A 57671-nucleotide genomic window follows, 5' to 3' on the forward strand; every position below is an offset into this window, starting at 1 on the left:
AGACGAAAATACTAGGAGTGGAGAAAATGTATAAATCAGGATTTGTAACAGTAATAGGAAGACCCAATGTGGGGAAATCAACACTATTAAACCAAGTAATAGGTGAAAAAATATCTATAATATCAGACAAACCTCAGACTACAAGAAATAAAATTCAACTTGTATATACAGAGGAAAATAGTCAGATAGTTTTCTTAGATACACCAGGAATACAGATGCCTAAAAACAAACTTGGTGAATATATGTTAAAAATTTCAAAAAGTACCTTAGAAGAAGTAGATGTGGTTACTTTTATGGTGGACAATAGTATGGAAACTGGTCCTATGGATAATCTCATTATAGAGGATTTAAAATATATATCTACTCCTATAGTACTGCTAATAAATAAAACTGATAAACTTGATGAAGAACAAATACTGCAGTTAATAGATAAATATGGTAAAATGAATATGTTTGAAGAAATAATGCCTATATCTGCAATAAATAATGCTAATATAGATAAATATATTGAGGTGTTAAAAAAAATCATACCAGAGGGACCGCAATATTTCCCAGAGGATATGATAACAGATCAACCTGAGAGATTTATTATAGCCGAAATAATAAGAGAAAAAGCTCTTTTGGGCTTAGAAGAAGAAGTACCACATGGAATTTATGTAGAAATAGATGGAATAAAGGAAAGGGAGAATAAAAACATTATAGATGTATTTGCAAATATTTATTGTGAAAAGGACTCTCATAAAGGGATAGTAATAGGGAAGAACGGTACTAAGTTAAAGGAAATAGGACAAAATGCAAGAATAGATATAGAGGCTTTATTAGGCAGTAGAGTAAATCTTCAACTTTGGGTTAAAGTAGAGAAGAATTGGAGAGAAAAAGATAATAAAGTAAAATACTTTGGTTACAAATAATTAGGGGAATCTTATGTTAAAAACAGAAGGTATAGTATTAAAGGAATTAAGATATAGAGACACATCTAAGATATTAAGTGTATATACAAAAAAATATGGAAAAATATCTATTATGGCTAGAGGGGCGTACAGACCTAAATCTCAGATGATAGCTAATACTCAGCCTTTTTCATATAATGAATATCAGCTATATAAGGGTAAAAACTTTTTTTATCTTAATCAAGGGGATATATTAGACTCTTTCTATTCCATAAGGGAGAGAATAGAAAGAGTTACTTATGGATATTATATGCTTGAATTGATTGATAAATCATTACCAGAAGAGCAAGAAAATGAAAAAATTTTTAAACTTTTGATAAAAGGTTTAAAGGTTTTATCTTCTTTAGATAAGGATTATTTAAAATTTATTGTAGCCTATGAACTTAAGTTTATATCTTTTTTAGGATATAAGCCTTATTTAGACAAATGTGTAGTATGTGGTTCACTAAATAAGAAGGACATTAAATTTAGCATATATGAAGGTGGAATAATCTGCGATAAATGTTTTATTGAAGATCCTTTTAGTATATCTATAAATGAAGAAGTCCATAAGGCTATGTATAATTTATTATATACTCCGTTAGAAAATATATTTGATATCATTATATCTAATGACTTAATTTATAAATTACATGATATAACAGTAGAATATATACTATATAGTATTGATAGAAAAAAATTTAATACATTGGACTTAATAAAAACATTAGAATAGTAGCATAAATGAAATACTACAGCCATTTCAAGATAATATTTTAAGTTACTATAGACTTGACAATAAAATCAATTTTTGCTAAATTAATAATCATACAAAATGCATTATTATACGATGATGAAGAAAGAATTAGATACTTCTGAGTATGCTTTATAAATGAGATACTCTCTCAAGGGTATTAAATAGGGTGGAACTGCGGAAGTAACCTTTCGTCCCTATGAGGGATGTGAGGTTTTTTGTTGCCACTAATTGTAAAAATAAGGAGGTTTTTATATGTATTTTCAGGACTTAATGCTGAAATTACTAGACTACTGGGGAAATAAAGGATGTATAATATTAGAACCTTATGATGTAGAAAAAGGTGCAGGAACTATGAGTCCGCATACTTTTTTAAGAGCATTGGGACCAGAGCCGTGGAAAGTAGTATATGTGGAGCCTTCCAGAAGACCCGCAGATGCTAGATATGGAGAAAATCCAAACAGAGTTTATCAGCATCATCAACTTCAAGTTATACTTAAGCCATCACCGGAAGAAGTTCAAGAAATGTATTTAGATAGTTTAAGGGTGATAGGCATTGATCCTCTTAAGCATGATATTAGATTTGTTGAAGATAATTGGGAGGCACCAACTTTGGGAGCTTGGGGTCTAGGATGGGAAGTGTGGCTAGATGGTATGGAGGTTACACAATTCACATATTTCCAGCAAGTAGGAGGAATTAACTGTGAATTGGAATCAGCAGAACTAACCTATGGATTAGAAAGAATAGCAATGTATTTGCAGGATGTAGATAATATATTTGATATAAAATGGAATAAAGATTTCACTTATGGTGATATTTTTAATAAGGCAGAATATGAGCATTCGGTATATAGTTTTGAAAAGGCAGATATTGAAACATTAAGGGGATTATTTAATACCTATGAAGAAGAAGTTAAAAAGATATTAGATTATGGTCTTGTGTTACCAAGTTATGATTATGTACTTAAATGTTCTCATACATTCAATGTATTAGATGCAAGAGGTGCTATTTCTGTATCGGAGAGAACAAATTATATAGGAAGAGTAAGAAACCTAGCTAGAATAGTTGCAGCAAAATACATTGAGCAAAGAAAAGAAATGGATTATCCTCTAATAAAGAAGGAGGGCCTTATTAATGAATAAGAGTTATTTACTAGAGATAGGTGTAGAAGAATTACCAGCAAGGTTTATTGGAGATGCTTTGGAGCAATTACAAACGAATACTTCAAATTTATTTAAAGAAGAAAGAATAAATTATAATAATATGAAAGTTTACTCTACTCCAAGAAGATTAACTTTAGTAATTGATGGATTAGAAGATAGACAAGAAGATTTAAAACAGATAGTAAAAGGACCAGCTAAAAAAATAGCATTTGATGAAGAAGGAAATCCTACAAAAGCTTTATTAGGTTTTATGAGAGGGCAAGGAATAGATATAGGCTCTGTTTATGTAGAAGAATATAATGGAACAGAATATGTTTATGCAAATGTTCTCAAAGAAGGAAACTCTGTAGAACAAATAATAAGTAGAGATATGCCAAAAATCATTAAATCTATTAACTTTCCTAAATCTATGAGATGGGGTGGAAAAAATCTAAGATTTGCCAGACCTATTAGATGGTTAGTTTCATTATTAGATGATGAAATAGTGCCTTTTAATTTAGAAGGAATAGAAGCTTCTAATATTACAAAAGGTCATAGATTTTTGGGAAGTAGTAGAATTGCCATAAATCACGTAAATGAATATATTGAATCTCTAAGACAGAACTTTGTAATATTAGATCAGGCAGAACGAAAAGATATAATTAAATATGGCTGTGAGAAATTAGCAAAAGAAAAAGGTGGGAATTTACAACAGGATGAAAATCTTTTAGATGAGGTAACTAATATAGTAGAGTATCCTACACCAATGATTGGTAGGATAAAGGAAGAGTATTTATCTTTGCCCGCCGATGTTATTATAACTCCTATGAAAGAACATCTAAGATTTTTTCCAGTTTTAGATGATAAAAAAAGATTATTGCCTTATTTTATTACCGTAAGAAATGGAAATGAAGATTTCATAGAAACAGTTATAAAGGGAAATGAAAAGGTACTAGGAGCTAGGTTAGATGATGCTAAATTTTTCTATATGGATGATATAAAAAGCCCACTAGAATCTTATGTAGAAGACCTTAAGAGAATAGTATTCCAAGAAAAGCTAGGTACCTTATATGATAAGACAAAGAGAGTACAAAATCTAGCTGTAAAAATAGGAGAATACTTAGAAGTAGGAGAAGAAACTGAGAAGAATATAGAGAGAGCAGGATATTTATCTAAGGCAGATTTAGTTACAAAAATGGTGAGTGAATTTACAGAACTTCAAGGTAAAATTGGTATGGAATATGCCAAAACTTCTGAAGAAAATGAAATAGTAGGTTTAGCTATTTTTGAACAATATCTACCTAGATTTGCTGGAGATGAACTCCCAACAACTACTGCAGGCTTAGTCCTTAGTATAGCAGATAAAATGGATACTATCTCTGGACTATTTGCCATAGATATACATCCAACAGGTTCTCAAGATCCATTTGGATTAAGAAGACAAGCATTGGGGATTATAAATATAATATTAGAAAAAAAATTAAACTTATCCATAAATGAATTAGTAGAGACAGCTCTTTATTTTTATGTAGAAATAAATGGATTAGCTTTCGACTATAATAAGGTTAAAGCTGAAATAATTGAATTTTTTAATGGCAGAATAAGAAATATGTTTATGGATATGGGTATTAGATATGATATAGTAGATGCAGTAATCAGTACAAATACTGACGATATATATGATATGAAAATAAGAGCCAATAAACTAAATGAATGGTTAAAGAAAGACGGATTATCAGAAATGTTATCCGCATTTAATAGAGTAGCAAACTTAGCAGAAAAAGCTGTTACAAATGAAGTTCAGAGAGATTTATTAACTGAAGATGAAATAGAATTATATGAAAAGTTTAACAATATGGAAGAGAAGATAGATACTTTAATAAATAAGAAAGAATATGACAAAGCGTTAGATCAATTGGTAATATTAAAAGAGTCAATAGATAATTTCTTTGAGAAAGTTATGGTAATGGTAGAAGATGAAAAAATAAGGAATAATAGGCTAGGTCTATTGAAGAAAATATATGATAAAATGTTACAGATTTGTGATTTATCAAAGATAGTTAATAAATAATCTACTACTTATGTATCTAAAGTAGCCGAGATATTGGGGGAGATCATTATTCAATTAAATGAAAGACAAGAAAAGATAATAGATATAGTTAAGAGAAATCAGCCTATTACATCTGAAGCTATTGCAAACAGATTGGAACTTACTAGATCAACCCTACGACCAGACCTAGCTATTTTAACCATGTCTGGAATATTAGATGCAAGGCCAAAGGTAGGATATTTTTATACAGGTAAGACTAGTCTATCATATATTTCAGAAAAGATAAGAAATATAAAAGTGTCAGAAGTAAAATCAATTCCAATAGTGGTAGATGAATCTACTAGTATTTATGATGCAATAGTATTAATGTTCTTAGAAGATGTAGGCTCAATATATGTCACATCTAATGGATTTTTATCAGGAGTGGTATCTAGGAAGGACTTTCTTAGAAATGCTATGGGTGGTATGGATTTGAATAAAGTTCCAATGGGAATGATTATGACAAGAATGCCCAATATTATATATATAGAATTAGAAGACAGTATTTTAGATGCTGCAGTAAAATTAATTGATCATGAAATAGATAGTTTGCCTGTCGTTGAAATAGATAAAAATAGAAAAAATTACAGAGTAGTTGGTAGAATAACAAAGACAACTATAACAAGATTGTTCGTAGAACTAGGTAAAAATGATTAAAGGGGGTAAAATTATGGATAAAAGCTTAACAATTTATGTGTTATCAGATTCCATAGGGGAAACGGGAGAATTATTATCTCGTGCAGCTTTAAGTCAGTTTAATTCAGGAAAATATGAAGTCAGAAGATTCCCCTTTATTACAGCTGAAGACCAAATAATAGAAATATTTGAAGAGGCTAAAAGAGAACCTAGTGTTGTAATTTACACCATGGTAATAGAGAGATTAAAAAACTTTATAAATATGAAGGGTGAAGAATTTAATATTCCAACTGTAGATTTAATGACTCCAGCTCTAGATGCAATTGAATCTGTCCTTAAATATCAACCGAAAAGAGAATCTGGATTAATTAGAAGACTTGATGAAAATTATTTTAGAAAGGTTGAGGCAGTTGAATTTGCTGTAAAATATGATGATGGAAAAGACCCTAGAGGGATAAAAAAGTCAGATATAGTATTAGTAGGAATTTCGAGAACGTCTAAAACACCCTTAAGTATGTATTTAGCTCATAAAAACTTTAAAGTAGCTAATGTACCTTTAGTGCCAGAGGTTCCAGCACCAAGTGAATTATTTTTAAAAGATAAAAGAAGAATAATAGGACTTATTGCTAACCCATCTAAATTAAACGAGATTAGACAAGAGAGATTAAAGGCACTAGGATTAGCAGACAATGCAAATTATGCAAATGTAGATAGAATAAATCTAGAATTAGAATATTCTAGGCAGATAATGGAAAAGCTAGGATGTATAGTAATAGATGTATCTTATAAAGCTATAGAAGAAACTGCTGGGCTTGTAATAGATCATATGAAGAAAAACTTTGGAGATAAGGTCTTTGAATAGAAGTGTTTAGCGAAGCACTTCTATTTTATTTGTTAAATGTTAAAAATCTTAAAAAAGTTTGACATAAAAGAAGGATTATTAAAACTTATGTTGTATATATATAATATGAATAATTTAATACTTAATATTAACTTGAAATTTTTTTAAAGAGTACACATAATTCAAAGGGGTATATATATGAATATAAGATTGAGAATTGAAAAAACAGAAAAGGACAATTTATCTCCATATGCTATGCTTAGTCAAAATTCAAAAGGAAGAAAACTTTTTGAAAACAAGTGTACAATAAGGACTGATTTTCAGAGAGATAGGGATAGAATAATTCATTCTAAATCTTTTCGAAGATTGAAGCATAAAACTCAAGTCTTTATAGCTCCAGAAGGAGATCATTTTAGAACAAGATTAACTCATACATTGGAAGTAGCTCAGATAGGAAGAACATTAGCAAGAGCACTTCTATTAAATGAGGATTTAGTAGAGGCTATAGCATTGGGTCATGATTTGGGACATACACCTTTTGGACATACTGGAGAAAGAGTATTGGATAAATTGCATCCAAAAGGCTTTAAACACAATGAACAATCCATAAGAGTAGTTGATTTTCTAGAGCATAAAGAGGATCGAATAGGTTTAAATCTTACTTATGAAGTAATAGAAGGTATAATAAATCATTCTGGAGGACAAAAATCTCAGACATTAGAGGGGCAAGTTGTAAAATATGCAGATAGAATAGCTTATATAAATCATGATATTGATGATGCAATAAGAGCAGGAGTTATCAGAAAAGAAGATTTACCTAAGGAATGTATTAAAATTCTAGGAAAAACTCATGGAGAAAGAATAAATACTATGATTTTAGATATAATTGAAAATAGTATAGAAAAAAACAATATTATAATGAGTGAAGATGTTGGTCAAGCAACAAATGCATTACGAACCTATATGTTTGAAAATGTATATCTTAATAAAAATGCAAAATCAGAAGAATCAAAGGCAGAATATGTTTTAGAGCAACTATATATGTATTATTTAAAAAATACAACTGCTTTGCCAGAAGAACATTTAAAAATTTATAAAAAGACAGATAGTGAAATAGAGGATATTATTTGTGATTATATTGCAGGAACAACAGATAGATATGCAGTTAATCTTTTTAATAATATTTTCATACCAAAACCTTGGCAAAAATATTAAAAAAAGAAGGATTTTTGATATTTATGTCGAATAATATAATATAGTGAAAAATTATTTAATAAGTTTTGGTAGGTGAGATATTTAGGTGATAATATGACGAGTTATATAAATGATGAAACAATTGAAAAAGTACGTGATGCTGCTGATATAGTTGAGATTATTTCAGATTATATTCCATTGAAAAAATCAGGTGGCAACTATGTAGGATTATGCCCTTTTCATAATGAAAAAACTCCATCTTTTACAGTTTCAGATACAAAGCAATTTTTTCATTGCTTTGGTTGCGGAGAAGGTGGAGATGCACTGACATTTATAATGAAAAAAGAAAACTTATCTTTTCCCGAGGCTGTTAAGACTTTAGCTAATAAACTAGGAATTGCTATTGAAGAAGAAAAGCCTAAAAATGATAAAATATATCAAGAAAGAGAAAAAGCTTACGAAATAAACAAAGAGGTTGCTAGATTCTTCTTTAATAATTTAATTAACAATCAAAATTCATTATCCTATCTATATAAAAGAAAAATAAATAATAAGGTTATAAAGCAATTTGGTTTAGGATATTCATTAAATAAATGGAATTCTTTGCATAAGTATCTTGAATCTAAGGGATATAAAAATGAAGAAATAGAGAGAATAGGATTAATTGGGAGAAAAACTGTAAAAGATGAATATTATGATAAGTTTAGAGATAGAATTATGTTTCCTATAATTGATACTAAGGGAAGAGTTGTGGGGTTTGGAGGAAGAGTATTGGATCGTTCAATGCCAAAATATCTAAATTCCCAAGAAACCTTTATATTTAATAAGGGAAATCATCTTTATGGACTAAACTTAGTAAATAAACTGTCAGATAGAAAAAGAATTATATTGGTTGAAGGATATATGGATGTAATTTCATTATTTAGCAAAGGAATAAATTACGCAGTAGCAAGCTTGGGGACAGCTTTGACTGAAAAACAAGGAAAACTACTTAAAAGATATGGAGAAAATGTATATATTTGCTATGATTCAGATAAAGCAGGAATAAATGCTACAAATAAGGCAATACAAATATTATTAAAAGAAGGTATTGAACCTAAGGTAGTAATATTAGGAAACTATAAAGATCCAGATGATTTTTTAAAGGAGAATAGTATAGAACAGTTTGAACATAAATTAAATGAAGCCCTTAATCATATAGATTTTAGGATTCATATTAACAAGCAAAAATATAATATAAATGAAGCAGAAGGAAAAATAAAATTTACAATTGAAATAGCCAATATTATAAAAGAATTAAAATCACCAATAGAAAAGGATGTATATATAAACAAAATATCTACTGAGATGAATATTTCAAAGGAGGCAATACAGAGGGAGGTATTTGGTAATAATATAAAAATCAAGGAGAATAGGAGTTTCAAAGAGAAGATTACTATTTCCCCTATTAAAACAATATTACCATCGGCTAACCTTATTGCTGAAATAGATTTGATAAAATTGATGATTTTTGATAGAGAATATTTTGATATATTAATCAAGGAGATTCCTTTAGACGAATATGAAAATTTAGAATGTAGGGAAATCTTAAAAATAATGATAGACCTATATGAAAAGGATGAAATTCTAGATGAAGACTTATTATATAAAAAAGTGAAGGAAATACAGGGTATGGACATTAAACTACTAGATTCAATATTTAAGAGACGAATAAATTTCTTACCTGAAAATGTAGAACAGATGATAAAAGACTTAACAAATACATTGAAACTTAATAAGTTAGAATCCAAGAGAAATAATATAAAAAAAGAAATTGAAGAATTAGAAAGAAAACAGGATAAGCATCCTAATGAAAATGAACGATTTCTTAATCTGTGTGTAGAACTAACTAAATTAAATAAAGAACTAAACCTCATGAGAAATGAGGAAGGGAGGTAAACCAGTTGGATCAATTAAATAAAGACAATGAAAAAACAAATATGGCGAGAATGGAAGCAGTTAAGAAATTGATCGCTAAAGGAAAAAAAGATGGAATATTGACATATAGTGAGTTAATAGATAGTTTAGAAGAGATAAACTTAGATGCAGAACAAATAGAAGAAGTTTATCAAGGTTTAGAAAATATGGGAATTGAAGTAGTCGGAGATAAAGATGATTTACTGCTGGAAAAAGATGAACTGGATGACGATATTGATGGAGATATTGATAAGGAGGATTTAGAAGAAGTAGATATAAAAGAAGATTTATCAGTACCTAAAGGAATTAATGTAGATGATCCCGTTAGGATGTATTTAAAGGAAATAGGTAAGATTCCTTTATTAACAGGTGATGAAGAAATTGAACTGGCTAAGAGGATGCAAGAAGGGGATGAAGAGGCAAAAAAACAACTTGCAGAAGCAAACCTTAGATTAGTAGTTAGTATTGCTAAAAGATATGTAGGTCGTGGTATGCTTTTCTTAGATTTAATTCAAGAAGGGAATCTGGGACTTATGAAGGCAGTAGAAAAATTTGACTATAAAAAAGGATTTAAATTTAGTACCTATGCAACATGGTGGATTCGTCAAGCAATTACAAGGGCAATAGCAGACCAAGCCAGAACTATCAGAATACCCGTTCATATGGTTGAAACAATAAATAAGCTAGTTAGAGTACAAAGACAATTAGTACAGGAACTAGGAAGAGATCCTAGTCCAGAAGAGATTGGTAAGGAAATGGGTATGGAGGTTGAAAGAGTCAGAGAAATAATGAAGATAGCACAAGAGCCAGTTTCCTTGGAAACACCCATTGGTGAAGAGGAAGATAGTCATCTGGGAGATTTTATACCTGATGATGAGGTACTAGCTCCTGCTGAGGCTGCTACATTTACTATGCTGAGGGAGCAATTAATTGATGTATTAGATACTTTAACGCCTAGGGAGCAAAAAGTATTGAGGCTGAGATTTGGATTAGATGACGGTAGAGCTAGAACTCTAGAAGAGGTAGGAAAAGAATTTGAAGTTACTAGAGAAAGAATACGACAAATAGAAGCTAAAGCTCTAAGAAAATTACGTCATCCAAGTAGATCTAAAAAATTAAAAGATTTTCTAGAATAATTAAGGTTCGCTTAAGCGAACCTTAATTATAACTTTTAGAAAGGAAGAAATAATTATGAAACTATCAGATCGACTATTAGCTATAGCAAATTTAGTACCTAAAAACTCCATAGTAGGGGATATAGGCACAGATCATGGATATATACCAGCATATCTTATAGAAAATAAGATATCTAAAAAAGTAATAGGAACGGATATATCTAAAGGCTCCTTAGATAAAATAATAGAATATGTAAAGGAACTAGGTTTTGAAAATAAAATAGATACAAGGTTAGGAGATGGGCTAGAGGTAATTAAACCTTATGAAGTAGATACTTTAATTATTGCAGGAATGGGTGGACTTTTGATTAGAGATATACTTGAAAAACATAGAAAAACATCAGATTCCATAATTGATTTTATACTACAGCCTATGGTAGCTGCTAAAGAACTTAGGCAATACTTAATAGCTAATAACTTTGAAATAATAAAAGAAGAATTAGTAAAAGAGGAGAATAAGTACTATGAAATAATACATGCAAAAAAAGGTAAGTATTTTCTAGAAAAAGACATTTATTATGAGATTAGTTCACTATTGATACATGATAAACATTCTTTATTAAAAGAGTTTGTGGAGAGTAAAATAATAGCAACAAAAAAAATTATTAAAGAGTTAGATGGAATGAACACAGATAAGTCTAAAGAAAGACATATAGAACTGGATAGGCTTATAAAAGAATATGAGGAGGTGATTATAGAGATTGAAAGCTAAAGAGATAATGAAATTAATGGATAACTGGGCACCGTCAAAGTTAATTGAACATTGGGATAATACTGGTTTCCAAATAGGTGACGACAATAAAGAAATAAGTAAGATTTTAGTGGCTTTAGATTTAGATAGAGAAGTCTATGAAAAGGCCATGAAAGAAGATTTTAATATGATAATAACTCATCATCCACTTATATTTAAGCCTATTAGTAATGTAACTACATTAACGTATAAAGGAAAACTTATATATGATTTAATTAGAAATGAAATGGTTATATATAATGCGCATACAAATTTGGATCAAGCTGTAGAAGGAGTTAATGATGAACTAGCAAAGATTCTAGGCTTAAATAATCCTCAGATATTAAAATTGAGTAATCTAGATTTAGAATTAAAATATGGATATGGAAAAATAGGTAATATAGAAGAAACAAATTTATCTGATTATATAAAATACATTAAAGAAAAGTTGAATATTGATTATCTAACAGTATATGGAGAACAGGAAAGAATTGTAAAGAGAGTTGCCTTATGTGGTGGTAGCGGTTCGGAATTTATTTATGATGCATATAAAAAGAATGCTTGTATTTATATAACTGGAGATATAAAGTATCATGATGCGCAGCTAGGAAATGAATTAGGATTAACTATTATTGATGCAGGACATTATCATACGGAAAAGATTATACTGCCTGTTATAAAAAAACATTTAGAAAAGGAAGACAGTAACCTTTATATAGAGGTATATGAAAAATCAAGTCCTCTGTATAAGATATATTAAAATTAAGGGCGTGAGAATATGGAACAACTAGATTTATTGATGAATTTAGAGGAACACCATAATTCACTTAATCTGTATCAAAAGGAATTATCAGATTTACAAAATAATTTAACAATTGATAAAATGGAAGAAAAAATATTATATATAGAGGAAAAATTCAGAAGTCTTAGATCTAATCAGAAAAAAATAAAAGAAAAGCTAAAAGAATCAAATTTAAGATTAAATAATTATAACTTTAAAATAAAGGAAGTAGAAAAAAATCTATATAATGGACAAACAACTGATTTAAAGCAACTTGAATATTTAATGAATGAAAATAACAAACTAAAAACAATAATAGATACTACAGAAACAGAAATTCTAGAATTTATGAATGAAGTGGAAGATATGGATCAAGAATTATTGAAAATGGAAAATGTATTGTATGAGATTAAGGATAAGAATAATAAATTAAAAGAAAAATATGAAATGAAAAGGAAAATTTTAGAATCTAAGATTCATTTAAAAGAAGATGAAATTTTAGTATTAGAAGAGAAGATTGATTTGAAGTTATTGAATAAATATAATGCAATAAGAAGAAATAAGAAAACTGGAATAGCTGAAGTAAGAGATTCAACATGTTCTGGTTGTAATATACTAATCCCAATAATATCAATGGATAAATTGAATAATCAAAATGAAATAGTATATTGTGAATCTTGTGGCAGAATATTATGTAAATCATAGTAAATATATCCTTTGCATATTTTGACGATTTATGGTATATTATATACGAGTAAGTTGAATGGTCGCGTGCTTAATGCATGAGGAAAGTCCGTGCTCCCTAGGGCAGGATGCTGGATAACGTCCAGTGGGGGTGACCCTAAGGATAGTGCAACAGAGATATACCGCCAGAACTCTTTCTCAGTTCATAATAAGAATTACTACTGGGTTTGTAGTGAAATAGCTGATGAAATAACTGAAAGATGTGGCTATCTGGTAAGGGTGGAAAGGCGAGGTAAGAGCTCACCAGCATTTAGGTGACTAAATGGCTCTGTAAACCCCATCTGGAGCAAGACCAAAAAGGAACATAAAAGGTGGTAGCCCGCTGCCGTTCCAATGGTAGGTCGCATGAACCTATTGGTGACGATAGGTCTTAGATAGATGACCATTTAAACAGAACACGGCTTACAGACTTACTCGTATACATAATTAAATCTAATGCAACCTTATATAGGTTGCATTTTTTTATAATATATATAATAGTGTAAGAATATCGTATGGGTTATGAGGCTACCTATAGACTAAGTTTCTTACACTTTTCCTTTTTGTGATTCTAAATTTAAAACGCAATTTGTATGAGAAATAAGGAAAAAGGTATTTATAATTTTATTAATAGAACAATAGGATTTGTTTTAGGTGTTATTGTGACTTTTCATAGTGCTGTAAAAAATGGTATAATAATATAGGAATAAAAAAGAGCCTTAAAGGCTCTGATTTTTATTAATTATCTTTTGTTTTCTCGTGCCACTTTTCGTGCCATTCGTGCTAATTTTAGCAAAATGTATCGAAACATACACAATTCAGAAAAATACAAATGGCTATTTTGCAAGGCTATACGCCTTTACAAAAACATAAAATGGTCGGGATGACTGGATTTGAACCAGCGGCCCCAAGTCCCCCAGACTTGTACGCTACCAAACTGCGCCACATCCCGACACTATCTTACTAATTACAATATAGAACAACTTTATTATACATTAATCTTAATTATATTGCAATTAAAAAATGGTATTTTGATTTCGTAAAGTAGTTTAAAACAGTATATAATTATGTTATACTATTGATATGCTTTGGATATTGGAGGTGTGGATTTATTGTATTATATGCAAATTATTTTGGTACTATTATTCATATCGAGTATATTTGGATATATATTTGTAATACTTAAAGAAAAGATTTATTTAAAAAATAATATAATTATTATAGATAAAAAGATAGTAACTCAGGAACATTTAAATGAAGTAGATATGAAGGAATTCATTTTAGATGGATTTAGATTGAAAGCTGGAGATGAAATCAAAGTTATAACAAAAGAAAATAAAAAATATAATGGAATTCTTCTAGGAGCAAAGAAAAAAGATAAATCTATAATGATGGTTACACATAAAAATGAGGTAAAGTTTTTTACAATAGATAATATATTAAAATTTAAAATAGTAAGTAAGTATGGAAAGTTCTTTACTTAGAAGGGTGAAATTATGAACTATGATAAAAGGGAAAAAAATAGAAGAAGAAAAAAAGTTTTTCGTACAATAACCATATCTTTTGTTCTTTTATATTTAATAATTAGATCAATCCCTTCAATACTTGCAGGTAATGCAAAAACAGTATTACCTGAAAAAGGAATGTTAATTAAAAAGATTCCTACCCAAGGTTTTGTAATAAAACATGAAACAGTAGTTAAATCAGCTGTAAGTGGAGAATTAGAGATTTCTTCTATTGAAGGTGAAAGGGTAGCAGCTGGTATTCAAGTTGCTAGTATTAATTCTATGAATGATACTTCAACTCTTAAACAAGAACTTTTACAAATAGAGGAATCCATTTCGGCTCTAGAAAAATCTGAGATTGAAACCAAGTTAATTATAAATGAGAAAGAAAAGGTTCAGGGATTAAAGGAATCCTTAGTTAATGAATTGCAAGATACGATTATGGCAGGAAATTTTGATGAAGTGTATTTACTAAAAAGTCAATTAGCTATATATGATGAAAAAAATAAAGATATTTCCTCAGCAAATACCTTAGTAGGACAGAGTCTTGAAAATTTAAAATCCAAAAAAGCTAGTATTACTTCAGAAATTAATAGTAATCATATGAAATACTATACCAATAGTGGAGGAATTATATCATACTTAATAGATGGCTATGAAGAGATTTATATACCTAAGGACTTTGAAAACTATACTTATGATAGCTTAGTTCCTAAAAAACTAGATTATACAGAAGTAAAGTCTACTATATCAGTAGATGAACCTATTTATAAGATTATAGATAACTTTGAATGGTATATTGCTTTAAAAATAGAGGAATTGAAAGAGATTGAGGGGCTAGAAGTTGGAAATAATATTAATATTGAAATAGAAGGGGACAAGCGAGAGTTTGAAGGAAAAATTATTACTATAAATCCATCAAAAAACAAAGCGGTTATCATAATCAGGCTTAATACTTTTTTGCATGAATTATATAATATAAGATTTTCTAAAGTAAATATTATAAAATATAAAAAAGAAGGGTATAAGATACCTACTAAATCTATAGTGAATAAGGATACAATAAAAGGGGTATACATCAAAGATAAAAGTGGCATAGTAAAGTTTAGACCGATTATAACTCTTGGAGAAGAGGGTGGTTATACTTTTGTTGATACTGGCGATAATAGTGGAAATATTATTATTGATGGCGAAGAACCTATAAAAACTATTTCCTTATTTGATGAAATATTTTTAAATACTATTAATGTAAAAGATGGACAAATACTTAATTAAGATGGAGGCGATAAAAATATCTATTCAAAGTAACATAAGCATAATACAAGAAAACATAGAAAAGGCATTAAATAGAGCTGGTAGAGAAAGAGAAAAGGTTGAACTAATAGCTGTTACTAAGACAGTGGATGTTGATAGAATAAATGAAGCTATTGAAACCGGTATTTCTAATATAGGAGAAAATAAAGTACAAGAATTAGAAAAGAAATGTGATATAATTGGTAATAAGATAAATTACCATATGATAGGTCATTTACAAACAAATAAGGTTAAGAACATTATTGGAAAAACAAAGTTGGTACATTCCTTAGATAGAATTTCATTAGCAAAAGAGTTAGATAAACGCTCTAGGAGTAATGATATAGTTACAGATGTTCTTATACAGGTCAACGTAGCGGAAGAGGAAAGCAAATTTGGCCTTGAAGTAGATAAAGTTCTATATTTTATAGAAGAAATCTTAGACTTTAAGAATATTAAGGTTAGAGGTTTAATGACAATAGCACCTTATACCACTGATACTGTGCTGTTGAGAGATGTTTTTAGGACATTATTTAATTTAAAAGAGAATATAATAAACAGAAATTACAATAATTTATCCATGGACTATTTATCCATGGGAATGACAAATGATTATGAATTAGCAATCGAAGAAGGCTCCAATATTGTTAGGATTGGATCCGCAATTTTCGGTAAAAGAAATTATTAGGAGGGGTACTAATGAGTAATTTTATGGACAAGGTTAAGTATTTTATAGGTGTACAAGATTTGGAGGATGAGGAAATTCAAGATGATTATGATGAGTATGACGATGATTATGATGTAGCTGTGCCTACTAAAACAAAAAAGATAAATAATAAAGTTGTAAATATCCATACTAATAGTAATATGAAAATTGTAGTACATGAACCCCTTAGTTATGATGAGGCACCTAGCATAATAGATGATATAAGCTTAAGAAAGGCAGTTATTGTAAACCTAGAACAGTTAGATAGTGGAGTTAAAAGGCAGATATTTGATTTTATTAGTGGAGGTCTATATGCTTTAGAGGGAAACATACAAAAGGTTACAAAGGATATATTTATTTTTGCACCAAGTAATGTGGAAATTGATGGATTAAAAGAAGAACTTAAGAATAGAGGTATATTTTCTTGGTAGAAAAAGGAGTAGATTATATTAATGATACTTTTATATAAATCAATAGAAATATTAATCAAGCTAATTGAAGGCCTAATTCTTGTAAGGATTGTACTCTCTTTTTTGAATATTCATAGTGAAAATCTTTTTACTAGATTTGTTTATGAACTTACAGAACCAGTACTTGGACCTGCAAGAGAATTAATTGCTAAATTAAGGATAAATACAGGGATGTTAGATTTTTCACCACTATTGGCTATTCTTTTTTTAAGAATAATATACGGTCTTGTTGGCAAAATATTATTGTAGAAGGGTATTTATATGAAAATTGACAGAGATAAATATATTTTCCATATAAGAGATAATGATAAGAGAATTGATATGAGAAGGGTAATAGATAAGGTTGAAATAGTATCAAATAATCATTCCTATGAATTTACGGATTTTTTTGACCCTTATGAAAGATCCTTAGCTAGGTCAATTCTTAATAGATTTATGGAAATAGATTATTTAGAAAATGGTGGGATTTCACAAGCTGAAAGACAAATAATATCTATTTATCCTAGTTATTACAATCCTCATGATATTCCATTAAATATTATTGGTTTAAGAATAAGTGGGGATTTAGAGGGCTTAACTCATAAGGATTTTTTAGGTGCAATACTTAATTTAGGTATAAAAAGGGCCAAAATCGGAGATGTTTTAGTGCATGAAAATTATACTGATATTATAGCAAAAAAGGAAATAGGAGATTTTCTATTAATTAATTTAGAAAAGATAGCAAATAGAAATATAAAAGTAGAGGAAAGGTCTTTGGACTCTATATCTGCTGCTGAATACCTCTATAAAGAGATAAATAAAACATTATCTTCTTACAGGCTTGATGTATTTATTAGTTCTAGTTATAACTTATCAAGGCAAGAAAGCATAGATATAATAAAATCTGGAAATGTAAAGGTTAATTGGGAACCTATAAATAAGTCTGCTAAGGAGATAGCAGTTGGAGATATAATTTCTGTAAGGGGATATGGACGTTCTATTCTTCACTCTGTTGAGGGATTAAGTAAGAAGGGGAAAATAAAAGCTACTATAAGAATATTAATTTAAATGGAGTGAGATAAATGATTACACCATTAGATATACAAAGCAAGCAATTTAAAAGGTCTTTAATGGGATATAATACAAAAGAGGTTGACGATTACTTAGATGCGATAAATGATAATTATGAAATGTTATACAGAGAGAACATTGAGCTTAAAGATAAGATAGGAGTATTAACTGATCAAATTAGACAGTATAATAATTTAGAAGAGACGCTAAAGAGTACTTTGGTCATTGCTCAAAGCACAGCTGATGATGTAACCAGCTCTGCAAGAAAAAAAGCAGAGTTAATAATTGAAGATGCTGAACTACAGTCTAAAAATAGAATTAATGAAGCAACAAATGAAGTTAAGAATATAATGAAAGAATATGATTATTTGAAAAAAGAAATATTTATATTCAAAACTAGATATGAATCTTTTATCAAAGCTCAACTTATTTCTATAGATGAGTTTTATAAAGATTATGAAAATAAAAACCAATCAAAAGAAATAAGTCTACATGAAGAAAGCATAGATGAAGATGAAAACTTAAAAGAAATAGACCATTTAGGGGCATAACAGCCTCTTTTTTTCTTTAAATTGAAAATTTATAAAAGTAGTTGGAGGAATTTAGATGACTAGAAGTATTAAAATAGATGAGGAAATATCCATTGGAGATGGATATTTTACTATAATTGCTGGGCCATGTGCAATAGAGGATTATAATCAAATGGAGGATATTGGGAAATTTCTATCTAATTTAGGAATTAAGATATTAAGAGGTGGTGTTTTTAAACCAAGAACTAGCCCGAAATCTTTTCAAGGGTTGGGATTAGAAGGTTTTAAAATCTTAAATCAAATTAAATCAAAATATAATTTTAAAGTGATTTCTGAAATAATGGATCCAAGGGATATAGAAGAAGCATTGGAATTTATTGATATTATTCAAATAGGTTCTAGAAATATGCAGAATTTTTCCTTACTAAAAGAAGTAGGAAAGACCAATAAACCAGTTATGTTAAAAAGAGGAATGAGTGCAACTATTAAGGAATGGATTATGGCAGCAGAATATATTAAAATGGAAGGCAATAAAAAAATAATCTTATGTGAAAGAGGAATCAGAACATTCGAGGATTATACTAGGAATACTTTAGACTTAATGAGTGTTCCAATATTAAAGGAGAAAACAGATTATCCAATATTCGTGGATCCATCTCATGGTACAGGCAGAAGGGAATTAGTACTTCCAGCTTCAAAAGCTGCAAAAACATTGGAGGCAGATGGTGTAATTATAGAAATACATCCAAGTCCAGATAAAGCTTTATCAGATGGTTTCCAATCCCTTGACTTTGAAGGATTTGAAAACCTATATAAAAATTTAATATAAGTCATATTATTTTCAAATAATGTAAGTTTATTCTATCCTAAAAATTGAATGTTTATTACACTACTGGTTATATTATTAATCAAGATATAAATAAATTAGGATTACTAGACTGGAGGTAACTATGGATAAAGATAAACTTTATTATTTTAAAAAAAGATTATTAGAAGAAAAGAGAAAACTATTAAAAACACTAAATAATATGAATAATATGAAAGAATTTGGTTCTATGGATATCTATTATAGTGAATTATCTAATTATGATAATCATCCTGCTGATATTGGTACCGAACTATTCATGATGGAACAGGATAATGGATTTAAAAATAGTATGAAGGATACTTTATATGAGATAGATAATTCCTTAAAAGATATAAAAGATGGAAGCTATGGAATTTGTAAAAACTGCAAGAAAGAAATTAATGAAGAAAGGCTTGACCTTATACCTTATTTAAAAAATTGTATGGAATGTGCTGATAGTATTACAATAACGCCAGATACGGAAATGGACACAAGGAAATTTGTTCCTATAGATGAAGAACAAGGGACTTCCTTTAGTGATACTACAGAAGATACAGTAGAATTTGATAGGGAGGATGCTTATCAAAAATTGGCTTCGTTTAATATAGTTTCTGACGATCCTTCATTTGCCACTGGCGATCATCTCGGTATTATGGATGAGCAGGATGGCGATGGTGGTGATGGGGTTGAAGAAGTGGAAAATATATCTCAAGAATACTATGATGAAACTTTAAAATAAAAATTCTCTGGTGAGTATCCAGGGAATTTTTTAAATTTCCTAACTATTGATATTAATAGGATAATAATATAAAATAGAATGTATATTCAAATGACTAGGAGGAATTAAATTTGATATTTATTTTGTCTGCTTTTATTATTTTATTGGATCAATTTAGTAAATATGCTGCTATTAATCATTTAAAAGAATCTGCTTCTTATGTTATAATTCCTAATTTTTTTAGGTTGACCTATGTTGAAAATTTTGGTGCTGCCTTTGGAATTTTACAAAATAAGAAGGTGTTTTTTATCATTATAACCTGTGCCGTTATACTTTCTCTTATTTTATTTTTAACAAAGAATTATTATAGGATAAATATATTTATGAGGATTGGACTTGGAATGTTATTGGGCGGCACCATAGGAAATTTTATAGATAGAATTAGATTCGGATATGTTGTAGACTTTTTTAGTTTTAGATTATTTAATAGATATGAATTTCCTGTTTTTAATATAGCGGATATTGCTATAGTAGTGGGAACTTCTCTAATATTAATTTTAGTGTTATTTGATAGGTATGAAGTATAGGAGGATATAATGGAAATTGTTGAAATTTATGTTGATGAGGATGATAATGAAAGGTTAGATGCTTATCTTGCTAAAGAACTAAATGAGGTTTCTAGGTCTTATGTACAGAAGTTAATAAAGGAAAATTTGGTCTATGTAAATGATAAAAATATGAAATCTAGTTATTTAGTTAAAGAAGGCGATTTTATAAATGTGAAGTTACCTGAACCCAAGAAACTTGAAATAATACCCGAAAACATACCAATAGATATAGTATATGAAGATGAGGATATAGTTATTATCAATAAATCCCAAGATATGGTGGTTCATCCTGCCCCTGGTAATTATAATGGGACTTTGGTTAATGCATTATTATTCCATATCAAGAATTTGTCTTCTATAAATGGAATTATCAGACCTGGCATAGTTCATAGGTTAGATAAAGATACTTCTGGGTTATTAATTATAGCAAAGAATGATAGGGTACATAGGATATTATCTGAAAATCTAAAGGAAAGAAATATTAAAAGAGTATATATGGCTTTAGTTCATGGCGTATTGTCAATTGATGAAGGTACTATTAATGCTCCAATAGGAAGACACGGAAATGATAGAAAAAAGATGACAGTAACTTCAAAAAATAGTAAGGAAGCTATAACCCATTATAGAGTGTTAGAAAGATACAATAAATATACACTTATAGAGGTTAAGCTTGAAACTGGAAGGACTCATCAGATAAGAGTGCATATGAGTCATATTAATCATCCAGTTGTTGGTGATCCTGTATATTCTAAAACAAAGAATGAATTTCATCTAAATAAACAAATGCTACATGCTTATAAATTAGGCTTCTATCATCCAACAACTGGAGAGTACATGGAGTTTAAAACTGATTTACCTAAGTACTTTAAGAATATTTTAGATATCTTAGAAAACAAGAGAAAGTAGGGAGAAATATGGATATTAAAGCAGTTATTTTAGATGAAAAAGCTATACAAAGAGCCACTACTAGAATAGCTAATGAAATAATTGAAAGAAATAAAGGAACAAAGGACATTGCTTTAGTTGGAATCAAGACTAGAGGATGTCCCTTTGCTGAAAGACTGGCTAAGAAAATAGAAGAGATTGAAGGTCAGAGTGTCCCAGTATTTTCCCTTGATATAACTTTATATAGGGATGATTTAACCGAGATTAGTGAACAACCTATAATAAAAGATACTTTTGATGTAAATATTGATGGTAAGATTGTTATACTTGTAGATGATGTTATATATACTGGAAGAACTGTTAGGGCAGCATTAGATGCCTTAGTAGATAAAGGAAGACCTTCTAGGGTGCAATTAGCTGTTTTAATAGATAGAGGTCACAGAGAACTCCCAATTAGGGCGGATTATGTTGGTAAAAATGTACCTACATCTAAGTCTGAAAATGTAAAAGTGAATTTTAAAGAAGTGGATGGAATAGATAGGGTATTTATAATTAATTAAAAAAGTGCTCCTTTCTGGTTTTAATTTTTGCCAGAAAAGAGCACTTGCTTTACTTAAGCATAGATTTAATTAGGCTACTAATTATTTATTACTTTATAGCATCCAATAATTATAACCTAAGGATTCAGCCTCTTTTTTATCAAATATTCCTTTGACATCAATAAGAACTGGTTCTTTATCTTGAGCATACATGAGTTTAATATCATCCAGCGAATACTTAAAGAATTCTTCATGTGATACAGCAAATATTATTCCATCTACACAATTTATTTCACTTATGTCATAAATATTTATTTTGTATTGACTAAATACTTCTTCCGGATTTACAATAGGGTCTACTACTTTAATATTAATTCCATAGTTTTTTAATTCAGTAATTAGATCTGCAACTTTTGTATTTCTAATATCCGCACAGTTTTCTTTAAATGAAAAACCGAAAACAGCTAAATTTACACCTTGTATGGATTCTCTAGATTCTAAGAGTCTATTAATTGTATTTTCACATATATATTTTGACATATAATCATTGAGTTTTCTTGCAGTAAGAATTATTTCAGGATGAATTTCAAACTCCTTGGCAATATGAATTAAAAAGTAAGAATCAACACCTATACAATGACCACCCACTAAACCAGGTTCAAAATTTAAAGCATTCCATTTTGTAGAGATAGCTTCAAGAACAGATTTTATATCGATATTAAGTTTGTGTAAAATAATACTTATTTCATTTATTAGTGCTATATTGATATCACGTTGAGTATTCTCGATTACTTTTGCTGCTTCAGCAATTTTGATGTTTTTTGCTTTATACACACCTGCTTTAATTATTAATTCATATACTTTTGATATAATATCTAAAGCTTCATTGTCTGTAGCAGAAACAATCTTAACTATAGAGTCTAATTTGTGTATCGAGTCTCCAGGATTTATTCTTTCAGGTGAGTATCCAACTTTGAAATCTATGCCAAGTCTTAGACCAGATTCATGTTCTAATATAGGTATGCATATGTCTTCAGTAACGCCTGGATATACTGTGGATTCATAAACAACAATTGATCCTTTGGTTAAGTTTCTTCCAAGGATTTTACTTGCTTCCATAATATATTCCAAGTTTGGTAATTTGTTTTCATATATTGGAGTTGGTACTGCAATTATATGAAATTTAGCATCTCTTAACTTTTTTTCATTGGAAGTAAATAAAATTTTAATGTTTTTGAGATCACTAGCTACTATATATTCAGTTAAACCTATGCCATTTTTATATTGTTTGATTTTTTTACTATCTATATCAAAGCCTATTACATTTGCCTTTTTACTGAAGTTTAAAGCTAAAGGGACTCCAACATATCCTAATCCAATAACTGATATATTTTCTTGCTTATTAATTATTCGATTGTATAATATCATTCATATCTACCTTTCTGTTGAATTTTATTCATAATATAATATATTCAATAGTAAGTTATGGTGATATGAATTCATATAAACACTAAATTATCGTTTATCTATCTTTAGCAGGATTACCGAAAACGACAGAATTATCTTTTATGTTCTTTGTTACAACTGAACCCATACCGACTGTTACATTATTTCCAATTGTAATTTGATTTCTAATTACAGATGATGCTATCCAACAATTTTCTCCAATTTTAACACTTCCATATATAGAAGAATGAGATATGATCACTGTGTTTTCACCAATGCAAACATTATGAGATATTTGGCATAAATCATCTATTTTTACTCCATTTTTGATAATTGTATTTTCCATTACTCCTTTTTCTATAGTTGTATTTGCACCGATTTCTACATTGTTTCCAATAGTTACAGAACCTAGATGTGGAACTCTTCTATATGTTCCATCTTTTTCCTTAATATAGCCAAATCCCTCTTCTCCAATTATTGCACCCGATTTTATTACACAATTTGTTCCTATTACTACATCATCTGATATTGTTACATTATTATATATTTTTGTTCCTTCACCAATTTGTACATTATTTCCTATTACACAATTATGGCCTATATAAACATTTGGATGAATTATTGTACTTGATGAAATTATATTATTTTCTCCTATAAACCAATTACTTTTATTGGCAAAGAATTCTTCTATTATATTGAAAAAAACTCTATGGGGATTATCTACTTTTATATAGTTAAGAAACTTATCTATATTTTCAAAATCATTAGGCAACACAATTAATTTTATTAGATCCTTGACATCATCCTTTGTCTTCTTATAAATTTCTTTGTTTTTTAACCAAGTTATTGTATCTTTTTTATACTCATAAATACTCGAATATCCTTGGATCATTTCTTCTTTGTTGCCGAAAAATTCGATTTCTTCTCCTGTTTTTTCCAAGAATTTTATTATTTCCGCTATTAAAATTGATTTGTCTTGGGTCATTAGAACACCCCCAAATATTTCTAAATTTGATTTATCACTTTTACGATTCTAAAAGCTTCAGCATACTTTACGCCTATTTGAAATCCCCTAAATCTAGCTCTTCCATAGATTGCTTCAATCCAGCTATCACCGAATTTGTCCAATTGAGTTTTATGTGCTTTCACACTTTCAATTTTTATGTCTATAGTGTCTGATATGTCTATAAAAAAGTTAGCTTCAAATCCATAGGGAGTGATACCACCTGGGATAATTGGTTCAAAGAAAAAGATATTAGCATTGTTTTTTCTAGAGGATGCTAAAACTACTTTTGATACGACTTGATGATCTTGATGTGAATCATATTCCCAGCATGTATATATACTATCTGGCTTATACTGTGAAATAATCCTATCCATATTTTGAACGAGGTTACGCTCGAAAATAAAATTGTTCTGGTTATAATTAAGATGTTTAATTTTAGCTCCAAGTATTTTAGCTGCATCACAAGATTCATGAATTCTCATCTCAACTAGTTCTTCACCAGTATCTGTAAATAGTACTATTAAAACTTCATGCCCATTTTTAGTTAACTTGGCTATACTTCCACCCATTTGAGGTTCAATGTCATCGGGATGCGCTCCAATTACTAAGATTTTCATAGGAATTAGCCTCCATATAATATTTTCTTATTGCTATAATCATTAAATTGACTGCATTATATATTGAACAGCCAGTTCAGCTCCATTTTCGAATAATCCTTTTGTATTTTTTTTCATTTTTTCATTGATGTCAGAATCCAGCAGTTGAGAAACTGCTTTTTCAAATTCAGATTCATTAAAGTTGGAAAATACAAAACCAGTTTGTAGTTTTGATGCAATTTTAGCTCTTGCAAAATGGTCATCAGTTCCTGTTTCTTTAGTAGGAAAGATTATAGTTGGAACTCCAAAATAAATTGTTTCATGAAAGGTATTATAGGATCCAGTGATAATGGCGAAATCAAAAGCATTAAAGTAAATTGAATTAGGATAATCTCTTATAATAAAAATATCAGGGTCCAAGTAGTACTTTTTGTGTGCTATAATTGATTCACCTAAAACAATCTGTAGGTTTTTTTTCAGTTTTAAGTTTTGTATTATTTTAAATATTAAGCTATTAACATCGTTATTTAGTCCTTCTCCCAATTGAATATATACAGTTTTTTTATTAGGATCCAAATTCCACATTTTTAGAATAACTTCTTTAGATAACAGTTCTTCTTTTCTTGAATAAATAATAGGCGAACAATAGCGAAATTTACCTTGTTGCTCTAATAGATTATTATTTAGATTTGCTTCACCAGGTACAATAATTAGATTAAAATACTTTTCACGTTCAATAACCACTTGTGACTTACCTGATTTATACATTCCTCTTTGAATCCAAACAGTGTTTAAGAAATTTAGTTTTTCTATTGCACTTACCAGATAGGCATAAGGAAATACACCATCAAATACTAAAGTATCAATATTGTGTCTTATTATTATAGAAATGATCTGGTCATGAATGGCCATATCGATTTCTTTTTGATCTACATTAACAGGATCTAAGTCTAAAGAAGGAAAATAATATGCCAAAAAACCTTCTTCTATAATTAAATTTAGAGCAAAACTAGTAGTGAAAAATATTATTTCTACATTAGGATAGTTTCGTTTTAACCTTCTTGCTACTGCTAAGGTACGAGTTAGATGACCTAGACCACCTCCATTAGTAGGCATAAATAATATTCTTTCAATTGCTGAATTTTTAGTTTTGATATTTTTGTATTTTCTTTGTTCTATATATCTCCTGTAGTGGCTCTTTAAACTTACTTGTTTATATCTATTTTGAGCTTTTAATTCATACATATGTTTCACCCCTTAAATATTAAATAATAATATATTCTGATTAGCCAATAGGATATATTCCAAAAAACGATAAAAACATATCTAGCTTATATTATAGATATGTTTTTATCGTTTTACTGACACTACTTTGTGATCTTAAAAAGTCATTTACATAATTAATAATTATAATAACGTGTTATCTTCAAAAATAGGTTTTCTTATTATCATAAATAATGTCTATTTTAATCCTTTGATTATATTAAAGAGTAACAATATCTTTAAATTTTTTTGTGTGTTTTATAGTAATACAATCTTTTAAGAATGCATTTTCACTAATTTTCCATGTGTGAGTATTTGTATCTATTCTTCGTAGGACAACATGATTAAATCTATCAGTAGAGTAGACTTTGATTCCTAAAGCCAAACAATCTGTTAGAAACTTTATGTCTTCTCCTGCGGAAATATCCCGGAACTTTACATTACTAAAAATATCTTTTTTCATAGTTAGTGTTGAGCCAGATAAATATTTTGAGTATTGATATTCTTGGCCAGGATTTCTTAAAACTAAGGATTGAGATTTTTCTAAATATGCATAGAAGCTACTCTTACCCACTACATCAGCATCAGTATATTTAAATGCATTAACACTATCTATTAAATAATTAGGAGCATAATAATCGTCATCATCGAATTTTGAGATATAGGGGTATTTTGATTTTTCTATTGCATAGTTTAAGCATTTGCCCAATGACTCTTTTTGTGGAAGTTTATATATTTTTATGTCCTCATGTTTATTTACCATGTCTTCCCAAGATCTTGGGTCTATGAAATCATTATTTATTATAATGATTAGTTCTTTTAGTGGATATAGTTGAGAAACATAGTTAGCTAATATATTTTCTAATGAATAGGGTCTATTTGTACATGTTATGACAGAAATTCCTTTTTTCTCAAAAATTGTTTTTTTAATTCCTAATTTATCTAATATAGTATTAAACCGGTGGGTGTAAGTGTGATGATTAAAGATTTCTCTTTGACCAAGAACAGAAAGTCTATCTCTTTTTTCTCTATCTTTTAGAAGTCGATATAGAAGTAAGTCTGTGTCATTTTGGTTATTAGACAAGAGAACTATATCTTTGAAATAATTCTCTATACCTTTAGAATAACTACTTATAACAGGTATTCCACTAGCTAGTAATTCAAATATTCTTCTTGAAAACATAGTAGGACTAACATTGACTGAGTTTACATTTAAAAATACTTCATATTTTTTATATTCTTTTATGATATCCTTGTAACTCAAAGAATCTTTTATATACGGATTATATTCTGGTGGAAATAAATTTTTCTTATTATTTAAATTATTAAATCTATCATATATAGCAAGACTATATTTAAAGGCAGGTTTCAGCATATTTTCAATATCCTTGCATCTATTAGGAAATTTATTATACCAACCACCTGCAAACGCTACTTTTCCTCTTTTATATTTATCTTTATCTATTGGATTATGAAGATATGGTTGTGCAGCAAAAGGTAGGACAAAAATATTATCGTGATTAACTATTTTTTTATATTCGGGTACACTATCTAAGTCAGTCGTGAAGATATAGTCAAAATTCTTTGCCGCTTCAATAAATATGTTAAAATCACAAGGATCTTCTTTCGCCCAAAATACAGTGGGAATATTATTTTCATTACAATATCTAATAATAGATAAAATAGTATTATCTTTATATAAATGGAGATTAGCGACTTTGCCAATCCACTCCTTGTTATAACCTTCCCAAGCAGCTTCGACAAACAAGAAATGAGGTACGGTATCTATTATCAATTGTTTCCAATTATTTATACCAAGCTGAATAAAGTTAGCTTCATATTTGAAACATTCATAGCTAAACTCATCAAGTATGCAAACTACTCTAATATTGTCTCGAATCTGAATTCCAATAGAATCTTTTAATTCCATTATATTTTTACTTTTTATTTTTTTAATTGCATGCTGTTTAAGATGTTTTTTATATAGACTCTCCATAACAGACCTCCTAAACTTTTGTTTATAATAAACTAAATTTATATATTATTTCTAACTAAAAAACATATCTATTTTATATTATAGATATGTTTTTTTAGTTTTATTGATACTATTCTCAATATATTCCTTATAATTTTCAGTTCTAGATAAAAGAGAACATTGTTTCATTATATATTCATTACCAATTTTCCACGTATGTTTACTTCTTTTATTTCTTACATACACATAATGATGTTTGTTTGTGGAGTATATTTTATAGCCAATTTTTAAACAATCATTGCAGAACTTAATGTCCTCTCCTAAGTTCACATCTTGGAAGCGAATTTTTTTAAATAATTCTCTCTTAAATATTAAAGTAGACCCAGCGACCCTAGTTACATATTTATTTTCCATAGTTATATTTTTAACTCCTATAAGTTTTTCTTCTATAAAATATACAAATGTACATGCCTTTCCCACTATGCCTACATTTTCCAAAGATAATGCTTTTATAGTATCTGATAGATAAAGAGGAGCATAGTAATCATCATCATCGAATTTAGCTATAATAGGATATTTAGATTTTTCCACGCAGAAATTTAGACATTCTCCTAAGGTTTTTTTGTTGCCTAGGTTATATAATTGAATATTATTATAAGGAAGAATTAATTCAAGTAATTTATTTAAATTAGTTACATTATAGTTAAGGGCAATAATTAATTCCTTTGGTTCATAATCTTGAGATATAAAATTTTCTATTATATTTTCCATAAGACCTATCTTATTTGTAGAACATATTACAGATATTCCTAAACCCATATTAACCACTCCTTAAAATATATATATTAATCCGTTAGAAAAAGTGTAACCATTATGGACTAAAGAAAATATTTTATAGTATAAGGAGGAGGTAATAATATGAACCGTAATTATTATATGGCTGTCTTTCAAACTAAAAATAAAGCGGTTTTTCTATATTCTGTACTTGAGTCAATAGGCTATACAAATTTTCAACTGATATCTACTCCTTGCACGATAAAAGCAGGGTGCAACTATGCAATAAAATTTATTAATATAAAATATGCAGATGTTTTAATCAAAGAAGCAAAAGAGTTAGATATTGGTACTCCAGATATATATCTTGCTGAAAATAAAGATGGTAGATACAAATATAAGAAAGTTTATATCTAGCTCACTTAAATAATTTATGAAAAAAAGATGTATTTCTTGAATTAATAGAGTTTTGCGTAATAATATTATCTAACTTATGCTCTATATTTTCTTGATTGTATAATATTTGAGATAAAATAGATTCTATATATTTATAACTATCTAATATATTATCAAACTTATCCTCCAGTTCATTTATAAAATCAGATGTAACTCTGATTGATTCTGGAGGTGTTTCTTTTTCTTCCGATTCTGCTAAAGGACCTTTATTAATTGTTTGGGGTTCCTTATATAAGAAGGAGTCTAAAAAGTATAATCTTAGATTATCAGAAGGATTACAATAAATATAATTAATTTTATTTATATTTGATTTAATCTTAGCTAATATTATATTTTGATTTAAATCTTCATTTCTTTTTCCGCTTAACCAAGAATTACCATAGTCTAACGAATATAGAAAATCTATATTATCTTTAGATACAAAGACTAATTTTAATTTATTGTTTTCCTCAAATATTATTGGGCTATATTTAGTTAATTTAATATATGGAAGTTTTATATCTTTCCATATATATTTTTCTTTTCCACTAGAACTCATTTTTAAATATTTAATTTGCTCTTTATCATCTAATTTTTCTAGCCATAAACCATGTAAATTATCTTGGGAATCTATAAATAAAAAAGGTGAGAAATTAATATAATTGTCAGAAGATATTTGTTTTGATAAGGAACTCCAAGACTTGGTATACGGGCTATAAAAGCTATGATATATTTGAGGATTATTCATATTACTTCTATATAACAGATGAATAGTACCTTGACTATCTACATCTACAACGAATGGATCTGGAGTTTTATTTGATATATATCTAATAGCATTATATTTTTCTTCACTGCCATAGATGACATGTTGGATAGTCCAAATATTAGAGTTTATCAAATTAGAATAATTATATAATATATGAATATTATTTTTAATCATTAGAATTTCTACCTGATTATAGATATTTGATTTCATATTAAACTTTGCTATTATAGCTTTTGACCATTTTCCATTGGTATATTTATAATAGTTTAATTCTCCAGTATTTATAAGTGCAATAAGATGTATTATATTATTTTCATCAATAAAAGTAGAATACTTTAATATATTTTTAGTATATAAATATTCAGACTTTAACATATTTAGTGATGAATCAAAAATCGTATATAGAATATCTTCATCTTTTGATAATTTAAATATAAATACTTCTTTATTAGAGTTAATAACAATATTAATATTTGGTTGAAACATTTATTTCACCTCCACAATTAATTAGTAGCACATTAGTATATCTATACATAATATGTTAGTGAATATGACTTTATTAAATAAAAGGAGTGAAAATAATGGCTGAATTTAATATTAATCAAGTACAAGAGTTGGATTGCGATTGTATTATTGTTGACAAAGTGTTTGCAAGCTGTCAGCAAAGAGAGTGTTTCCCTGAAGTGGAAGTAGAAGTATGTGATAAGACCTTTGGAAGCATAAGATTTAGACCTGGATTTATAGTACCTAATACATTAATAGTTACAGATACAGATACTCCTAATTTTAGAAGGGTAAGATTTACAGTAAGGGTTCCTTTCCAGGTTTTAGATCCTAGCGGAAATATAATAGCAGAAGGGTTTTTACCAGATATATTTAAAGACATTATATTATATATTCCAGATGCTAGGGATGAATTTGATTTTAGAATAGTTGTTGAAACTAGTTCTGAAGTTTTATTACCACCAGTGCAAACAGGAGATAAACTAGTTTTCACAGCAGGAGTATTTATTATAATTAAGGTAGTAGGTACAGTTCAACTTTTAATACCAACATTTGGTTATTGTCCACCACCACCTCCATGTGAAGAATTTAGTCCACAAGATGTTTGTGAGCAATTTATTGAATATGCAGAGTTCCCAGATTTTTTCCCACCTCAACTTGGTGACCAAGAATGCCCTCCATGCTATCCAGTACCATAGAGAAGAGCTGAAGTGCTCTTCTTTTTTTTATTTTTATAAAATGTGAATGTTGACAAAAATACTAGGGTATAATATACTTATTAAAGTAAAACCAAGGAAATTAGTTGGGAATAAAAGAGGTGAAAAAATGAAATTATCTACAAGGGGAAGATATGGACTAAAGGCTATGTTTCAATTGGCTTTATATCATGGTGATGGGCCAATACCCTTAAAACAAATTGCTGATGAACAAAATCTATCTGAAAATTATTTAGAGCAATTATTTTCCACATTAAAAAAAGAAGGATTATTAAATAGTGTTAGAGGTGCTCAGGGTGGGTATATGTTATCAAAAGAACCAAAGGAAATTACAGTTGGCAGTATCCTAAGAGCATTGGAGGGAAATATGGCACCATCTGACTGTGTTATGGATGATGAATTTGAATGCTCTAGGGAAGATAGATGTGTGACCAAATTAGTCTGGGTAAAGATAAAAGATAGTATTGATGAAGTAATCGATTCCATCACATTGCAAGATATGGTGGATGATGAAAATAAATTAAATAGAAAAGAGTAAACTTAGGAGGAAAAGTCGATGGAAAAAAATATATATATGGATAATGCTGCTACAACACCAGTAAAAAAAGAAGTATTAGAAGAAATGATACCTTATTTCACTGAAAAATATGGTAATCCATCATCTGTCTATTCTTTAGGCAGTTTATCAAAAAGAGCTGTAGAAGAGGCCAGGGGAAAAGTAGCTAATAACATTGGTGCAGATAAAAAAGAGATATTCTTTACTGGTGGAGGTTCTGAGGCTGATAACTGGGCTATAAAAGGTATTGCATATGCAAATAAAAACAAAGGGAATCATATTATAACTACTAAAATTGAGCATCATGCAATATTACACACTTGTGAATATCTACAAAAAAATGGATTTGAAGTAACTTATTTAGATGTTGATGAATATGGGTTAATTGATTTAGAAGAACTTAAAAAGGCCATAACAGATAAAACAATACTTATATCAATTATGTTTGCAAACAATGAAATCGGAACTATACAGCCAATTAAGGAGATTGGAGAAATAGCGAAGGGAAAAAACATATATTTTCATACAGATGCAGTTCAAGCAATGGGTCATATTAGAATAGATGTAAAAGAATTGAATATAGACCTTTTATCCATGTCATCACATAAATTCTATGGGCCAAAGGGAATAGGTGCTTTATATATTAGACAAGGAGTGAAAATTGATTCTCTTATATCTGGAGGAGGACAAGAACGAAATAGAAGAGCAGGAACAGAAAATGTACCAGCTATAGTTGGAATGGGGAAAGCTATTGAATTAGCTTATGAAAATTTAGATGAACATAATGAAAAATTAATTAAATTGAGAGATACCTTGATTCAAAAAATACAATCAAATATCTCCCACGTAAGACTAAATGGTCATCCAACCCATAGGCTTCCTGGAAATGTGAATATGTGTTTTAGGTTTATTGAAGGGGAATCTTTGTTACTAAGTTTAGATATGGAAGGAATTGCTGGCTCAAGTGGTTCAGCTTGTACTTCTGGGTCATTAGATCCTTCTCATGTTTTACTAGCTATTGGACTTCCTCATGAAATTGCCCATGGCTCTCTTAGATTGTCCTTAGGAGATTTTAATACAGAAGAAGAAATAGATTATGTAGTAGAAAAGCTTGTAAAAATAGTAGATAGACTAAGGATGATGTCACCACTATATGAAAAGGTAAGGGAGGAAAAATAAATGTACTCAGAAAAAGTAATGGATCATTTTCAAAACCCAAGAAATGTTGGGGAAATATTGGATGCAGACGGTGTCGGTGAAGTTGGCAATGCCAAGTGTGGAGATATAATGAAAATGTATCTTAAAATAGAAAATGGAATTATTGAAGATGTTAAGTTTAAAACATTTGGATGTGGTTCTGCCATTGCATCATCAAGCATGGCTACAGAGTTAATTAAAGGAAAGACTATAGAAGAGGCTATGGAATTAACTAATAAAGCTGTTGCAGAAGCTCTTGATGGACTACCTCCAGTAAAGATGCATTGTTCTGTATTAGCTGAACAAGCTATTAAATCAGCTTTATTAGATTATTCTAGGAAGAATAATGTTTATATTGAAGGTTTAGATGATGTAAATTTTGATGATGATCATCATGAGCACGATTTTGAAGAGCTATAAAAGAATATAAATATTTTTGTAATAAATTCTAATATTAGATAATACTAACAGAATTATTCTCTCCTTTTAGTGACAATATATATGATATAGATATAAAAAGGAGATGAATAAATTGTTTAATAATGGATATAAAAATAATGCATTTTGGGGAACTATTATAGGAACATCATTAGGTATAGTTATTAGCTCAGCAATAACACCAATAAATAAGAGAAAGATGATGAAATCTGCAAGAAAAATGAGATCTAACTTAAGAGATGGAATGAATTCCTTGTGGGGCTAGGCAGCATATGCTGCCTTTTCACAAATTTAAAAGGGGTGAAAAGCCATGAAGCCACCGAGTTTTTTTATTAAATTTATTTGGACACTTCTTACTATATTATTAATACTAACTATTTATTATCTTATTAATATTGGGAATAATTTTGTATCCGATAGGAAAAAGATTAAGATTAATGATAAAAAAATTTTACCGGTAATAACAGGATTGTTTTTTTTGATTTTGATTTTTAATTTATTTAAAAAATATCCAATATTATCAGAAACCTTTTACACCATAATTTTTTCTGCAATTTTAGCATATCTTTTTAATCCAGTAATTAATTTTTTAGAGTCTAAAAAAATAAACAGATTAAAAGGAGTTCTTCTATTATATCTAGGGATAGTTGCATTATTTTTAATTTTAGCATTTTTAGTAATACCAAAATCAACTACTGAAATAAAAAGACTTGTAGTATATATGCCTATATATTTAGAGAAAGCTTCCTCAGTAATAGATGAGTTATACAATAAATATTATTCCACTTTAGGTGATTTACCCCCAATGTTTCAAGGGGTTCAACAAGTTGTAATGGAAAATATAGTAGGAATAGAACATATGGTAGTAAATGGACTTAAAAATTTTATTGGGGGAATAATGAATACATTTTCAAAACTTGTAAGTTTAATATTAACTCCTATATTGACATTTTATTTTCTAGTAGATAAGGATTATTTTAAAAATAAGTTGATGGGATTTATTCCTGCAAAATATAAAGAAGATTGTAGAAAACTATGTTTTGAGATTGATGACTCTTTATCTAAATTTGTTAGGGGTAAAATAATCATGGCTGCATATGTGGGTATCGCAACTTCTATAGTCTTGCTTATTATGGGTATTGATTTTGCAATTGTAATTGGATTTATAACTGGGATTGCTGATATAATACCATACATAGGTCCATTTTTAGGATTTTTACCAGCAGTATTTTTTGCATATTTAATCAGTCCATTAAAGGCAATATGGATAGCCTTATTCTTTGTCTGTATACAATGGGCGGAAAACAATATACTTGCACCTAAGGTAATAGGAGAAACAACTGGAATTCACCCACTGATAATTCTTATTTCAATAATAATTGGTGGAGGTATATTTGGAGTACTGGGAATGATTCTAGCCGTTCCAGTAGTGGCTATTCTTATAATACTATTTAAATTTATAAGTAATAGAAGACCACCAAATATACAGAATTAAAGGTTCTCGTTATTGACAAATAGTTAATATTAAATTATAATCCAAATATATCGAATAGAGAATTTCGTCCCTAGAATAGGGACGTTTTTGCAATTTACAAAACGGATAAAATTAGATAGCTTCGAATGAACTTGGAGTCTATGGATAATCTTAAATGGAGAGGTGTATATAATGAAAAAGATGGGATTACATGAAATAAGAAAAGAATTTTTAGATTTTTTTAAAGAGAAAGAGCATTTAGTTGCACCAAGCTTTTCACTTGTACCAAAAAATGATAAATCATTATTATTAATCGGGGCAGGAATGGCACCACTAAAAAAATACTTTACAGGAGAGCAAACACCACCGAATAAAAGAATGGCGACATGTCAAAAATGTATTAGAACAGGTGACATTGATAATGTAGGCAAAACAGATAGACATGCTACTTTTTTTGAAATGTTGGGGAACTTTTCCTTTGGAGATTATTTTAAGAGAGAAGCTACTGCGTGGGCCTGGGAGTTTCTTACGGAAAGAATGGGCATAAATAAAGAGGATTTATGGGTAACTATATATTTAGAAGATGATGAAGCTTTCGAAATATGGAATAAAGAAGTAGGTGTTCCGGAAGAAAGAATAGTTAGACTAGGTAAAGAAGATAACTTTTGGGAACTGGAGGTTGGTCCATCTGGTCCATGTTCTGAGATTTATGTTGATAGAGGAGAAAAGTATGGGTGCGGATCTCCTGACTGTAAGCCAGGATGTGAATGTGATAGATTTATTGAAGTTTGGAATCTAGTATTTACCCAATTTGATAAAGATGAGAATGGAGTATATCATTCACTACCAAATCCAAATATTGATACAGGAATGGGATTAGAGAGAATTACTTGCGTAATGGAAGGAACAAAAACTATATTTGATACTGAGGCCGTTAGGGAAATCATTAGAAAAGTAGAAGAAGCGGCTAAAGTTAAGTATGGAAATGATTCCAAGAAAGATGAATCTATAAGAGTAATTACTGACCATAGTAGAGCCATGACTTTTTTAGTATCTGATGGAGTATTACCTAGTAATGAAGGAAGAGGGTATGTATTAAGAAGATTAATTCGTAGAGCAGCTAGACATGGTAAACTTCTTGGTATAGAGGAGGCATTCCTAAGTCAAATTGTTGATGTTGTAATTAACTCATGGAAAGTAGAATATCCAGAGATCAAGGAAAGAGAAGATCAAATCAAAAAAGTAATCAAAGCAGAAGAAGATAAATTCCAAGAGACAATACATCAAGGAATATCTATTTTGGAGGAATATATAGAAGAAATCAAACTAAATAATCAGAGTGTTTTATCTGGAGAAAAAGCATTTAAGCTATATGATACTTATGGATTTCCTCTTGATTTAACAAAAGAAATTCTTGAAGAAAGAAATTTAGAAGTAGATGAAGATGAGTTCAATGCCAATATGGAAGAGCAAAGAAACAGAGCTAGAAAAGCAAGAGATGAAGGAGACAGTGGATGGTCTACAGGTAATGAGCAAGATCTTTTTGAAGGATTAGAAACTACTTTTGTAGGATATGAAAAAACCAGTGTTGTATCTGAAATAATAGGATTATTTACTAATAATGAGAAAGCAGATAAATTAAATACTGAAGAAGAAGGAATTATTATACTAAGCGAATCACCATTTTATGGAGAATCAGGAGGGCAAGTGGGAGATACTGGAATAATAGAAGGTTCTGACTTTAAAGCTATAGTATTGGATACTAAACATTCTAAGGGTGAGCATTTAATCCATATAGTAAGGATTGTAGATGGAGTAGCTAAAGTCAGAGCAAAAGTAATAGCTTCTGTAGATGACAATAGGAGGGATTCCATTAGAAGAAATCACTCTGCAACTCATCTTCTTCATAGGGCACTGAAGGATGTACTAGGAGAGCATGTTAATCAAGCAGGTTCTATAGTTATGTCAAATAGACTTCGATTTGATTTTACTCATTTTGAAAGTGTAACTAAAGAGGAATTAAAAGATATAGAAAAAATAGTCAATTCTAAGATTCTTGAGAGTTTAGAAGTTATAACTATAGAAACCTCCCTTAAAAATGCACAAGAAATGGGAGTAGTAGGATTATTTGAAGATAAATATAAAGATGATGTTAGAGTGTTAACTATGGGTGACTATTCTAAAGAACTATGTGGAGGGACTCATGTTTCTAATACTGCAAATATAGGTTTATTTAAAATACTTTCCGAATCAAGTATTGCATCTGGAGTTAGAAGAATAGAAGCAATAACTGGTGGGGCTGTATATGAGTATATGAACAATATGGAGGAAAGTATTGGGGAACTATCTGATATACTAAAGACAAATAAAAATAACTTGTTAGAAAAAGCTAGGACTTTAGTTGATGAAGCAAAAGATAAGGAAAAGGAGATTGAAAGTCTAAAAACAAAAATGGCATCATCTATTGCTGATGAAATATTATCATCTAAACTGATTGTAAGCGAGGTATCTACAATTGTTTATAAAGTAGATAATATGGATATGAACAGCCTTAGAAATTTAGGTGATGAAATAAAAAGTCGTTTGGGTTCAGGAGTTGTAGTACTTGCTAGTGTAAAAAATGATAAACTTTCCTTTGTAGGAATGGTAACAAAGGATATTGTAGGAAAAGGTGTTCATGCAGGAAATATAATAAAGGAAGTTGCCATGAAAACTGGTGGCGGCGGTGGCGGAAGAGAAGATATGGCTCAAGCTGGAGGTAAAGACATAAATAAAGTAGATGAAGCGTTGTCTATTGTTCCAAATTTAATTAAAGAACAAATAAAATAATACAGGGTTTATATGGTATAATAGCAGTATATTAGGAGGTGTTTCTGTGAATAATAAATTTAATGAAACTATGAAATTTGAACCACCGATTGAAAAGATTGATTCTGTAGAGGAAATAATATTATCAGTATTCTATTCTTTAAAAGAGAGAGGTTATGATCCAGTTAATCAAATAATAGGATATATATTATCTGGTGATCCAACATATATTACTAGCCACAATAATGCAAGATCAACTATATGTCGTATAGAAAGAGATGAACTATTAGAAGAATTATTGAAATTTTATCTAATGAATAAAAGATAGTTTAGGAGTGAAATTGTTTGAAAGTAAGGAAGTTTATATGGTGGTTAAGTAGGAGAAACATTCAATTGGAAGAAGGCTTTAGTCATATATTGAAATATAGATTGAGTTTGATTTTGGCTATGTGTTTGATTTTAGGTATGCCTCTTTCAAAATCTATGGCTGATTCTGATGAAATTGAAGGTAAAAAGGCCGTTATATTGATATTGGATGAAATTAGCTTAGAAGAAATATTGAATAGTGATACTCCAAATATTGACCTCTTGTTGGAAAATGGATTTATAGGGTTAATGAATACACGGGCAAAGTCAAGTTTATCCAATAGTGGAAGTACCTATCTTAGTTTAGGCATGGGTGTAAGAACTTTGGCATCAATCCGAGGTGGCTTAGCTTTTGAAAGGGACGAAATGTATCCTATCTCGGATTATAAATTAGTATCAGATTATGTTGCTGCTAGCGAGCTTTATAAATTATATACAGGCAAAACCCCTCCTGATGGTGAAATAATAAATATTGCCATCGGAGATATAGAAAGAACGGCTTTAGATGTTACTCCTAATAATCAGATTGGACTTTTGGGTAAAGCAGCTAAGGAAAGTGGACTTGTAATTGGTGCTATAGGAAATAGTGACTTAAATAAACCTGCTAGGGAATTTACAATGTTAGCTATGGATGAAAATGGTATAATTCCTTTTGGTTCTGTAGGGTCTGATTTATTAACTGTTGATGCTGATGTTCTAGGAGGAATCAAGTTAAATCAACGAAAGCTCTTAGAGGAAGTAGAACGTATTTTACCAGATGTTAATATATTATTTATAGATTATGGAGATACTGTAAGAATACAGAAGACTAATCAGTTGACTACAGATTTTGTTATGGAAGAACAAAAAATTAAAGCTATTGAGAGAGCAGATTTATTCCTTGGTCAAGTTATAAAAAAAGTGGATTTGGAAAAAACTTTATTTATGATCATAACTCCTAATCCTTCAAAGAAAATGGCTAGTCAAGGTAACTTTGCTTTAACTCCCATAATTATGTCTGGTACTAACACTGAAAAAGGATTATTAACCTCAAATACAACTCGTAGGGAAGGATTGGTTACCAATTTTGATTTTGGACCTACTATCCTAGATTTTTTTGGAATTGCTAAAACTACGAGTTTTATTGGGGAACCAATGCAAAGAATAAGCAATAAAAACCCTATAGAAGTTTTGTTTAGAAATCAAGTACAAAGTTTATATTTGAGGAAGTATCGAAGTACTTTTCATTGGTCTTTTATTATTTTAGTGGGTATAAGTTTAGTTGCATTGTATTTGCCTAGATTTACAAAATGGAAAGGGCTACATAGTAAGGTTCTTAATTATTTAAGTCTTACAGTAATAGCAATACCATTAACTATGATGACAGTCTCTCTATTTGGATATAAATCTATATTTTTTGATATTCTTTATGTTCTTGGTGGAGCATTTCTTATAGCTTATATTTTAAATAAAATTTTTAGTCGAAACTTAATTAGTATAGCAGTTTTGGGATTGGTAACTAGTGTGTTTCTATTGATAGATATTTTCTTTGTGAAGAAATTGATGATTATTTCTCCCTTAGGATCGGATGCTATTGCGGGTGGTAGATTTTATGGTATAGGTAATGATTATATGGGTATATTGATAGGTTCTACTTTGCTAGGAATTTTTTCATTATTTCATTTGTATAAAATTAAAAATATTAACATGGCTATATCTATAATTTTTTATATGTCTTTTATAATTTTAGGACTTAGCCCTTTCTTTGGGGCTAATATGGGCGGGGTACTTTCGGCTATGTTAATTACTTTATTAATTTTACTAACAATCTTCGATAAAAAACTTTCTTTTAAAAATATAACGTTTATAATTATTGGAGTTATTGTAGGGGTTATTATACTAACTGCATTAGATAGTTTGTTTAATCCAAACCCTACTCATGCAGGGAAGGCTTTGGAAGCCTTAAGGTTGGGTGGTTTGAGTAAGCTCTTTGAGATAATTGGTTCAAAGCTGAAACAAGTAATTTGGAATTTAACTAATGCTTCGTGGAACATTATATTATTCTCACAAGTCATTTTAGCAGTTTTATTATATAGATATAAAAGTAAAACTTTAATGAAAACCCGTGAAGTTTATCCGAATTTATTTAAAGGATTTACTATAATCATATTAGGTGCAATAGTTATATTCTTATTTAATGATACGGGTACCATAGCAGCAGCTTTGATGCTAATATATTTATTTATCCCTTTAGGAATTTTAATAAAGGATGTAGACGATATAGTATAAAATGGGATCAATTAAACGAATATAGATGAAAGTACTACTCATTTAGTAAACACTATACTACTTATAAAAAATAATGGAACCTAATGTCTTGAATACATTAATTTAGGAAGTGAAATAATTGGACAGGATTAAATTGGGAAATACAGGTATTGAGGTATCTAGACTTTGTTTTGGTTCTCTGACTATGACTCCTTTTCAAGCAGGATTAACTGTTAAAGAAGGAGGATATCTTATAGAGTATGCATATGATAAAGGTATAAACTTCATTGATACAGCAGAGATTTATGAAAATTATCAGTATATAAGAGAGGCACTGAAGGGTATAAAAAGAGAAGATTATCATATAGCTACAAAGACCTATGCATACACGGAAGAAATGGCAAGAAATAGTTTGGAATTGGCATTGAAAGAATTAGATACTGATTATATAGATGTTTTTTTATTACATGAGCAAGAGAGTATTCATACAGTAAGAGGACATTTTGAAGCAATAGAATATTTTTTAAAGGCAAAACAAGAGGGTAAAATTCGATCTATTGGGATATCCACACATAGAATTGCAGGTGCATTAGCAGCTAAAGAAGTAAAAGAAATAGAGATAATTCACCCAATAATAAATAAACACGGCATTGGTATACAAGATGGGAATATAGAAGACATGTTAAAAATTATTGAGGAAATATATAGAATGGGAAAAGGTATCTACGCCATGAAACCTTTAGGCGGAGGACATTTAATAAAGGAAGTAGAGTCTGCATTTAACTTTGTAAGGGATATTCCTTTTATTCATTCAATTGCCATTGGAATGCAATCAAAGGAGGAAGTGGAGGCTAATATTAATCTACTTAGCAATGGTTTTATACCTGATGATTTGAAGGACAAATTAAGAACTAAAAAAAGGAAGTTAATAGTTGCAGATTATTGTATAGGCTGTGGTAGTTGTGTTAGAAGGTGTAATCAGCATGGAATAGAATTGGTAAATGGAATTGCTACTCCAAATGAAAAATGTATTTTATGTGGATATTGTGCTAAGGTTTGTCCTGAGTTTTGTATAAAAGTAATTTAATATAGGAGTGAATAATGGAAAGAATAATGGGGTTGGATGTAGGAGATAAGACCATAGGAGTTGCTGTATCTGATTTATTGCAGATAACAGCTCAAGGGATAACAACTATAAGGAGAGAAAGCAAGGAGAAAGATTACAAAGCTTTGGAAATTCTTATAAATGAATATAATATAAAAAAGGTTGTAGTAGGACTGCCTAAAAATATGAATGGAACTTTAGGACCTCAAGGTGAGAAGACTATCAAATTTGCAGAGAAACTTAAAAATAAATATAAATTAGAAATTATATATGAAGATGAAAGATTAACGACTCAAGCTGCTGAAAAAATGCTTATATCTGGAGATGTTAGAAGAGATAAAAGGAAAACCGTAATAGATAAGGTTGCAGCTACATTTATCTTACAAACATATTTAGATAGAAAGGGGAGATAATATGATGAATGAGAAAATAATGTTACTTGATGAGTTAGGGCAGGAACAGGAGTTTGTAATCTTAGCCACTTTTGGATTAGATGATGAAGATTATGCAGCTTTGATACCATCAAGTGATATAGAGGGTCCTACCTATATTTTGAGGATGGATAGAGATGATATGGGGGGATTACTTTTAGTTGGTATTGATGATGAGGATGAATTGCAAGATGCAATAGAGGCTTATGAAGAAATGCAAAAAGAAAATCTTCAATAGTTGACAAAGATGGAAAATAGTAGTATGGTTAATCTAGTATTATAATCGGGTGAAAAAATGGATATTAATATAATAAAAGGGAAACTTCAAAAAGAAGGATATAAACTTACAACTCAAAGAAGAGCTATATTAAATACTATAGTGGATAATCATGAAGAGCATTTAAGCTGTGACGAGATATATAATATTGTAAAGAAAGAATACCCAGACTTAGGTATTGCTACTGTATATAGAACTTTACAGTTGTTTGAAAAGCTTAATATAGTCTACAAATTAAACTTCGATGATGGATGCAGTAGATATGAGTTAAGTACGGATTCGGAAAATCATCACCATCATCATTTGGTTTGTTTAAATTGTGGAAAAGTTACAGAGGTAAAGCTTGATTTATTAGAGGCTCTAGAAGAAGAAATTGAAAGTGAAGGACAATTTACTATAGTTGACCATAATGTTAAATTCTATGGATATTGTAGTGAGTGTAGAAAATAAATCCCCATGGGGATTTATTTTTTGGGCGAATATTTATTTTTAGTAGATTATAAACTTAGAAAATGGAAAAAATAAAATAAGAAGAGGAGTGATTCAGTGCGAAAACCAAATAAAATTAAAATTATTCCCTTGGGAGGATTGGGAGAAGTAGGAAAAAACATTACGGTTGTTGAGTATAAAGATGATATTATATTGATAGACTGTGGAATGACTTTTCCTGAGGACGAAATGCTAGGAATCGATGTAGTTATTCCAGATGTAACCTACTTATTAAAAAACAGAGATAAAATAAGAGGTATAGTGTTAACTCATGGACACGAAGACCATATTGGTGCACTTCCCTATGTGTTAGCAAAATTAAATTTACCTATTTATGGTACTAAGCTGACATTAGGATTAGTAGAAAATAAGCTTAAAGAACATAAATTAGAAAGTGTAAAATTAAATGTTGTAAAACATGGAGATACAATAAAACTAGGGAATCTTGATATTGAGTTTATTAAGACCGGTCATAGCATACCTGATAGTGCGGCTTTAGCTATTCACAGTCCAGTTGGTACAATAGTTCATACAGGAGATTTTAAGATTGATTATACACCAATAGATGGGGACGTAATAGATTTAAATCGTTTTGCAGAGTTAGGGAGTAAGGGAGTATTAGCTCTTTTAGCTGATAGTACAAATGCGGAAAGACCAGGATATACTATGAGTGAGAGAACTGTAGGTAATACCTTTAGGGATATTTTTGCTAGACATAAGCATAGAATAATAGTTGCAACCTTTGCTTCCAATGTTCATAGAATTCAGCAAATAATAAATGCATCAGAGCAAAATAATAGAAAGGTAGTTTTATCAGGCAGATCTATGATTAATACTATTAGTGTAGCTCTTGAATTAGGTTATTTGCATATACAAGAGGGTACCTTAATAGATATCAATGATATGAATAAATACTCAAGTAATGAAATAACTATAATCACAACAGGGAGTCAAGGAGAACCTATGTCTGCATTATCTAGAATTGCAGCAGGAGAGCATAAGAAAATAGAAATTCAACCTGAAGATTTAGTAATAATATCTGCTACACCTATTCCAGGCAATGAAAAGACTGTTTCAAAGGTAATAAATAATCTAGTAGAGAGTGGAACGAAGGTTATATTTGAAGCTTTAGCAGATGTCCATGTTTCAGGCCATGCTTGCCAAGAAGAATTAAAATTGATACACACTTTAGTTAAACCGAAATATTTTATACCTGTACATGGTGAATATAGGCATTTAAAGAAACATGCAGAAATAGCAGAATCTTTAGGACTATCTAAGGAAAATATATTTATTTTAGAAAATGGAAGAGTTATAGAATTTACCAAAGATTCTGCTGAATTAAATGGATTTGTACCAGCAGGTAATATTTTAGTTGATGGCTTGGGAGTTGGGGATGTTGGAAATATAGTTCTTAGAGATAGGAAACATTTATCTGAGGATGGTTTAATTGTAATAGTAGTTACTATAAGCAAAAAAGAAGGAGTAGTATTAGCAGGACCTGATATTATATCTAGAGGATTTGTATATGTTAGGGAGTCTGAGGATCTTATGGAAGAGGCTAGAAATGTAGTAAGAGCTGTACTTGATGATTGTGAACAAAAGAAGATAACAGATTGGGCGACATTAAAATCAAGCATTAGAGATACCTTAAGAAATCATTTATATGGAAAAATAAAGAGAAATCCAATGATACTACCAATAATAATGGAGGTTTAATATAATCCCTGGTATAGATTTATACCAGGGATTTTGGTATAATAATGGAGGCAAATAAAGTTCTTTTAATACATAAGATTTTCATTTATATAGCTGAAATATAGAACTAAGGACTTAATTTTCAATTTTCGATTGTCAACTATATTAAAAAGGGGGATATGATATGGGGGTAAGATTAATTCTATATTTGGGAATACTAGCAGTAGGAGGATTAATTGGATATAAGGATAAAGTCAGTGAAAAGTTGCAAGATAATTTAAATAAAATTCAAAATTTATGTCTTCTTTTTTTATTGTTTATAATGGGGATTACAATTGGAATAAATGATGAAGTGGTATCTAATTTAATTTCAATAGGATTTAAGGCAGGAATAATATCTATTTTCACTGTTTCATTCAGTATTATATTTGTAGGATTTATTAAAAAATTTATAGTATTGGAGGGTGAGAATATTGAGTCTTAGAATATTTATTGCTGTTTTATTAGGTACTGGTATAGGATATTTTTTCTTACCATCTACTATTTCATCAAGTATGAGTATTATTATAGATATTGGACTTATGATATTATTGTTTTTTGTAGGCATGGATATTGGGAAACAAAAAGATGTATTTGGAAAAATAAAAAAGATGGGTTTAAGGATATTATTAGTGCCAATAGCAATAATAATGGGCAGTATAGTAGGAAGCATATTGGCTGGTTTTTTGATTAATATGCCAATAAATGAGGCTGGTGCAGTAGGTGCAGGTTTAGGATGGTATACACTAAGCTCTACAATGCTTTTATCTGATGGATACGTAGAACTTAGTGCTTTAGCATTTTTATCCAATGTATTTAGAGAGATAATAGCTTTAATAACCATACCTTTAATTGCTAAATATGTAGGGAAGTTGGAATCTGTATCTACTGCTGGAGCAACTGCTATGGATACCTCACTTCCAGTAATATCTGCCTCTACTGATCCTCAAACTACAATAATTGCATTTATTACGGGAGTAATCTGTACTACTGCTGTACCTATAATATTACCGATTATTTTGAAACTATAAAGGTTAAAAAACATTAGTTATTTATGTATTATCAAGGGAGGGAAAGTATGAATACAAAATATTTAACGAAAGCTAGTTTGATCGCTGCAATATATATAGTTTTAGTATTAATACAGATGTTACCAGTTCCATTTATTAATTTAACCTTTGGACCGATACAACTTAGAATAGCAGAGGGCCTGGCTCTACTTCCCTTAGTAGAATCAGCAGCAGTTCCTGGTATTTTTGTTGGATGTTTACTATCTAATTTACTATTATCCTATTTTTCTGGTTTTGGATTAGTAGATATATTGGGTGGTTCTTTGGTAACTCTTGTTGCAGCATATATGACTTCTAAAATGAAGAATAAGATATTAGGTATGGTTCCACCAGTAATATTAAATGGATTAATCGTATCTATTTGGGTATCATATTTTACAAAGGTTCCATACCTTGTTACAGTACTTGGAATAGGTGGGGGAGAGTTATTGTCACTTGTTATTTTTGGGAGTATAATTTTATCTGTTTATGATAAAGCTACAAATTTAAAAGAATATTAGAAACAATTGATAATGAGCAGTGAATACTTCAAAAAGAATATTAAATTTTACTGGATTTTAATTGTTAATTATTTATTGTATTATAAAGGGAGTTGTTAGAGAAATGGAAAAGACTAAAGTTAGGAATAAAAAAAGGAAAAACAAATCAAAGGGTTTTTCATTATTAATGGTATTGTTAATTGTTTTATCAGGAATATTTTTTGCTCAAAGATATTATAAAGAAAGTTTGGGAGCTATGAATATTGACAACCCTTCAGATATAAAGGTTATTATTCCTGAATCCAGTTCAACTACTAAAATAGCAGATATACTATTTAAAGAAGGATTAATTAGAAATCCACTTATATTTAAATATCAGGTAAAGTCTAAAGGTATGGGAAACAAGTTAAAAGCAGGAGAATATACTTTATCTACTGGAATGACACTTACTAATATAATAGATAATATTAGTAAGGGAGGGAAGAGCCAAAATACTGTAAGGTTTACTATACCAGAGGGCTATGAGCTTAGACAAATGGCTGAAAAGTTATCTAAGGAAGGTATAGTAGATGAAGATAGATTTCTTGAATTAGTCAATGACAAAAAAATTTTTGAAGATAAATATACTTTTTTAAAAGAATTAAATGAAAAACAAAGTCTTGAAGGTTTTTTATTTCCATCAACCTATGAAATATTTGTAGATGCAACAGAAGAAGAAATCATAAGCAAGATGTTAAAGGAATTTCAAAAAGTATATGAAAAAGATGTAGAGCCAAGACTTAAAGAACTTAATTTAACATTAAATGAGGCTGTTACTTTAGCATCTATAGTAGAGAGAGAGGGAAAAGTAGACGAAGAAAGACCATTAATGTCTGGGGTGTTTCACAATAGGATAAAAAAAGGTATGATGCTGCAATCTTGTGCAACTGTACAATATGTATTAGGAGAAAGAAAAGAGAGATTAACAAATGAAGATACTAGTATAGAATCTCCATATAATACGTATATTCATGAAGGACTTCCACCAGCACCAATAGCTTCTCCGGGAGAGGCTTCATTAATAGCAGCAGTAAACCCAGCGGATACGGATTATTTGTTTTTTGTATTAACGGGTAATGGTACCCATACATTTAGTAAAACTTATCAAGAACATTTAAATGCAAAACCAAAGAAATAAAAGGGATGATAAATTTGAATCAAATAAACGAAGAATATATTGAAGATTATATAAGAGGATTGTTACCTGATAATAATCCTAATTTAAGGATTATGGAAAAATATGCAGAGGAAAATCATGTTCCTATTGTACAATCTGAAGTAGCACAGTTTTTGAAAGTTTTATTAAAACTAAAAAAACCAAAAAATATTTTAGAAGTAGGTACTGCTATAGGTTATTCAGCTATTTTAATGGCTGAATATACAGGAGAACATTGCAATATAACTACTATAGAACGCCGTAAGGATATGATTAAGTTAGCAGAGGAAAATATTTCTAATACAATATATAAAGACAGAATTAATATTTTAGAAGGAGATGCTGAAGAAGTACTTCTTACTTTAGATGGAAAATATGATTTTATATTTCTAGATGCTGCCAAAGGTCAGTATATGGACTTTTTTAACAAATGTATTAAATATTTAGAACCTGGTGGAATTATTGTATCGGATAATGTACTTTATAAAGGTATGGTTGCCACAGACGCTTTAGTAATTAGAAGGAAAAAAACTATAGTAAAAAGACTACGACAATTTTTACTATACATTAATGAAATAGAAGGTTATACTTCTAGTATTATACCAATAGGTGATGGAGTAGCAATAACATATAGAGAGGAGTAATATCTTGGATAAAATCGAATTATTAGCACCAGCTGGAGATTTGGAAAAATTAAAGATGGCCATAAGATATGGAGCAGATGCTGTTTATCTAGGAGGGGACAGTTTTGGTCTTAGAAAGGCATCAAAGAATTTTTCCGTTGAAGAAATAGAAGAGGGGATAAAATTTGCCCATGAAAGAGGAAAGAAAGTATATATTACTTTAAATATAGTACCTCATGATGAAGATATGGAAGGATTAGAAGAATATGTAACTAAGCTTTATAAAATAAACACTGATGCAGTTATAGTATCTGATCCAGGAATCTTTTCAGTAATTAAAAGAGTTGTGCCAAATCTACCAATACATTTAAGTACTCAAGCATCTGTGACAAATTATGAAACTATGATGTTTTGGTATAATCTAGGTGTTAGACGAATAGTATTGGCTCGTGAGCTATCTTTTAAGGAAATAGAAAATATGCATAAAAAATTACCTAAGGATTTAGAGATAGAAACCTTTGTTCATGGAGCAATGTGTATGTCCTATTCAGGGAGATGCTTAATAAGTAACTATATGACTGGTAGAGATGCCAATAGAGGAGATTGTGCTCATCCCTGTAGATATAAATATAATCTTGTGGAAGAAAAAAGACCTGGTGAATATTTTCCAGTATTTGAAGATGAAGAAGGAACATTTATAATGAATTCTAAAGACCTTTGTATGATAGAATATATTCCTGAACTAATAAAAGCTGGTATAAAGAGTTTTAAAATAGAAGGAAGAGTTAAGAGTTCTTATTATGTGGCTACAGCTATTAGGGCTTATAGAATGGCAATTAATCAATACTATAAGGATCCTGATAATTATAAATTTGATGAAAAATGGCTTAGAGAAATTAAAAAAGCAAGTCATAGAGATTTTACAACTGGTTTTTATTTTGGAAAACCAACCCATGAAGCTCAAGTATATACTACATCTTCTTATGTTAGAGGATATGATTTTGTTGGACTTATATTAGATTATGATGAAGAAACTAAAATTGCAACAGTGGAACAGAGAAATAGAATTTTTACAGGGGAAAAGGTTGAAATATTTGGACCTAATAAAGAGTTTATTACTCAAACTATCGAAAAAATGTGGGACGAGGAAGGTAATGAAATAGATGTTGCACCACATCCTCAACAAATAATTAAGATTCTTATGGAGAAACCAGTAAGTAGTATGGATATGATTAGAAAAGAGAGGGAGGAATAATAAATGAAAAGACCACTACTTATTGGAATAACAGGTGGGACAGGCTCAGGAAAATCCACAGTTTCCAAAGAAATTTTTAAATCAATCCATGAAAAGAAAATTGCAGTGATTGAACAAGATTCTTATTATAAAGATCAAAGTAATTTAACTTTTGAGGAAAGAGTAAAGACTAATTATGATCATCCTTTAGCTTTTGATAATGAATTGCTTGTAAAACATCTAAAGGATTTAATGGATAATAAGGCTATCGAAAAGCCCATATATGATTTTGAAAACCATACTAGAAAAAAAGAAACTATAAATGTAGAGCCTAAAGATATAATAATATTAGAAGGTATTTTGATATTATTTGAAGAGGAAATAAGAAATTTACTAGATATTAAAGTGTTTGTGGATACGGACTCAGATGTTAGAGTTATTAGAAGAATTCTTAGAGATATTAAGGATAGAGGACGAACTCTTGATTCTGTAATACTGCAATATATGGAAACTGTAAGACCAGCTCATTTACAATTTATTGAACCCACTAAAAGGTATGCAGATATAATAATACCAGAAGGTGGTTATAATAAGGTAGCTATAGATATAATAGTTGCAAAGATAAATTCTATATTGAAGAAATAAGTTTAACCTTCCTAAAAGTGGAAACACTATTTAGGGAGGTTTTTTTATGTCTAGATATAGAAGAAATACTATTAATTCAAGAATGAAGTTTTATTATTTATTTTGCATTTTATTTTTTTCAGGTTTATTAGGAAGATTATATTATATTCAAATTTATGATAATAAAGATCTTAAATTACAATGTTTAAGGCAAAGAAGCACAGAAATTGAATTAAAATCAAAAAGGGGAGCAATATTTGATAGAAACTTAAATCATTTAACTAATAGGGAAATCAAAAAGGTTTTAATAGCTCCAAGAGAAACTATTATTAATAATGAAGAAATATTAAGTAGAATAAAAGAAGGTAGCAGTTTATCGACTAAGGAAATAAATAAGATATTATATACAAATAATAAATTAGTTCAAATTCCTTTGAAGAAGAAAATTTCTCTTGAAAATACCAATAATGTTTTTATAGTAGATATAGTAAACAGATATTCTAAGATGAATATACTTTCTCATGTTATTGGATATATTAATAAGGCTGAAAATAGAGGAGAAGCTGGAATAGAAAAAGTATATGATGAGTTTTTAAATAAATCCGATAAATCATCTATATTTATAGAATATGATAAGAATCGGTCATTAGTATTAGGCAGCTCTTATTATGTAGATAACTCTGTAACCTCAGAAGAACCAGCAGGAGTGAAGTTGACTATTGATTATAATATTCAAAGTGCAGTGGAAGAAATTTTAGATAAAAATCAAACTAAAGGCTCTGTAATAGTAGCAGATGTAGATACAGCAGAAATATTAGCTTTGGCTAGCAGACCTAATTTTAATCAAGAGCATATGGAGAATTATTTTAATAGGGAAGATATGGCTTTATACAATAAGGCTATTCAAGTTTCCTATCCTCCAGGATCTATTTTTAAAATAGTAGTATTGTTGGCTGCATTGGAAGAAAATCCAGATATCATATATGATGATTTCTATTGTAAAGGATATGAAAAAATAAATAATGTAAACATAAATTGCAATAGTGTGCACGGAAATATATCATTAAAAAATGGATTTGCCAAGTCTTGTAATTCTGTATTCATACAAATTGGAAAAGAAATAGGAGCAAAAAAAATTGTTGAAATGGCTAAAAAGCTAGGATTTGGTGAAAAAATAAACATTGGGCTTCTTGAAGAAGTGGGAGGAAATTTACCAGAAGGTGAAGAACTCTTAGGACCATCTATAGGAAATATTTCTATAGGACAGGGGAAAATAGAGACTACGCCATTACAGATTACTAATATGCTTTTAACCATTGTAAATGATGGAATTCAAAAAGATATGAGTATAGTTCAAGGAATAACTACAAAGGATGGCAAAATTATAAAGCCATATAAGAAATTAGATGATAAAAGAATAATATCTGAAAGTTCATCTAAAATGGTTAAAGAATTGTTGGAAGAAGTAGTACGCTCTGGAACTGCAAGAAAATCTATAAGACTAGATGATATAGGAGCTGCAGCAGGAAAAACAGGTTCAGCAGAGGGTTTACTAAAAAGCAAACCTACAATATATGGTTGGTTCGCAGGATATTATCCTAGAGATAATCCTAAATACGTAATTACAGTATTAGTTGAGGAAGCTAACTCAGGTTCTACATCTGCAGCACCTGTATTTGAAAGAATTTGTAGAAAACTTAAATAGGACTTGCAAGGATTAATGCATCACCACATATATTATATATGGATGGGGAGGTGCATTAGATGAAAAATATAATTTTACTAATCTTTAGTGTAATATTAAGGCCCTTTATAATACTTTGTGGATATATGATAAATTCAAATTCATTTCCAAAGCCTCTTTCTAGGGAAGAAGAAGAAAGATATTTAAAGCTTTATTCTCAAGGAGATGAAAATGCCAGGAATATATTAATAGAAAGAAATCTAAGATTAGTGGCACATATAGTGAAAAAGTATAGCAATACAGGAAAAGATACAGAAGATTTAATTTCTATTGGTACAATAGGTCTGATTAAAGCAATTGCCACATATAATCCAGATAAAGGAACAAGATTAGCTACATATGCTGCAAGATGCATAGAAAATGAAATTCTTATGACCATAAGATCAACAAAGAAAACAAAAATAGAATTATCTTTACACGAACCTATTGGAACAGACAAGGAAGGCAATGAAATAAATCTATTAGATATTTTAGGCTCAGATGTAGATGAAATAATTGATGAAGTAGATTTAAAATTGCAAATAAAAAAGTTATATAAATCAATAAACCAAGTATTAAAGGACAGAGAAAAGGCTATTATCGAATTAAGATATGGTCTAATAGATGGTAGTTGTAAAACTCAAAGAGAAATTGCATCTATGCTTGGCATATCTAGATCTTATGTATCAAGAATTGAAACAAGAGCTCTTGGCAAATTAAACAAAGCTTTATCAGGTAAATAAATTAATCCAGGATTACCTGGATTAATTTATTATAAAATCTATCTAATAGGAGCTGTTATTCTTCTAAGAATATCTTCTATATCTCTAGTAAAATTAGATATAGGATGACCGTTTCCTATATTAGTACTCATAGTTCTTATTCTACTATAAAGACTAGGGTCTGAGGTTACAGATACCTTTTTTATATTCTTATCTGCAGTTTTTGCAGCAGCTTCTACCTTTTGCTTAAGATTAGAGCTTATTGCATTAGTTGCATTTCCACGAACGTCACATCCAACAATAGCTGTATTTCCATGTACTATTACGGAAGCACCAGTTATTTCAGGTAATGCAGTAACACGCCTTGCTATAGCATCTGCTCTTGTTGATAGTTGACTAATATCGTTAGTTATCATACCACTATCTAAATTAGTTCTATTTCTAATTGTAGTATCATTTGTTAGAGTATTTTCTCTAACTACATTGTTGTTTAAATAATTGTTATCTCTTATAACACCGTCATTTAGATAGTTGTTATCTCTGACCATACCATTGTTAAGATTTGTATTTAGTCTATCTCTGGCATTAAAAGGTGCATTAGTCATCCAACGATTATTAACATTATTGTCATATAACCTAGTTTGAGTAGACATATTTCTCATATTTGTACTTTTTGGAGTACAACCTGCCATTGCAATTATTAAAGCTATAGATAATCCTAAAGTCATAATTTTATTTTTTTTCAAATTATCCACCTCCTACAAATAGTTTTACACAGAATAGTTTTTTTATTTAAGCTAGTTTTTATGTAATTTGTATAATCTAACCATATTTATTTTTTTATTTTAATATTGTGATTACGGATAATCTTAATATTAGGTTCTTACAGTTTTATGATATAATAAAGTTAGTTAGAGGAGGATAATAATGGAAATAAGATGGAATACAAAACTTTATTGTTTAATAGGACAACCAATAAACAAATCTTTATCGCCCATAATACATAATAATATTTTTAAAACTTTAAATCAAAACAGTATATATCTGGCATTTAATATAGAAGAAGATGAGATAAAATCTACTATAGATGGATTTAAGGCTATGGGAGTAGGAGGATTTAATGTAACTATTCCATATAAAAAGTCTATAATTAAATATTTAGATGATATTAGTAAAGAGGCTAGTATTATAGGAGCAGTAAATACTGTAAAAAATCACAATGGAAAACTTATTGGATATAATACAGATTCTGGTGGATTTTTACAAACTTTTTATGATAATAATATAGATATAAAGAATAAAAACATTCTCATTATTGGTGCAGGAGGAGCTGCTTATGCAATAGCTTCTTCGTTGGCAATGGAAGGTGTAAATAGTATAAATATAGCTAACAGAACATTAGAAAACAGTATCCTGCTGGAAAGAAATATAAATAAAATAAATAATGAAATAATGACAAAAGTAGTTAATTTAAGTCTTAATAATTTAAATAAAAAAAAGATGGATATTATTATTAATACCACATCTTTAGGGATGTATCCTTTAGAAAATATGGCACCATTAGAATTAAATGGATTTTCTTCAAATACTGTTGTTTATGATATAATATATAAACCATGTGAAACTAGATTGATAAGAGACGCTAAAGCTAGAGAGTTCAAAACTTTTAATGGAATGTCTATGCTTTTAAATCAAGCTATTTTGAGTCAAAATATTTGGGGGAATTTAGATAAAAAAATAAATATAGAAATATTTAAAAAAATAGAAGGAATTTTACCTAATTATATAGAATAAGTATTTGAGAAAGAATAATAAATTTAAAGGTGAGCAGATGGAGAAAAAAAGATTGAAACTGGGTGAACTATTACTATATGCTGGAAAAATTAATGAAGAACAATTAAAAGATGCACTTAATATACAAAAAAAATCGGGTAAAAAGCTAGGGGAAGTTTTTGTGTCTGAAAACTTTGTGAGAGAAGAAGATATAATAGAGGTGTTAGAATTTCAACTTGGAATACCTTATGTAGATTTAGATAAATACGAAATAAATCTAAATGTGGCAACAATTATTCCAGAAAGTATAGCAAGAAGATATGAGCTTATAGCCATAGATAAAAGAGACAAATTATTACTGGTAGCCATGGTTGACCCGCTAAATATTTTTGCTTTGGATGATATAAAGCTTTTTGTGAAATCCGAGATTCAACCCGTCATATCTGTAAGAGAAAAAATCCTTAGAAATATAGATAAATTTTATAGTAAAGAAACTACGAAAAAGGTATTGGAAGAATTTGAGGATAGTTTTTTACCTACAAATACTGATGAAATGGAAGAAGGTGAATTATTAGAGGTAACTACGGCGCCTGTAGTTAAATTATTAAACTCTATAATTGAACAAGCTGTTAGAGAAAGGGCTTCAGATATACATATAGAGCCTTATTCAGAAGACATAAGGGTAAGATTTCGTATAGATGGGGATTTAAGGCAAATTATGATATTATCAAAAAACACTCTTTCTCCTATAATTACTAGGATTAAGATTATTGGAAAAATGAATATAGCAGAAAAAAGAGTGCCCCAGGACGGTAGGGTTGAGATAAAGGTCAATGATAAGGAAATAGATATGAGAATATCCACTTTACCCACAGTATATGGAGAAAAGACCGTAATAAGATTATTGGATAGATCAAGTTTTATATTTACTAAAGAAGCATTAGGATTTAATAAGAAGGGTTTAGAAACATTTGATAAAATATTAAGTCAACCTTATGGGATGCTTTTAGTTACAGGACCTACTGGTAGTGGAAAGACAACTACTCTATATACCATACTTCAAGAGTTAAATCAAATAGAAAAAAATATAATTACAATAGAAGATCCAGTGGAATATAAATTAAACGGAATTAATCAAGTTCAAGTAAATACAAAAGCGGGACTCACATTTGCCTCTGGACTTAGATCTGTACTTAGACAAGACCCTGATATAGTCATGGTTGGAGAAATAAGAGATGGTGAAACTGCTGAAATAGCAGTTAGAGCAGCTATTACAGGACATCTTGTATTATCTACCTTACATACTAATGATAGTCCCTCTACTGTAGCTAGACTTATAGATATGGGAATTGAGCCTTATTTAGTATCATCGGCTATTATAGGAGTAGTGTCACAAAGATTGATAAAACTTCTTTGTCCAAAGTGTAAAATAAAGTATGAAGCAGGGTATTTAGAGAAGAAAATTTTAGGTATAGATGAAAAGGAAAAGTTAACCTTATATAAGGCTGGAGGATGTAGTTCTTGTAATAATGGGTATAGAGGAAGAAGAGCAGTACATGAACTTATGCCAATTAATGAAAACATTAGACAACTCATAGATCAAGGAACTAATATAGATGAGTTAAGGAAGCAAGCTATAAAAGATGGCATGACTACTTTACTGCAATCGGCAGCAGCTCTGGCAATTATTGGAGATACTTCCTATGAAGAAGTATTAAGGGTAGGATTTACATTAGGATAGGGGGAGTTAAATGAACATAATAGAATTAGTAAATTTGGCTACATCAAGAAAGGCATCAGATATTCATATAACAGTTGGAATTCCTCCTGTTTTAAGAATCAATGGTCATCTAGTTATTCTTGAGGAGGAAAGATTAAAACCTGAGGATACAAAGGTATTAGTGTATGAAACATTAAATGAAAATTTGATAAAAGAACTTGAGGAAAAGGGAGAAGTGGATACTTCTTTCTCTAGTCCAGGCATAGGCAGATATAGAGTAAATGCATATAAACAAAGAGGATCTTATGGTATGGCTCTAAGAATAATTCCTCTAGAAGTACCAACAATAGATGATTTAGGACTTCCTAAAGTAGTTAAGGATTTGTCTAGACTTCCTCGAGGGCTTATTTTAGTTACAGGGCCCACTGGAAGTGGAAAATCAACTACTTTAGCTTCTATGATAAATCAAATAAATAATGAGAGAAGATGTCATATACTTACTCTTGAAGACCCTATAGAATATCTGCATAAACATAATCAGAGTATAGTAAATCAAAGAGAAATAGGTTCAGACTCTATGTCCTTTGCAAACAGTTTAAGAGCAGCCCTAAGACAAGATCCAGATGTTATATTAGTTGGAGAGATGAGAGATTTAGAGACAATATCAATAGCTCTTACTGCAGCAGAAACAGGACATTTAGTCCTTTCTACACTTCATACAATAGGTGCTGCAAAAACTATAGATAGAGTTATAGATGTATTTCCTCCACATCAGCAACAACAAGTAAGAATACAGTTTTCATCTGTAATTCAAGCTATTATTTCACAACAATTATTACCAAAGGCAGATGACTCTGGAAGGATTGCAGCATTTGAAATCATGGTAGCAACAACGGCAATAAGAAACTTAATTAGAGAGGAAAAAATTCATCAAATAGATACTGCTATACAAACAGGGGCTAAATTTAATATGCAGACTATGGATAATTCATTATTGGATCTTTATAAAAAGGGATTGATAACTAAAGAAATTACTTTAATGCAATCAATTAATCAAGACAATATAAAAAAATATATTATATAGGTGAAATTTTATGATATATAAATATAAAGCGGTATCTCAAAATGGAGAGGTAATAGAGGGATTTTTTGAAGGAAATGAAGAATCTGATGTACTAGCAATGTTAAAAGGAAATAATTATCTTCCTGTGTCAGTAGAAAAGGATATAAGTTCTGAAAAAAAGATTGATATCTTTTCCAAGAAAATAAAGAAAAAGGATTTAGCTGTGTTTTGTAGACAATTCTATACAATGTTAGATGCTGGAATAGGAATAGTAAAATGTATAGATATATTAGAAAAACAGTCTGAAAATAAAAATTTAAAGAAGGCATTAGGAACGTTACATGAAAATGTTCAAAAAGGTTTTACTTTATCAGAAGGTATGAAAAAGCATTCAACCGTATTTCCATCTCTTCTTATAAATATGGTTGAAGCAGGAGAAGTTAGTGGGAACTTAGATATAATAATGGAGAGAATGGCAGTACATTTTGAGAAGGAAAACAAGTTGGAGAATAAAATTAAGTCCGCTCTAATATACCCAGTAGTATTAGCAGTAGTTTCAATTGCAGTTGTAATATTTCTATTAGTAGCTGTCATGCCAACATTTATAGGAATGTTTGAGTCTAGTGGGCAAGCATTGCCAAAACCTACACAAGTTTTACTTAATATAAGTAATTGGCTGACAGAGTTTTGGTATATATTTATACCAATGGTATTAGCTTTAATTATTGGATTTA

General features: G+C 29.5%; 60 protein-coding genes, 1 tRNA gene and 1 other RNA gene (1 of these 62 only partly in view). 53 read left to right on the forward strand and 9 right to left on the reverse strand.

The window, feature by feature from the left end; all coding sequences use genetic code 11:
* Positions 1-26 precede the first annotated feature (26 nt).
* The 13 genes from era (at position 27) to rnpB (ending at position 13393) form a co-directional block, all read left to right on the forward strand.
* Positions 27-911 carry a GTPase Era gene (era, locus tag RT714_RS04380; RefSeq protein WP_313756635.1) on the forward strand — a complete coding sequence of 295 codons (885 nt, stop codon included), beginning with the start codon at positions 27-29 and terminating at the stop codon, positions 909-911.
* A 13-nt stretch (positions 912-924) separates the two neighbouring features.
* Positions 925-1665: a DNA repair protein RecO gene (recO, locus tag RT714_RS04385; protein ID WP_313756369.1), complete on the forward strand. Its 741-nt coding sequence runs from the start codon at positions 925-927 to the stop codon at positions 1663-1665.
* 273 nt (positions 1666-1938) lie between these two features.
* Positions 1939-2826: a glycine--tRNA ligase subunit alpha gene (glyQ, locus tag RT714_RS04390; RefSeq protein ID WP_313756370.1), complete on the forward strand. Its 888-nt coding sequence runs from the start codon at positions 1939-1941 to the stop codon at positions 2824-2826.
* Positions 2819-4897, forward strand: coding sequence for a glycine--tRNA ligase subunit beta (gene glyS / locus RT714_RS04395; protein ID WP_313756371.1), 2079 nt, complete (start codon positions 2819-2821; stop codon positions 4895-4897). The genes glyQ and glyS overlap by 8 nt, the downstream gene beginning before the upstream one ends.
* Positions 4898-4930: 33 nt before the next feature.
* Positions 4931-5572 (forward strand): helix-turn-helix transcriptional regulator, encoded by a 642-nt coding sequence (locus RT714_RS04400; RefSeq protein WP_313756372.1) that lies wholly within the window; start codon positions 4931-4933, stop codon positions 5570-5572.
* A 13-nt stretch (positions 5573-5585) separates the two neighbouring features.
* On the forward strand, positions 5586-6413 hold the full coding sequence (locus RT714_RS04405; protein WP_313756373.1) for a pyruvate, water dikinase regulatory protein: 828 nt from the start codon (positions 5586-5588) through the stop codon (positions 6411-6413).
* Positions 6414-6590: 177 nt separating this feature from the next.
* Positions 6591-7607: a deoxyguanosinetriphosphate triphosphohydrolase gene (locus RT714_RS04410; protein WP_313756374.1), complete on the forward strand. Its 1017-nt coding sequence runs from the start codon at positions 6591-6593 to the stop codon at positions 7605-7607.
* Between the two features lie 93 nt (positions 7608-7700).
* Positions 7701-9524: a DNA primase gene (dnaG, locus tag RT714_RS04415; protein ID WP_313756375.1), complete on the forward strand. Its 1824-nt coding sequence runs from the start codon at positions 7701-7703 to the stop codon at positions 9522-9524.
* 5 nt (positions 9525-9529) lie between these two features.
* Complete coding sequence (rpoD, locus tag RT714_RS04420; RefSeq protein ID WP_313756376.1) at positions 9530-10678, forward strand: RNA polymerase sigma factor RpoD; 1149 nt, start codon at positions 9530-9532, stop codon at positions 10676-10678.
* A 55-nt stretch (positions 10679-10733) separates the two neighbouring features.
* Positions 10734-11429 (forward strand): class I SAM-dependent methyltransferase, encoded by a 696-nt coding sequence (locus RT714_RS04425; protein WP_313756377.1) that lies wholly within the window; start codon positions 10734-10736, stop codon positions 11427-11429.
* Complete coding sequence (locus RT714_RS04430; protein WP_313756378.1) at positions 11419-12207, forward strand: Nif3-like dinuclear metal center hexameric protein; 789 nt, start codon at positions 11419-11421, stop codon at positions 12205-12207. Before RT714_RS04425 ends, RT714_RS04430 begins: the two co-directional genes overlap by 11 nt.
* Before the next feature lie 18 nt (positions 12208-12225).
* Positions 12226-12933 (forward strand): C4-type zinc ribbon domain-containing protein, encoded by a 708-nt coding sequence (locus RT714_RS04435; RefSeq protein WP_313756379.1) that lies wholly within the window; start codon positions 12226-12228, stop codon positions 12931-12933.
* A 46-nt stretch (positions 12934-12979) separates the two neighbouring features.
* An RNA gene (gene rnpB, locus RT714_RS04440) (RNase P RNA component class A) lies at positions 12980-13393 on the forward strand.
* 433 nt (positions 13394-13826) lie between these two features.
* Here rnpB and RT714_RS04445 read toward each other — a convergent pair.
* Positions 13827-13903: transfer RNA gene (locus RT714_RS04445), tRNA-Pro, on the reverse strand.
* A 169-nt stretch (positions 13904-14072) separates the two neighbouring features.
* Between RT714_RS04445 and RT714_RS04450 the strand changes: the two genes are divergently transcribed.
* The 12 genes from RT714_RS04450 (at position 14073) to pyrR (ending at position 22123) form a co-directional block, all read left to right on the forward strand.
* Positions 14073-14435, forward strand: coding sequence for a hypothetical protein (locus tag RT714_RS04450; protein ID WP_313756380.1), 363 nt, complete (start codon positions 14073-14075; stop codon positions 14433-14435).
* Between the two features lie 12 nt (positions 14436-14447).
* Positions 14448-15731, forward strand: a complete 1284-nt coding sequence (locus tag RT714_RS04455; RefSeq protein WP_313756381.1) for an HlyD family efflux transporter periplasmic adaptor subunit — start codon at positions 14448-14450, stop codon at positions 15729-15731.
* A gap of 1 nt (position 15732) precedes the next feature.
* Positions 15733-16437, forward strand: coding sequence for a YggS family pyridoxal phosphate-dependent enzyme (locus tag RT714_RS04460; RefSeq protein WP_313756382.1), 705 nt, complete (start codon positions 15733-15735; stop codon positions 16435-16437).
* Positions 16438-16448: 11 nt separating this feature from the next.
* A complete protein-coding gene (locus RT714_RS04465) occupies positions 16449-16886 on the forward strand; it encodes a cell division protein SepF (protein ID WP_072971853.1) in 438 nt (145 codons plus the stop codon).
* A gap of 21 nt (positions 16887-16907) precedes the next feature.
* On the forward strand, positions 16908-17174 hold the full coding sequence (locus RT714_RS04470; RefSeq protein ID WP_313756383.1) for a YggT family protein: 267 nt from the start codon (positions 16908-16910) through the stop codon (positions 17172-17174).
* A gap of 12 nt (positions 17175-17186) precedes the next feature.
* On the forward strand, positions 17187-17972 hold the full coding sequence (locus RT714_RS04475; RefSeq protein WP_313756384.1) for a YlmH/Sll1252 family protein: 786 nt from the start codon (positions 17187-17189) through the stop codon (positions 17970-17972).
* 14 nt (positions 17973-17986) lie between these two features.
* The gene (locus RT714_RS04480) at positions 17987-18526 is read left to right on the forward strand and encodes a DivIVA domain-containing protein (RefSeq protein WP_313756385.1); all 540 of its coding nucleotides are present in this window, start codon (positions 17987-17989) and stop codon (positions 18524-18526) included.
* 55 nt (positions 18527-18581) lie between these two features.
* Positions 18582-19334, forward strand: a complete 753-nt coding sequence (locus RT714_RS04485; RefSeq protein WP_313756386.1) for a bifunctional 3-deoxy-7-phosphoheptulonate synthase/chorismate mutase — start codon at positions 18582-18584, stop codon at positions 19332-19334.
* 121 nt (positions 19335-19455) lie between these two features.
* On the forward strand, positions 19456-20091 hold the full coding sequence (locus RT714_RS04490) for a TraR/DksA C4-type zinc finger protein (RefSeq protein ID WP_313756387.1): 636 nt from the start codon (positions 19456-19458) through the stop codon (positions 20089-20091).
* 110 nt (positions 20092-20201) lie between these two features.
* On the forward strand, positions 20202-20657 hold the full coding sequence (lspA, locus tag RT714_RS04495; RefSeq protein ID WP_313756388.1) for a signal peptidase II: 456 nt from the start codon (positions 20202-20204) through the stop codon (positions 20655-20657).
* A gap of 9 nt (positions 20658-20666) precedes the next feature.
* On the forward strand, positions 20667-21584 hold the full coding sequence (locus RT714_RS04500; RefSeq protein ID WP_313756389.1) for an RluA family pseudouridine synthase: 918 nt from the start codon (positions 20667-20669) through the stop codon (positions 21582-21584).
* Positions 21585-21592: 8 nt separating this feature from the next.
* The gene (gene pyrR / locus RT714_RS04505; RefSeq protein WP_313756390.1) at positions 21593-22123 is read left to right on the forward strand and encodes a bifunctional pyr operon transcriptional regulator/uracil phosphoribosyltransferase PyrR; all 531 of its coding nucleotides are present in this window, start codon (positions 21593-21595) and stop codon (positions 22121-22123) included.
* A 93-nt stretch (positions 22124-22216) separates the two neighbouring features.
* Here pyrR and RT714_RS04510 read toward each other — a convergent pair whose 3' ends face one another.
* From RT714_RS04510 to RT714_RS04535, 6 genes are all read right to left on the reverse strand, one after another.
* The gene (locus RT714_RS04510) at positions 22217-23530 is read right to left on the reverse strand and encodes a nucleotide sugar dehydrogenase (protein ID WP_313756391.1); all 1314 of its coding nucleotides are present in this window, start codon (positions 23528-23530) and stop codon (positions 22217-22219) included.
* 94 nt (positions 23531-23624) lie between these two features.
* Positions 23625-24533 (reverse strand): UDP-3-O-(3-hydroxymyristoyl)glucosamine N-acyltransferase, encoded by a 909-nt coding sequence (locus tag RT714_RS04515; RefSeq protein ID WP_313756392.1) that lies wholly within the window; start codon positions 24531-24533, stop codon positions 23625-23627.
* 20 nt (positions 24534-24553) lie between these two features.
* Positions 24554-25171 (reverse strand): PIG-L deacetylase family protein, encoded by a 618-nt coding sequence (locus tag RT714_RS04520; RefSeq protein WP_313756393.1) that lies wholly within the window; start codon positions 25169-25171, stop codon positions 24554-24556.
* A 42-nt stretch (positions 25172-25213) separates the two neighbouring features.
* Positions 25214-26395, reverse strand: a complete 1182-nt coding sequence (locus tag RT714_RS04525; protein WP_313756394.1) for a hypothetical protein — start codon at positions 26393-26395, stop codon at positions 25214-25216.
* A 238-nt stretch (positions 26396-26633) separates the two neighbouring features.
* Positions 26634-28409, reverse strand: a complete 1776-nt coding sequence (locus RT714_RS04530) for a glycosyltransferase (protein ID WP_313756395.1) — start codon at positions 28407-28409, stop codon at positions 26634-26636.
* 78 nt (positions 28410-28487) lie between these two features.
* Positions 28488-29207, reverse strand: coding sequence for a glycosyltransferase (locus RT714_RS04535; protein ID WP_313756396.1), 720 nt, complete (start codon positions 29205-29207; stop codon positions 28488-28490).
* A 99-nt stretch (positions 29208-29306) separates the two neighbouring features.
* Between RT714_RS04535 and RT714_RS04540 the strand changes: the two genes are divergently transcribed.
* A complete protein-coding gene (locus tag RT714_RS04540; protein ID WP_313756397.1) occupies positions 29307-29579 on the forward strand; it encodes a putative Se/S carrier-like protein in 273 nt (90 codons plus the stop codon).
* A 1-nt stretch (position 29580) separates the two neighbouring features.
* Here RT714_RS04540 and RT714_RS04545 read toward each other — a convergent pair whose 3' ends face one another.
* The gene (locus RT714_RS04545) at positions 29581-30852 is read right to left on the reverse strand and encodes a hypothetical protein (protein WP_313756398.1); all 1272 of its coding nucleotides are present in this window, start codon (positions 30850-30852) and stop codon (positions 29581-29583) included.
* Positions 30853-30947: 95 nt separating this feature from the next.
* Between RT714_RS04545 and RT714_RS04550 the strand changes: the two genes are divergently transcribed.
* From RT714_RS04550 to sigK, 23 genes are all read left to right on the forward strand, one after another.
* The gene (locus RT714_RS04550; protein ID WP_313756399.1) at positions 30948-31568 is read left to right on the forward strand and encodes a hypothetical protein; all 621 of its coding nucleotides are present in this window, start codon (positions 30948-30950) and stop codon (positions 31566-31568) included.
* A 46-nt stretch (positions 31569-31614) separates the two neighbouring features.
* The gene (locus RT714_RS04555; protein ID WP_313756400.1) at positions 31615-32124 is read left to right on the forward strand and encodes an Rrf2 family transcriptional regulator; all 510 of its coding nucleotides are present in this window, start codon (positions 31615-31617) and stop codon (positions 32122-32124) included.
* A gap of 18 nt (positions 32125-32142) precedes the next feature.
* Positions 32143-33321 (forward strand): cysteine desulfurase NifS, encoded by a 1179-nt coding sequence (nifS, locus tag RT714_RS04560; RefSeq protein WP_313756401.1) that lies wholly within the window; start codon positions 32143-32145, stop codon positions 33319-33321.
* Entirely contained in the window at positions 33322-33759 is a 438-nt protein-coding gene (nifU, locus tag RT714_RS04565; RefSeq protein ID WP_313756402.1) for a Fe-S cluster assembly scaffold protein NifU, read from the forward strand.
* Between the two features lie 112 nt (positions 33760-33871).
* Positions 33872-34042, forward strand: a complete 171-nt coding sequence (locus RT714_RS04570; protein WP_313756403.1) for a hypothetical protein — start codon at positions 33872-33874, stop codon at positions 34040-34042.
* Positions 34043-34087: 45 nt separating this feature from the next.
* Positions 34088-35272, forward strand: coding sequence for an AI-2E family transporter (locus tag RT714_RS04575; RefSeq protein WP_313756404.1), 1185 nt, complete (start codon positions 34088-34090; stop codon positions 35270-35272).
* 171 nt (positions 35273-35443) lie between these two features.
* Positions 35444-38080 carry an alanine--tRNA ligase gene (alaS, locus tag RT714_RS04580; protein ID WP_313756405.1) on the forward strand — a complete coding sequence of 879 codons (2637 nt, stop codon included), beginning with the start codon at positions 35444-35446 and terminating at the stop codon, positions 38078-38080.
* A gap of 46 nt (positions 38081-38126) precedes the next feature.
* Positions 38127-38387 carry an IreB family regulatory phosphoprotein gene (locus tag RT714_RS04585; protein ID WP_399325931.1) on the forward strand — a complete coding sequence of 87 codons (261 nt, stop codon included), beginning with the start codon at positions 38127-38129 and terminating at the stop codon, positions 38385-38387.
* A 17-nt stretch (positions 38388-38404) separates the two neighbouring features.
* Entirely contained in the window at positions 38405-40693 is a 2289-nt protein-coding gene (locus RT714_RS04590) for a heparan-alpha-glucosaminide N-acetyltransferase domain-containing protein (RefSeq protein WP_313756406.1), read from the forward strand.
* Positions 40694-40811: 118 nt separating this feature from the next.
* A complete protein-coding gene (locus RT714_RS04595; protein WP_313756407.1) occupies positions 40812-41759 on the forward strand; it encodes an aldo/keto reductase in 948 nt (315 codons plus the stop codon).
* A gap of 14 nt (positions 41760-41773) precedes the next feature.
* Positions 41774-42190, forward strand: a complete 417-nt coding sequence (gene ruvX, locus RT714_RS04600; protein ID WP_313756408.1) for a Holliday junction resolvase RuvX — start codon at positions 41774-41776, stop codon at positions 42188-42190.
* 4 nt (positions 42191-42194) lie between these two features.
* On the forward strand, positions 42195-42446 hold the full coding sequence (locus RT714_RS04605; RefSeq protein WP_313756409.1) for a DUF1292 domain-containing protein: 252 nt from the start codon (positions 42195-42197) through the stop codon (positions 42444-42446).
* Positions 42447-42503: 57 nt separating this feature from the next.
* A complete protein-coding gene (locus RT714_RS04610; RefSeq protein WP_313756410.1) occupies positions 42504-42935 on the forward strand; it encodes a Fur family transcriptional regulator in 432 nt (143 codons plus the stop codon).
* Positions 42936-43031: 96 nt separating this feature from the next.
* The gene (locus tag RT714_RS04615) at positions 43032-44693 is read left to right on the forward strand and encodes a ribonuclease J (RefSeq protein WP_313756411.1); all 1662 of its coding nucleotides are present in this window, start codon (positions 43032-43034) and stop codon (positions 44691-44693) included.
* 163 nt (positions 44694-44856) lie between these two features.
* Positions 44857-45156 carry a LysO family transporter gene (locus tag RT714_RS04620; RefSeq protein WP_313756412.1) on the forward strand — a complete coding sequence of 100 codons (300 nt, stop codon included), beginning with the start codon at positions 44857-44859 and terminating at the stop codon, positions 45154-45156.
* Positions 45146-45742 (forward strand): lysine exporter LysO family protein, encoded by a 597-nt coding sequence (locus RT714_RS04625; protein WP_313756413.1) that lies wholly within the window; start codon positions 45146-45148, stop codon positions 45740-45742. The genes RT714_RS04620 and RT714_RS04625 overlap by 11 nt, the downstream gene beginning before the upstream one ends.
* A 47-nt stretch (positions 45743-45789) precedes the next feature.
* Positions 45790-46281: a QueT transporter family protein gene (locus RT714_RS04630; RefSeq protein ID WP_313756414.1), complete on the forward strand. Its 492-nt coding sequence runs from the start codon at positions 45790-45792 to the stop codon at positions 46279-46281.
* Between the two features lie 103 nt (positions 46282-46384).
* Positions 46385-47437, forward strand: a complete 1053-nt coding sequence (gene mltG, locus RT714_RS04635; RefSeq protein WP_313756415.1) for an endolytic transglycosylase MltG — start codon at positions 46385-46387, stop codon at positions 47435-47437.
* Between the two features lie 5 nt (positions 47438-47442).
* The gene (locus tag RT714_RS04640; RefSeq protein ID WP_313756416.1) at positions 47443-48099 is read left to right on the forward strand and encodes an O-methyltransferase; all 657 of its coding nucleotides are present in this window, start codon (positions 47443-47445) and stop codon (positions 48097-48099) included.
* A gap of 4 nt (positions 48100-48103) precedes the next feature.
* Positions 48104-49333: a U32 family peptidase gene (locus tag RT714_RS04645; protein WP_313756417.1), complete on the forward strand. Its 1230-nt coding sequence runs from the start codon at positions 48104-48106 to the stop codon at positions 49331-49333.
* Positions 49334-49336: 3 nt separating this feature from the next.
* Positions 49337-49957: a uridine kinase gene (udk, locus tag RT714_RS04650; RefSeq protein WP_313756418.1), complete on the forward strand. Its 621-nt coding sequence runs from the start codon at positions 49337-49339 to the stop codon at positions 49955-49957.
* A gap of 46 nt (positions 49958-50003) precedes the next feature.
* Positions 50004-51641 carry a penicillin-binding protein 2 gene (locus tag RT714_RS04655; protein WP_313756419.1) on the forward strand — a complete coding sequence of 546 codons (1638 nt, stop codon included), beginning with the start codon at positions 50004-50006 and terminating at the stop codon, positions 51639-51641.
* 59 nt (positions 51642-51700) lie between these two features.
* A complete protein-coding gene (gene sigK / locus RT714_RS04660) occupies positions 51701-52402 on the forward strand; it encodes an RNA polymerase sporulation sigma factor SigK (protein WP_313756420.1) in 702 nt (233 codons plus the stop codon).
* A gap of 38 nt (positions 52403-52440) precedes the next feature.
* On the opposite strand, the gene RT714_RS04665 is transcribed toward sigK, so the two are convergent.
* The gene (locus tag RT714_RS04665; protein ID WP_313756421.1) at positions 52441-53127 is read right to left on the reverse strand and encodes a YhcN/YlaJ family sporulation lipoprotein; all 687 of its coding nucleotides are present in this window, start codon (positions 53125-53127) and stop codon (positions 52441-52443) included.
* Between the two features lie 181 nt (positions 53128-53308).
* On the opposite strand from RT714_RS04665, the gene aroE reads away from it, so the two are divergent.
* The 4 genes in view from aroE to RT714_RS04685 are tightly spaced (at most 10 nt apart) and all read left to right on the forward strand, a layout consistent with a single transcriptional unit that may run on beyond the window.
* Positions 53309-54175 carry a shikimate dehydrogenase gene (gene aroE, locus RT714_RS04670; protein ID WP_313756422.1) on the forward strand — a complete coding sequence of 289 codons (867 nt, stop codon included), beginning with the start codon at positions 53309-53311 and terminating at the stop codon, positions 54173-54175.
* Positions 54176-54179: 4 nt separating this feature from the next.
* Positions 54180-55895: an ATPase, T2SS/T4P/T4SS family gene (locus RT714_RS04675; RefSeq protein ID WP_313756423.1), complete on the forward strand. Its 1716-nt coding sequence runs from the start codon at positions 54180-54182 to the stop codon at positions 55893-55895.
* Positions 55896-55905: 10 nt separating this feature from the next.
* Entirely contained in the window at positions 55906-56958 is a 1053-nt protein-coding gene (locus RT714_RS04680; RefSeq protein WP_313756424.1) for a type IV pilus twitching motility protein PilT, read from the forward strand.
* A 10-nt stretch (positions 56959-56968) separates the two neighbouring features.
* Positions 56969-57671, forward strand: partial view of a type II secretion system F family protein gene (locus RT714_RS04685; protein WP_313756425.1) — the 5' portion only. It continues 500 nt past the right edge of the window; 703 of the gene's 1203 nt are visible here — the first part of the coding sequence; it begins with the start codon at positions 56969-56971; its stop codon lies off the right edge, out of view.

Origin of the sequence: Tissierella sp. (assembly GCF_032104385.1) — a bacterium.
In the GTDB taxonomy this organism is placed as follows: domain Bacteria; phylum Bacillota; class Clostridia; order Tissierellales; family Tissierellaceae; genus Tissierella.

Bases quoted from the DNA above. Each gene is read 5' to 3' on its own strand.
- era (WP_313756635.1), top strand. From the start codon at position 27: ATGTATAAATCAGGATTTGTAACAGTAATAGGAAGACCCAATGTGGGG.
- recO (WP_313756369.1), top strand. From the start codon at position 925: ATGTTAAAAACAGAAGGTATAGTATTAAAGGAATTAAGATATAGAGAC.
- glyQ (WP_313756370.1), top strand. From the start codon at position 1,939: ATGTATTTTCAGGACTTAATGCTGAAATTACTAGACTACTGGGGAAAT.
- glyS (WP_313756371.1), top strand. From the start codon at position 2,819: ATGAATAAGAGTTATTTACTAGAGATAGGTGTAGAAGAATTACCAGCA.
- RT714_RS04405 (WP_313756373.1), top strand. From the start codon at position 5,586: ATGGATAAAAGCTTAACAATTTATGTGTTATCAGATTCCATAGGGGAA.
- RT714_RS04410 (WP_313756374.1), top strand. From the start codon at position 6,591: ATGAATATAAGATTGAGAATTGAAAAAACAGAAAAGGACAATTTATCT.
- dnaG (WP_313756375.1), top strand. From the start codon at position 7,701: ATGACGAGTTATATAAATGATGAAACAATTGAAAAAGTACGTGATGCT.
- RT714_RS04425 (WP_313756377.1), top strand. From the start codon at position 10,734: ATGAAACTATCAGATCGACTATTAGCTATAGCAAATTTAGTACCTAAA.
- RT714_RS04435 (WP_313756379.1), top strand. From the start codon at position 12,226: ATGGAACAACTAGATTTATTGATGAATTTAGAGGAACACCATAATTCA.
- RT714_RS04450 (WP_313756380.1), top strand. From the start codon at position 14,073: ATGCAAATTATTTTGGTACTATTATTCATATCGAGTATATTTGGATAT.
- RT714_RS04455 (WP_313756381.1), top strand. From the start codon at position 14,448: ATGAACTATGATAAAAGGGAAAAAAATAGAAGAAGAAAAAAAGTTTTT.
- RT714_RS04460 (WP_313756382.1), top strand. From the start codon at position 15,733: ATGGAGGCGATAAAAATATCTATTCAAAGTAACATAAGCATAATACAA.
- RT714_RS04465 (WP_072971853.1), top strand. From the start codon at position 16,449: ATGAGTAATTTTATGGACAAGGTTAAGTATTTTATAGGTGTACAAGAT.
- RT714_RS04470 (WP_313756383.1), top strand. From the start codon at position 16,908: ATGATACTTTTATATAAATCAATAGAAATATTAATCAAGCTAATTGAA.
- RT714_RS04475 (WP_313756384.1), top strand. From the start codon at position 17,187: ATGAAAATTGACAGAGATAAATATATTTTCCATATAAGAGATAATGAT.
- RT714_RS04480 (WP_313756385.1), top strand. From the start codon at position 17,987: ATGATTACACCATTAGATATACAAAGCAAGCAATTTAAAAGGTCTTTA.
- RT714_RS04485 (WP_313756386.1), top strand. From the start codon at position 18,582: ATGACTAGAAGTATTAAAATAGATGAGGAAATATCCATTGGAGATGGA.
- RT714_RS04490 (WP_313756387.1), top strand. From the start codon at position 19,456: ATGGATAAAGATAAACTTTATTATTTTAAAAAAAGATTATTAGAAGAA.
- RT714_RS04500 (WP_313756389.1), top strand. From the start codon at position 20,667: ATGGAAATTGTTGAAATTTATGTTGATGAGGATGATAATGAAAGGTTA.
- pyrR (WP_313756390.1), top strand. From the start codon at position 21,593: ATGGATATTAAAGCAGTTATTTTAGATGAAAAAGCTATACAAAGAGCC.
- RT714_RS04510 (WP_313756391.1), bottom strand. From the start codon at position 23,530: ATGATATTATACAATCGAATAATTAATAAGCAAGAAAATATATCAGTT.
- RT714_RS04515 (WP_313756392.1), bottom strand. From the start codon at position 24,533: ATGACCCAAGACAAATCAATTTTAATAGCGGAAATAATAAAATTCTTG.
- RT714_RS04520 (WP_313756393.1), bottom strand. From the start codon at position 25,171: ATGAAAATCTTAGTAATTGGAGCGCATCCCGATGACATTGAACCTCAA.
- RT714_RS04525 (WP_313756394.1), bottom strand. From the start codon at position 26,395: ATGTATGAATTAAAAGCTCAAAATAGATATAAACAAGTAAGTTTAAAG.
- RT714_RS04530 (WP_313756395.1), bottom strand. From the start codon at position 28,409: ATGGAGAGTCTATATAAAAAACATCTTAAACAGCATGCAATTAAAAAA.
- RT714_RS04535 (WP_313756396.1), bottom strand. From the start codon at position 29,207: ATGGGTTTAGGAATATCTGTAATATGTTCTACAAATAAGATAGGTCTT.
- RT714_RS04540 (WP_313756397.1), top strand. From the start codon at position 29,307: ATGAACCGTAATTATTATATGGCTGTCTTTCAAACTAAAAATAAAGCG.
- RT714_RS04545 (WP_313756398.1), bottom strand. From the start codon at position 30,852: ATGTTTCAACCAAATATTAATATTGTTATTAACTCTAATAAAGAAGTA.
- RT714_RS04550 (WP_313756399.1), top strand. From the start codon at position 30,948: ATGGCTGAATTTAATATTAATCAAGTACAAGAGTTGGATTGCGATTGT.
- RT714_RS04555 (WP_313756400.1), top strand. From the start codon at position 31,615: ATGTTGACAAAAATACTAGGGTATAATATACTTATTAAAGTAAAACCA.
- nifS (WP_313756401.1), top strand. From the start codon at position 32,143: ATGGAAAAAAATATATATATGGATAATGCTGCTACAACACCAGTAAAA.
- nifU (WP_313756402.1), top strand. From the start codon at position 33,322: ATGTACTCAGAAAAAGTAATGGATCATTTTCAAAACCCAAGAAATGTT.
- RT714_RS04575 (WP_313756404.1), top strand. From the start codon at position 34,088: ATGAAGCCACCGAGTTTTTTTATTAAATTTATTTGGACACTTCTTACT.
- alaS (WP_313756405.1), top strand. From the start codon at position 35,444: ATGAAAAAGATGGGATTACATGAAATAAGAAAAGAATTTTTAGATTTT.
- ruvX (WP_313756408.1), top strand. From the start codon at position 41,774: ATGGAAAGAATAATGGGGTTGGATGTAGGAGATAAGACCATAGGAGTT.
- RT714_RS04605 (WP_313756409.1), top strand. From the start codon at position 42,195: ATGAATGAGAAAATAATGTTACTTGATGAGTTAGGGCAGGAACAGGAG.
- RT714_RS04610 (WP_313756410.1), top strand. From the start codon at position 42,504: ATGGATATTAATATAATAAAAGGGAAACTTCAAAAAGAAGGATATAAA.
- RT714_RS04620 (WP_313756412.1), top strand. From the start codon at position 44,857: ATGGGGGTAAGATTAATTCTATATTTGGGAATACTAGCAGTAGGAGGA.
- RT714_RS04630 (WP_313756414.1), top strand. From the start codon at position 45,790: ATGAATACAAAATATTTAACGAAAGCTAGTTTGATCGCTGCAATATAT.
- mltG (WP_313756415.1), top strand. From the start codon at position 46,385: ATGGAAAAGACTAAAGTTAGGAATAAAAAAAGGAAAAACAAATCAAAG.
- RT714_RS04640 (WP_313756416.1), top strand. From the start codon at position 47,443: ATGATAAATTTGAATCAAATAAACGAAGAATATATTGAAGATTATATA.
- udk (WP_313756418.1), top strand. From the start codon at position 49,337: ATGAAAAGACCACTACTTATTGGAATAACAGGTGGGACAGGCTCAGGA.
- RT714_RS04655 (WP_313756419.1), top strand. From the start codon at position 50,004: ATGTCTAGATATAGAAGAAATACTATTAATTCAAGAATGAAGTTTTAT.
- sigK (WP_313756420.1), top strand. From the start codon at position 51,701: ATGAAAAATATAATTTTACTAATCTTTAGTGTAATATTAAGGCCCTTT.
- aroE (WP_313756422.1), top strand. From the start codon at position 53,309: ATGGAAATAAGATGGAATACAAAACTTTATTGTTTAATAGGACAACCA.
- RT714_RS04680 (WP_313756424.1), top strand. From the start codon at position 55,906: ATGAACATAATAGAATTAGTAAATTTGGCTACATCAAGAAAGGCATCA.